Source organism: Neoaquamicrobium microcysteis, assembly GCF_008180155.1.
In the GTDB taxonomy this organism is placed as follows: domain Bacteria; phylum Pseudomonadota; class Alphaproteobacteria; order Rhizobiales; family Rhizobiaceae; genus Aerobium; species Aerobium microcysteis.
Map to the genome: position 1 here is coordinate 1 of NZ_VSZS01000050.1, position 42,438 is coordinate 42,438.

A 42,438-nucleotide genomic window follows, 5' to 3' on the forward strand; every position below is an offset into this window, starting at 1 on the left:
AACAAATTTCTGCTCAGGTCCCATTTGAACTGCAAAGCGTTACACTCCAGTCTCGCGCAAACAATTGAAATTGCACAATACGCGGATCTCAATTGAAACGTAAATCGACAGGTGTCGAAGTGTCTGCCAAGTCGACCACGCCTCTGTCCTGGTCGGTCAACGGCGTCAGCCGCGCCAATGCCTTCCTCGTCAGCCGCGACGATCAGGATCGGCCGGTCTATGGCGGCACGCCGTCCGACTTCGCCGTCGTGCAGGCGATCCAGGAGATGAAGGCGCGCGGGCTGCGCGTCACCTTCTATCCCTTCATCCTGATGGATGTGCCGCCCGGCAACACGCTGCCGAACCCGTATTCCGACAATGCTGCCGCGACGGGTCAGCCCGTATTTCCATGGCGGGGGCGGATCACCTGTTCCCCCGCGGCGGGCTATGCCGGAACCGTGGACAAGACGGCCGCCGCCACAGCGCAGGTTTCGGCACTGTTCGGCACGGCGACGCCCGCGAACTTCAGCGTCTCGGGCCAGTCGGTCGTCTGGACCGGCCCGTCTGGCGATTGGGGCCTGCGGCGCATGGTGCTGCACTATGCCCATCTCTGCGCGGCGGCGGGCGGGGTCGACGCCTTCCTGATCGGCACCGAGATGCCGGGGCTGACCACGATCCGCTCGGGCGCGTCAACCTATCCCGCCGTGCAAGGCTATCGGGATCTGCTCGCGGATGTCCGCTCTATCCTCGGGTCCGGCACGAAGATCGGCTACGCCGCGGACTGGTCGGAGTATTTCGGGCACCAGCCGGGCGATGGTTCGGGCGACGTGTTCTTTCACCTCGATCCGCTCTGGGCCGATCCGGAGATCGATTTCGTCGGCATTGACAACTATATGCCCCTGTCGGACTGGCGGGACGGATTCGAACATGCCGACGCCGCCGAAGGCTGGCCCGCGATCTACGACAGGGCCTACCTTCAGGCGAACATCGCGGGCGGCGAAGGCTTCGACTGGTTCTATGCCAGCGCGGCCGACCGATCCGCGCAGGTCCGCACCCCGATCACCGACGGTGCTGCGGGCAAGCCATGGGTCTTCCGCTACAAGGATCTGCGCGCCTGGTGGTCGAACCCGCACTACGACCGCCCGGGCGGGGTGGAGAGCGGGACGCCGACGGCATGGGCGCCGCAGTCCAAGCCGATCTGGTTCACGGAGCTCGGCTGTCCTGCCATCGACCGGGGCACCAACCAGCCCAACGTCTTCTTCGACCCGAAGTCGTCCGAAAGCTTCACGCCTCATTTCTCGCGGGGCTGGCGGGATGATGCGATCCAGCGGGCGTATCTCGAAGCGACCTATCTCTGGTGGGGCACCCCGGCGAACAACCCGGTGTCCTCGGTCTATGGCGGCCGCATGGTGCACGTCCCCGAATGCGCCGCCTGGACCTGGGACGCGCGGCCGTACCCATTCTTTCCGGCGCTGGCCGACGTCTGGACGGACGGCGCGAACTGGCGGCTTGGCCACTGGCTGACCGGGCGGCTCGGCGCTGTGTCGCTGGCGGCCCTCGTCCGCCATCTCTGCCTGCGCGCCGGACTGCCCGCGTCCCGGATCGACGTTTCAGGGCTTTGGGGCGCGGTCGAAGGCTACGCCATCACGGCGCTGGAAAGCCCGCGCGCCTCGATCACCACGCTGTCGCGCCACTTCGGCTTCGACGCCGTGGAGACCGAAGGGGTCATTCGTTTCATCATGCGCGGCCGGACGTCTGTCGCCACCCTCGGGCCCGACGATCTGGTAGCCGCCCGCGAGGGCGACGTGCTGGAACTGACCCGCGGTCAGGAGACCGAACTGCCGCAGGCGCTGAAGTGGCAGGTCGCGCGCGCCGACGAGGACTACGACGCCGCCCTCGTCGAGGCGCGGCGCATCACCGTCGATACGACCCGCATCGCCTCCGAGTCCTTCCCCATGGCGGTGCCGCCCGAGGAAGCCGAGCGGCGCTGCCGCCGCGCGTTGATGGAGGCGTGGGTCGGTCGCGAGACCGCGGCGTTCCGTCTTCCGCCCTCGCGCCTCGCGCTGAACCCGGCCGATGCGATCCGGCTCGGGCATGACGGGCGGCTCGTCAATCTGCGGCTCGTCTCGATCGCCGATTCTGGTGCCCGCGGCATCGAGGCGGTCCGCCAAGATCGGACAACCTATGATCTGCCGCCTGGCGATCCCCGCGCGGCGTCGCTGACGCGGGCGGTCGTGTTCGGCGCGCCGGATGCGGTGCTGATGGATCTGCCGCAACTGACCGAGGACCAGGCCGCGTATCGACCGCTGATCGCCGCGCACGCGGTTCCATGGCCGGGCGAGATGGCGGTGTTTCGCAGCCCCTCGACCGATGGCTTCGAGCTACTCACGACGTTCGGCAGCCGCGTCCGGATCGGGACACTGGTCTCGGACTTCTACACGGGCCCTACGTCGCGCTTCGATCTCGGCAATGCGCTGGTGGTCGATCTGCTGACCGGCACGCTGGAGAGCGTCACCGACCTGACCCTGTACGGCGGTGCAAACGCTCTGGCCATCGAGAGCGCGCCCGGCGCCTGGGAGATCGTGCAGGCGGGCGCGGCCGAGCTGCTGGCGCCCGGCCGGTATCGGCTGACCCGCTTGCTGCGGGGGCAGCGAGGGACCGAGGGTGCCATGGGCAATCCGGCTCCGGCAGGCGCGCGGGTCGTCGTGCTGGACACCGCGCTGGCGTCTCTGCCGATCGCCGAGGCCGACCTCGGCATCCCGTGGCACTGGCGCATCGGCCCCGCAAGCCGCCCGGTCAGCGACGAGACCTATGTGGAGCAGGCCTTCACGCCCGAGGGCGTCGGGCTGCGGCCGTTCTCCGTCGCGCATGTCGAGCAGCCATGGCGCAGGCCGCGAACGTCCGGCGATCTGACCATCCGCTGGACACGCCGGTCCCGCGCGCTCGCCGCCAACAGCTGGGGCGGGCTCGAGGTGCCGCTGGCCGAGGAGCTTGAAGCCTACGAGGTCGAGATCCTTGATGGCGCCACCGTGATGCGGGGGCTGAGCACCGCCACGACCAGCGCGGTCTACACCGCCGCCCAGCAGACCGCCGACTGGGGCGCGCCGCTCGGCCCCGGCGACACGCTCGACATCCGCATCTTCCAGCTTTCCGCCCTCGTCGGGCGGGGCGCGCCCAAGCCTGTCACTCTGACCTTGTGAGGCAGCGCAATAAGTTCTGGTCCGGCGCGCACTCTGCAGCGTAGGCTCCCTTCATGCGCCCCAACGACGAAGACAGGATTGCCGCAAAGCTTGCCAGAGTGATGGCCGTGGCCTGCGTGCGCAACACGCAACTCGAGACCCTGCATGCCGGCCTGACGCCCGTCTCCCACACGGGCGATGGCAGCGATGTCATCGTCGAGGACGCTGCGGGCAGACGCATTCCGTGGTCCGATGTCTCGCGGATCAATGACGACGAGATGCGCGCGCTGATGCGCGAGATCGTGGACCGGCTCTACACCTTCCATCTGCGGATCGACGATCCCGCCTTCCGGGCCGAGATCGATCGCTGGGCCGCGATGACCGCGAAGTGGGATGCGCCGAAGCCCGATCCGGTTCTCTCGGCCATTCCGGCGGAGCCGCCCAAGCGCAGGTAGCTCGCCAGTTCCACTGCCGCGCCATTGTTCGCCGCCTGCCACGCAGGCGGCGTTCTTCGTTCTGGAGACCGCCCATGTCCGACGCCACGACCCATCTCCTGCTGCCCTACATCCTGGCGGCGCAGGCCCAGAAGCACGTCACCCACAACGAGGCGCTGCGGACTCTCGACGGGCTCGTGCAGCTCTCGGTCCTCGACCGGGACCTGACCGCGCCGCCCGGTTCGCCCGCCGATGGCGACCGCTTCATCGTCGGCTCCGGTGCGACAGGCGACTGGGCGGGCTGGGACCTGAACGTCGCGCTCTGGACGGACGGGGCTTGGCTGCGTCTGCCGCCGCGGACCGGCTGGCGGGCGTGGGTCGAGGACGAGAGCCTGCTGCTGGTCTACGACGGCGCGGGCTGGGTCGGGACCACGCCGGACGCGCTGCAGAACCTCGCACTGCTGGGGCTCGGGACCACCGCGGATGCGTCGAACCCGTTCTCTGCCAAGCTGAACGCCGCACTCTGGACGGCGAAGACCGTGGCTGAGGGCGGGACCGGCGACCTGTTCTACACCATGAACAAGGAGGCCGCGGGCGACGATCTCGGGCTGACGCTGCAGACCGGCTTCGTCACCAAGGCGCTGGTGGGGCTCTTTGGTTCCGACCGCTTCCGCCTCGCGGTCTCCGCCGACGGCAGCACGTTCTTCGACGGGCTGAGCGTGGATAACGCCACCGGCATCGTGGACCAGCCCCGGCTGCCGCGCTTCAAGGCGTATACGAACTACGACAACTACGTGGGCGTCGGCACCTGGACGAAGATCGGCCTCAACAACACCGACTACAATGATCAGGGCGCGTTCGACGCCGCGAACAATCACTTCGTGGCCCCGGTCGACGGCACCTACCTCTTCGGCGCGACGCTGCTCTACAAGATCAACGCCAGCGCCACAGCGCGCATGCGCGGGCGGCTCGTCCTGAACGGCACGACGGAAATCCGCGGCTCCCTCGGCGAAATCTCCGCCACCCATGTCTCGCTCGCTACCGCGATCTGGCTTCAGACCATGCTGCCGCTGACGGCAGGCGATACCGTCGAGCTGCAGGGGTATTTCCGGGTCGCGGACGGCTACTTCGCCGCCGACCACACTTCCTTCTGGGGCTGCAAGATCGGCTGAGCGGCGGAAGGAGGATCCGATGAACCCACCCCGATCCGAGGGCTTCGTGCGCATGCCCGACGCCGAGTTCGAGGCGATCCTGACCCGGGCGGCGGAGGAAGGCGCGAAACGCGCGCTCTCTGATGTCGGGCTCGACGGCGACGAGGCTGCGCTCGACATCCGCGATCTGCGCTCCCTGGTGGACTGCATCCGGCTGGTGCGCCGCACCGCGATGCAGACCGCCGTCCGCATGATCACCACCGGCGTCATGCTGGCGCTGCTCGCGGGCATAGCCATCAAGCTCAAGATCTTCGGCGGCGGTCCGTAGCCGCGTACCCCCATCCATCAGCCCGCAATGACCCGCCCTCGAGGCGGGTTTTTCGTTTTCGGAGGACCCCCATGACGACGACCTTCCACCGCCACTGGCGCGACGTGCCCGAGGGCACCTGGCGCTGGCCGAATTTCTCACCCGCCGAGATCGCCTGCCGGGGCACCGGCAAGCTGCTCATCAACGAACCGGCGCTCGACAGGCTGCAGGCGCTGCGCGACAGGCTGGGCAAGCCGCTGATCGTGCGTTCCGCCTATCGCAGCCCCGAGCACAACCGCGCCGTGGGCGGCGCGACGCGCTCGAAGCATATGGATGGCGCGGCCTTCGACATCGCCATGGCGAACCACGACCCCGTGGCCTTCGAGGCGGCGGCGCGGGAGGTCGGGTTCCTCGGCTTCGGCTTCTATCCGCGATCGGGGTTCATGCACATCGACCTCGGGCCCGCACGTCAGTGGGGCGAGCGCTTCCCGGTCCGGGCGACTGCCTTCGCCGAAGAATCGCCACCAGCGCGCGAGGTTTTGGCCGCCAGCCGCACCATGAAGGGTGGAGGGGCGGCTGGTGTGGCGACGCTGGGCGCAGCAGGGGTGGAGGTCGCGCAGAGTATCTTGGCCGAGACCCAGACCGCCATCCTGCCGCTCGTGCCGTATCTCGACGCCCTGCGCTGGGTCTTCATCGTAGTCGCGCTTGGGGGCATCGCGGTCACGATCTACGCCCGCCTCGACGATTGGAAGCGGGGGCGGCGGTGATCGCCGCGCTCCTAACCGGTTTGGCCGCCAGCCCGTGGATGCGGACGGCTTTGCGCTACGGCGCTGTCGACCGCGCGGTCTGCCTGTTCCTGCCGTCGATCTGTCGTACCGCCCGGCCTGCGGGCATGGAACAGCGCAACGACATGACGAACGGCCACTCCAGAAGAGTACTCCGCTGTCTGCGGCGACACCTTCCAATTCCGGTGCATCTGGCCCGGGGCGGGGCGGCTGGCGGGCCGTCAGGCAAGCGCGGCGAATAGGCCCAACGCGACGAGAATCAGGGTGACCGAGGTCGCCGCGTGGTCGTTGATCAACCGCTCCAGCCGTTCCAGCCCCTCAGCGATCACCGGTAAGGTCTTTCCTTTCTCGACCGGCTTCTCTGACCCGCCCGCCGATACGGCGGCTTGAGTTGCAGCGGCCGCACGGGCGCTGAACCTCGCGACCACTCCGAGCAGGTCGCCTTCGGGGAGCGACGGGGCGCGCAATCCGGTTCCCACCGCGGCGATGACGAGAACCGCTGCGAGCCCGAGGGGCCAGGCGCTGGCGCTGAGCGCTAGTAGGTCGATCGTCCCGTAGGGCGCCATGCCCATCACCGGAGTATAGAGATACCACGGCAGGGCGAGCGCAGCGGCGGCCAGCGTCACCATCGGCACGACCATGAGACCGGGGGGGCGATCTGCCGTTTCAGCCTTGGGCAGAGTAAACAGAAAGCGCGCAAGCAGAAGCCCCGACGTTAGCGCGGAGAGGCCGACTAACGTCGCGCCAAAGTCGCCCGCAGGGCCCTTGATCGCCGATTTCGCCAAGGCCCCGGCGGTGAAAGGCAGCCCGGCGATCGACAAGGCGACCAGTGCAAGGACCGCGATGACCAAAACCCGCGACGCGCCACGCGCCTTGCCGGCGACGCCGACGCCCAGAAACAGCGCCCCCTTTGCGAGCCCATGGTGCAGTGCATAAAGCGACACCGCCGGGAGCACCGAGACAGCCGGCAGGCCCGCCGCCAGCGCCGCGCCCATCGCGCCCATCAGGAGCCCCATTTGGCTGACGGTTGAATAGGCCAGCACGGTCTTGGGATCGCGCTGCATCGCGCCGTAAAGTGCCGCTGCGAATAGCCCGGTGAACGCAGCAAGGGCAAGCACAGTCCCGCTGACCGGCCACGCCTGACCCCACGGCAAAAATGTTACCAGTCCGAAAACACCTGCCTTGACAATGGCGCCCGACAGCACCGCCGAGGCTGGAACCGGCGCCGCCGGATGCGCCACCGGAAGCCAGACATGCAGCGGCACCAGACCCGCCTTGATGCCGAATCCCGCGATCAGCAGCCACTGGACCAAAGGATCGGCCGTTGGAGCGGCAAGGCTCACGCGGACTTTGTCGATAAGGGTGGTTCCCCCCGCCGCCTCGACGGCCATCAGGAACCCTGCCAGCAACGCCGTCTCACCGATCACCGCAAGGATGATGTAGACTGCCCCGGCCCACATTGAGGCTGGCTTGCGATCATGGATCACGAGCGGATAGGCAGCCAGCGACACCAGCGCGAAGTAGACGTAGAAGCTTGCTAGATCCGCCGCCAAGAATACCCCCAGATTTCCGGCAAGGACAAGCATCCAAAACAGTACGAAAGTTGGAGCCCGCGGATCGCCGCGCATGTAGCGCAGGGCATAGACCCCGGCGCAGAGCCATACCAGCCCGGCACCGCCCAGGAACATCGCGCCCGTGTCTGTCAGTCGTAGCCCGCCGTCGAGCAGGATCCATCTCACGCTGAAGGTGTCGTCTCGCGGCGCCAGTAACACGGCGGCGAGTGCCGGTAGCGGCCCGAGCGGCAGCGTCGGCAGCATTTTCGGCCCAAGTTTCGGCACTAGGCACAGGACACCTAGAAGGAGCGGCCAGAGGATCACGAACGGCAGCAGAAGGGTGGCTTCGGTTGTCATTTCAGGTATCCCCTCTCTGCGATCAGCACGGCCCAGCTCAGGGGGCTGAGCGGGAAAGTCGCAAAGAGTCCGGCTGCAAGCACTGTCAGGCCGGTCAACGCGGCAGGGAGGACCAGCATCCGATTCCAGGTGCCGTCCAGTTCCCGCACCGGCAACCGGCCTTCGGGTGGTGGAAGCAGGTAGGCGCGATAGAGAAGCGGCAGGAAGTAGAGTGCGTTCAGAAGCGACGATCCCGCCAGCACAGCGATGACCCATCGCGCGTCAGATTGCAGCCCGCCCAATCCCAGGTACCATTTCGAGATGAAGCCTGCGGTCGGCGGAATGCCGATCATGCCAAGCGCACCGATGCTGAATGCCGCCATCGTCACCGGCATCGCCCGCCCGGCGCCGTCGAGATCCGTCACCGACTTTATCCCCATCCGGTTGGCCAGTGTGCCCGCGCACATGAACAGGGTGATCTTCATGATCCCCTGATGCACTAGATGCACCAACGCCCCGATGATGGCGAAGGGACCGATCAGGCTGGCGCCGAGAATGATGTAGCTGACTTGGCTTACCGTCGAATAGGCGAGCCGCTTCTTGATGTCATTCTGCATCAGGGCGCGGAACGACCCGTAGAGGATCGTCGCCCCGGCCAGCATGGCGAGCGGCGTGGCGAGACCGAGATCCGAGACCGTCTCGATGCCGAAGACGTCGTAGATAATCCTCAATATCCCGAAGGCGCCGGCCTTGACCACGGCCACGGCGTGCAGAAGCGCGCTGACCGGCGCGGGTGCTGCCATGGCCTCGGGCAACCATCCGTGAAACGGGATGAGCGCCGCCTTGACCCCAAGCCCGCCGATACAAAGGATGAAGATTAGCGTGAGCTCGAGCCGCGGAATACCGGATAGGTCAGGCGGCGCAGTGAACTCGACCCTGCCTACGAGCGAACTCAGCCAGACGATGCCCGCCAGATAGGCGGCGCTGCCAGCCAGGGTGTAGATCAGGTAGATGCGCCCCGCGCGTAGAGACTTCTCGTCACCCCGGTGGACGACCAGCGGCCACGTCGCCAACGTCAGGAGCTCGTAGAACAGGAAGAACGTGATCGTAGTGCCCGACATGGCCACGCCGGTCGCAGCCAGGACGCAGAGGTTGAAGAACCCGAAAAAGCGCGCGAGGTGAGGGCCGCGCCCAAAATAGCCGATCGCGAAGACCGTTGTGATCAGCCACAGGAAGGCCGAGAGGGTGACAAACAGCAGCGCGATTGAATCAGCCCGGAGGATGAAGTCGTGGCCCGGCAGGAACTCGTAGCGCCATTCCGTGATCACGCCCTCCCGCGCTGCCAGCAGGAGAAAGCCCACGAGCCCCAGCTTGATCAGGGCGAAGCTGATGTTGGTCACGTCGCGCCATACCGCCATGCGGTCGGGCAGGGCGAAGCTGATCAGTGCCGGAACGAAGGGCAGGAAGACCAACAGCAGGGGGAGGAAATGGATCATCGGACATCCACCGCCACAGCCGCCGGCAGCCTTGCCGAGGTCGCACTGGCAGCGACATCGACCATCGCCTGTCCGGCGAACCCTAGAGACACTGCCAGAAGCGCCAACGCCAGCGGTGCGGCGGTGCGCAGCGGGGCCGTCGCCTCGACCACTGGCGTGTCGCTGCCGGCGAAGGTCCAGGCCAGCGGGTTGAATAGGTAGACTGCGGCCATCAACCCGCCGACGATCAGCACGGCGGCGGCGAACACGGCGCCCTGCTCCACTGCGGCCTCGAGCAGGAGAAATTTCGCGATAAAGCCGGCCGAAGGCGGCAGGCCCATCAGCGACACCGCAGCCAGCCCGAATGCCGCAACGGTCAACGGCATCGCCCGCGCAAGCCCGTGAAGGTCTTTGAGACGGTGGCCGTTGACGGCCTTGAGCATCAAACCCGCGGCAAGGAACATCGCCGCCTTGGCAAGCATGTGGGCAATCGCGTGGATCGTCATCCCGGCCCAAGCCCCGCCGCTCCCTGCCGCAGTCGCGACCAGAGGGAAGGCCAGCAGGAGATAGCCGATTTGCGCCACGGTCGAATAAGCCACGAGGGCCTTCAGGCTGTCCTGCCGGATCGCCTGAACCGAGCCGTAAAGGACTGCCAGCGCACCGAGCCAGCCGAGCACCTCCAGCCCTGCAGGAGCGACGATGGCCGGGAATGCCTCGAACCACAGGCGCAGCAGGATCACGAAGCCCACCTTCACGACGATCGCCGAAAGCAGGGCGCTGGCGGGGGCGGGTGCTGCTGCATGCGCCGGCGGCAGCCAGCCGTGCAGTGGAAAGACCGCCGCCTTGATCAGCAGCCCCGCCGTCATCACCGCGAGCGCCGTCTTGGTCGCGAGGTCAGGCCGCGCCATCTCGGCCAGGAGCGTCACATCCACCGTCGCATAATTCGCGAACAGGAGGGCCACGCCCAGCAGGTAGGCCAGTGAACCGACCAGAGCGATCACGAAATAGCGCAAGGCCGCGCGCAACGAGCCCATCGCCGCCATCGCCACCGCCGCCAGGCTGACCATCTCCAACGCGATGTAAAGGTTAAAGAGATCGGTGCTCAGGAACCCGGCATTCGCTCCGCCCCACAACAGGTAGAAGAGCGGCCAGAAGGCATAGCCGTGGGCGGTTTCCGATCGGTCCGGGCCAGGTGCGAATTCATGAAGCGCATACAGTCCAACAATCGAGGCGCAGGCAGCCGTGGCGCCCACCATCAGCTGTGCAACCCCATCCGCGCGCAATTGAACTCCCAGCGGCAGGTTCCAGTCGCCGACCACATGTGCCGAGCCCTCTGGCAGCAGCAACAGCCAGACCGTGAGGCCCGCCATGACCGGGATTGCCGTAAGCAGTAACCAGCGCACCCAGGTGCCAAGGAGCAAGGCCGCGATCATTAGGGCGAGCGGAACCGCGACAAGCAGGTCGAGCGGGCTCATGTGTGGTCGTCGGTTGTCTTGGCCGCCGCCTTGTCGTCCGGCGCACGCTCATCCTCGGCCACACGCAGAATCAGCGCCGCGCCGAAGGCAGTAAGCGCCACGGCGACGACGATTCCGGTGATCACCAGCGCCTGCGGGAAAGGGTCGGTCGAGGCAGCCCCGCGTCCAAGGCCACCCAAGACAAGAAAGATCCCTGCGCCAACCACGTTGACGGCCAGGATCTGACGCAGCGGATGGCGCAGGATCAGGAATCCATAAAAGCCGAGCCCCACCAAGGCCACGCCCGTCAATGGGTAAAGATGCAGGAGCACCGTCATGCCTCGGTCAGCCTTCGTGATCGGGCGCCACCGGCGGTCCGGCCACCTGCAGCGCGAGGGTAACGCCGATCGACAGCGCAAGGCTGTATTCGATAGCGACGATCAAGGCCTTCTCGAAGCCTGGCGGATAGAACAAGAACCGGCCCTGGGCGATGCCCGCCAGGCCAATAATGAGAAAGACCGCCGGGCCAAGCACCAGAGCCACGCGGAGGTAGCGGTCGTCGGCGCGCGGCCATGAAACCGCGCCGCCGATCGCGGCGATGATCAGACCGCCCGCCAGCACGGTTCCGGCCTGGAACGCTCCGCCCGGCAGGTCCGACCCCGCCCAGACCAGGTAGGCCGCCATGACCAGCGCCAGGGGCAAGAGCAGCCGACCGAAAGCTGCGGCCACGCCATGTCCCCCATTCTCCGCCAGTGCCAGCGCCGCGGGCCGCTGCGGCCAAGCACCGCGAGGGGCGAGCGACCAGACCGCCACAAGGGCGCCCAGCAGGACGAAAGCTTCCAATAAGGTATCGTAGGCGCGAAAGGCCAGAAGCACGCCAGTCACCGGGTTCTCGATGCCAAGGCCCGGCATCAGCGCGGCGATCGACCCACCCAAGTCGTCGGCGGGCGCGACACTCAGAACTGCGGATCCGATCAGTGCCGCGAAGCCAGCGCAGGCTACCAGTGCACCGGTTCGAAGCCAGCCGGGCATCTCGGCGCTGACAAGGTCGTCGCCAAGCGCCATCAGCCTTTGCCGCGTTAGGATCAGCAGAACTCCGGTGACGCCCGCTCCGATGGCGATTTCCGCCATCGCGACATTTACAGCGTCCATCGCGAGCCATGCCAGACCGAGCAAGTTTCCGAGCACGATGAAGAAGACGATCGCCGCCAGCGCGTTGCGCATAAGCAGCGCCGCGGCGGCAGTGCCGACGATCATCAGACAGAGGATCATGTCGAAGGCCAGCGTCATTCGTCGGAGCCCCGCTCGGCCGAAGTCTTCGCACGGCGAGCCATCAGCTGCGCGGTCGCTCCGGCGGCCATGAGCGCGAACAGCCAGACGGCGGCGATCTTGACGGCGGCGGCAACCGAGCCCCAGTGCAACGCGGCGGCAAGCGCCACGAAACCCAGACCGACGTTGTCGGCTTTGGTGAGCGCGTGCAGCCTCAATTCGGCATCTTGGAACCTGAGCAGCCCCAGCGATCCGGCCGCATAGAAGAATACACCGACGTAAAGAAGCGCGGGTACGAGGTAGTCCGTGAGGGTCATGGCTGTGTCTCTCGCGGCTTGCGCCCAGTGCTCCGGCGCTCGCGCACGAAGGCGAGAATTGCCACCGACGCTAGCACCGTCGCCACCAACGCGGCGTCCAGCATCGATGCGTCGTCCCTGGCCGCGCCCAGCGTCAGCGCCACGCCGACCCCGCTGGTCGCGACGAGTTGAGCGGCCATCACGTGATCGATCGCCCGTGGTCCGTGCCAGGCGCGAAAAAGCGCCAGCGCCAGCGCGAGCAGCAGGGCGATGGCGGCGAGCATGAAATGGTCAGTTGTGTCCACGATGCCCTCCGGTGTGGCGCGGGGCGGCGACAGGGGCACCGAACAGGCGAAGCACGCGGCGTTCCTCTGCTTCCAGGCTGCGCGTGTCGAAATCGTCAATGTCAAGCACGTGGACCTCCAGCGCGCCGCCGCGGACCCCTGCAGCCAATGAGCCGGGCAGAACGCTGACGACCCCGCCAAGCACGGCATTCACCTCGACGATATTCGTTGAGAGCGGAATCCGGAACCACCCGGGCCGGACCGGCAGACGTGGGTCGAGCACCCTCCGCGCGACATCCAGCCCCCCCCAGAAGCCGCGGAGCAGGAGGTGGGGCACGTACAGGACTGCCCACCCCAGCCGGATCCCCGGTTGCGTCGCCGGATACAGCACCAGGCTAACCCATGTTGCCAGCAGAACCGCTGGCGCCCCGTGGTAAAGCGCATCCGTCACGCCGCCCGTCAGCGCCAGCCAGAAGAGGGAGAAGGTGACGAGGCGTGCCACTGACGAATGCACTTGCATGATCTGAGTCCAATCTTCACACCCACCGACACCCGATGGTCCAGTCGCGTAGTGCATGGAAATGATGGACCAAGACTGACTAGAAGGTTTTTTGGTTTAGCACAACTGGAAAGAAGCATTAGCAGCACGTTTCCAAGAAAAAATCGCGCAACGGGCGACTGCCAGTCGCCAGCGGAAACGCTTGCTGATCGCGACCCGAAAGCGTACATTTTAAAACGGTACTCCAGATTTAGGTCAATAAATCAGTCAGGCACCGTGCGCAGTTTCGTTTTATTCACGGGTTGATGCAGACGATGCCTATTCGTCCCTCCGACTCGCGCGGACTCCGTCCCACGGACCCGCCGATCCGCCCGGCGGGCGGGCGGTGATCGCCACCATGCGCGGCGAGGAACGCGCAATTTCCCCGTTGCTCACCGAGGCGCTGGGCCTCGACTGCATTGTGCTAACGAGCTTTGACACCGACCGGTTCGGGACCTTCACCCGTGAGATCGAGCGGACCGGGACGCAGCTTGACGCCGCGCTCGGCAAGATCGCCGCGGCCTTCGAGCATGGCCCGAATGCGCGCGTGGCGATCGCGAGCGAGGGCAGTTTCGGGCCGCACCCCTGGCTTCCGCTCGGCCGCGAGCTCGTGCTGCTTGTCGTTCGGCAGACCGGGCTTGAGCTCGCGGGCCACGATGCCACCCTCGACGCTCACTTTGCCCATTGTATTGTCGACGGCCCTGCTCCGGCCCTGGCGTTCGCCGAGCGCATGCGGTGATGGCTTGCATGAACGCCGACTGCTCGGCACTCAGATGGGCCACGACCGTTCGCGCGCGGTAAGAATTCTCCTCTCATGGACAGAAGTCCGTTGCCAAACGGCATTGCCCAAGGTTCAAGGTGGGGCCGTTGCTGCGGCAGCAGTATGAACCGCCTACCGCGCGACCAGTCGTTTTGCTGGATGCGGCAACAAATGGTGAAATTAACTTGGAAACCTCTCAGGCCTTATTGCTGCTCGAAGCCCTGGGCATCGGCCTACTGATCGGGATCGAGCGCGAGCGCAATGCAGGAGAGCCCGGAGGCCCCGCCCCGGCAGGCGTGCGCACCTTCGCGCTCGCCTCGCTGACCGGCGCGCTGAGTCAGATTGCCGGAGGGTGGCCGATGCTGGCCGTCGCCATCGCCGTCATCGGCGGCCTGCGCATGGTGACGCATCTGTCTCTGCCGGATCGGCAGGCGGGTCTGACCACCAGCCTTGCGCTGCTGATCGTGGTCATGCTGGGTGCATTGTCGATCGAGCACACCTTCCTCGCGGCGGCTTCGGGAGTCCTCGTGGCGGCGCTGTTGGCGGCCCGCACGGTTCTGCGCGAGTTCAGCCGCTCGGTGCTCAACGATTTCGAGGTCCGCGACGGTCTGATCCTCGGTGTCTCGACGCTCTTGATCCTGCCGATCCTGCCGAACGAAGGCCTGGGGCCGGGCGGGGCAATCAACCCGCAGAACCTGTTCGTGATCGTCATCCTGGTGATGGCGATCGGCGCTGTCAGCCACATCTCCACCCGGGTGTTCGGCGCAAGGCTGGGGTTGCCACTGAGCGGTTTCCTGTCCGGGTTCGTCTCGAGCACCGCGACCGTGGTGGCAATGGCGAAGAAAGTGCAGGATCGGCCGGTCGACACCTATCCGGCCGCTGCGGGTGTCACGTTCTCGTCGGTCTCCTCGCTCGTGCAGACAGGGATCGTGCTGCTCTTCCTCAGCCCTTCGATGTTTGCTCTGTCAGCGCCGATCCTGATCGTCCCGACCGCGGTGGCGCTGCTCTACGGGACGGCGCTTGCGCGTTTCGGATCGCGCGACGGGCCAAGAGAGCGTGAGGGTCTCGACCTTCCCAGCCGCATCTTCAGCATCCGGGCGGCCATCAGCTTTGCCCTGACCGTCGCCACGGTCATCGTCGTCTCCGCGTTGCTGAATGATCAATTCGGGAGCGAGGCGGTCCTGTGGTCAGCCGCACTCGCGGGCCTCGTCAGCACCAGTTCCGCCGCTGTTGCGCTGGCCTCGCTGGTTTTGGCCGGGCAGTTGCCGGCATCCGAGGCGGTCGTGCCGCTGGCAGCAGCGATCAGTGTGAATGCCGGTGTGCGGATCGTCCTGGCCCTTCGCGGAGGGGCGACGCCGTTCGGCTGGACTGTCGCCGGCGGCCTGCTGCTGACCGCCGCCGCCGTCTGGGCAGGGTGGTGGTTTGCAGCCGCCATCAGCAGCATGATCACGGAGTGAGCTTCGTGCCGCGGCGTTGACAGGGAAAGTGCTATGTGTGGAGAGCGATATGGCCCAGCAACAGCCCACAAAGACGATCGATCTGGCGCTTCAGGGCGGCGGATCCCACGGGGCGCTGACTTGGGGGGTGCTCGACCGCATCCTCGAAGACGAACGGCTGGAGATCGCAGGCATCAGCGGGACCAGCGCTGGGGCGATGAATGCCGTGGTGCTGGCGCAAGGGTTCCACCAGGGCGGCCGGGACGGAGCGCGCGATGCGCTCGCCGCCTTCTGGCGGGCGGTGAGCGATGCGGCGCGCTTTTCGCCGGTGCAGCGCAACTGGTGGAACAGGCTCACCAGCAACTTCAACCTCGACAGGTCGCCCGGCTATCTGTACTTGGACAATATGACGCGGTTGTTCTCGCCCTATGAGCTCAATCCGCTGAATATCAACCCGTTGCGCGACCTTGTTGCCAGCACGGTCGACTTCGATCGGGTCAATTCCTGCGCGATTCCGAAGATCTTCGTCACCGCCACCAACGTTCGGACCGGCCAGGCGCGCGTCTTTACCCAGCCGCATCTGTCGGTGGAAACGATCATGGCCTCGGCCTGTCTGCCATCGGTGTACCAGGCGGTCGAGATCGACGGCGAGGCCTATTGGGACGGCGGCTACATCGGCAATCCGGCGCTTCACCCCCTCGTCGACCAGACCGACTGTCGCGACATGGTCATCGTCCAGATCAATCCGATGACCCGCCGCGAACTGCCGCGAACGGGGCGGGATATTCTCAACCGAGTGAATGAGATCAGCTTCAATTCCAGCCTCATCAAGGATCTGCGGGCGATCCAGCTGCTGCACCAGCTTATCGATGCGGAGGGAATTGAGACGGAGCGATACCGCGACATGCGGGTTCATTTGATCCATGCCGCTGAAGAATTACAGGATCTGGACTCCTCGAGCAAGCTCAACGCCGAATGGACATTCCTCACCCACCTGCACGAGCGCGGCCGGGCTTGGGCGCACCAGTGGCTAAAGGCGAATTATGACGGGATCGGTGTACGCTCCACCTTCGATCTCGACGCGTTGTTCGCCGACTCGCTTCGTCTGGTTAGGGCGCCCGAGCGGTCGAGCACCAACCGGTCAGCGGAGTAGTCGCCAATGTATGGCATCTTGGTTGTCGTCGCCGCGCTCGGTGGGCTCATTTATCTCGCCTATCGCGGCGTAACCCTGCTGATCCTGGCGCCGGGCCTTGCCATGCTCGCCGTGCTCGCCTCGCTCGAACGGCCCCTGCTTGCCAGCTACACCCAGATTTTCATGGTGGCGGCGGGCGACTTCATCGTCCAGTACTTTCCGGTCTTCCTGCTCGGCGCCATCTTTGGCAAGCTGATGGAGGACTCCGGCAGTGCTGAGGTTCTGGCCAATGCCACGATCCGCAAGCTTGGCAGCGAACGTGCGATCCTTGCCGTGGTGCTGTCCTGCGCGGCGATGACCTATGGCGGGGTATCGCTGTTCGTCGTCGCGTTCGCGGTGTTTCCGATCGCTGCTGCAGTGTTCCGTCGCGCCGACCTCCCCAAGCGCTTGATACCGGGCACCATCGCTCTTGGCGCCTTCACCTTCACCATGACCGCGCTGCCCGGTACGCCGGCGATCCAGAACGCCATCCCGATGCCTTATTTTGGCACTTCGCCGTTTGCCGCGCCGGGGCTCGGCATCCTGACCGCCCTGATCATGTTTGCGCTTGGCCAACTGTGGCTGGAGCGACGGGCGCGGGCCACCTCCGAAGGCTATGGCGATCACCCGGACACAGCACCGCTCGCCGCCACGGCCTTGCGCGACCGCGCCGCGGCCGAAGGCTTCGACATTGCCGAAATCTCCGCCGAAGCGCGTCCGGCCGAGCTGCCGTCCCTGATGCTGGCGGCAATGCCGCTTGCCACAGTAATTGCCGTCAATCTCGCCTTCACCACCCTCGTCATCCCGGCCATGAACACTGACTACCTTGCTGCTTCAGAATATGGCGCGACGACAATCGATTCGGTGCGCGGCATCTGGTCCATCATCGTTGCTCTGGTCATCTCGATCCTAGTGATGATTGCCGTGAACCGGTCGCGCCTGCCTAGGCTGAACACCACCCTCGACGCCGGCGCCCACGCCTCGCTGCTGCCGATTTTCAACACCGCGAGCCTTGTCGGATTCGGGTCCGTCATCGCCTCGCTGTCGGCCTTCGCCCTGATCCGCGATTCGGTGGTCGACATCGGCGGCGACAATCCCCTGATCTCGGTTGCGGTCTCGGTCAGTCTTCTCGCCGGTATGACCGGCTCGGCCTCCGGTGGCATGAGCATTGCGCTCACCACGCTCGGCGCCGTCTATCTGGAGACGGCCCAGGCCGCAGGCATCTCGCCCGACCTGATGCACCGGGTGACTGCGGTGGCCACCGGCGGGCTCGACGCATTGCCCCATAACGGTGCCGTCATCACGCTGCTGGCAATCTGCGGCCTGACGCACCGCGAGGCCTATTTTGACATTGCCGTCGTCGCCGTGGTTGTGCCGATCATCGCGCTGATCGTGCTGATCACCCTGGGAACGTTGCTGGGGAGTTTCTGAGAAGGAATCCCAGTCAAGTCAGCCCGGCCTGCAAAGGTATTCCGCCAGAGGCCGGTGGCGCGCGTGCAAGCATACCTCCGTGCATCGTCATCCGCGTGGAGAGGCAGCTCGCCACAAGAGAAGGTTGGACGTCAGGCCCATCCCCTCCGCGTCCATCCGGAGCCGGACGTTTAACCCGCCTGTGCCGATGTCGACACGCTCGACCAGCAATGTCACGATGCGTGCCTGCTCGGCAGGGAAGAGTTCGTCCCACAGCGGGTCGAGCTGCTGCAATGCCGCGCGGGCGTCGGCCTCGGAGACGCCGTCGGCGTGGGCACGCGCCGCCTTCCAAGTCCCCGCAACAACCTCTGGCTGTCGGAACACGACACGGAGTTGGTCGGTGACCGCGGCCTCGATCTCCCCCGCCGGCACGCGACCGACCGGGCATGATCCGGCCCCGTGCTTCAGGACGGTCTGGCTGACGTAGTAGCGGTAAAGCCTGTCGCCCTTGCGGGTGTGCCCTCGCCCACCAGCCAGAGGACGAGGTCGGCATGAATCGCGGCTCTCATCCCGGGAGCTTTGCTCCGATGCGAGAGGCCCGCCCAGCACCGAGGTGGTGAAGCCAGAACCAGGCCGATCAGCGATCAGCCTTAGGATGAGTCAGCCCCCTTGCGTCAGTCCCTGAAACCGCACGACTTCGCCAGCATCAGCGCCATGGCGAGCAGCACGAGAGAAAGCGCCTGCCGCCTGTGCTAGCGTCCTGGGCGCTTTCGGGTTTTCCCGCGGATGTTTCGATGCAATACTGCGAGGGGTCCCGTTTGATTGCTTGCCCCCCCATGCCCATGCTGAAATCGATCCTTGTTGCCTCCGATCTTTCGTCCCGCTCCACGCCCGCCGTTCAGCGTGCTGTGCGGCTCGCCGAAGTGACCGGTGCGGCGCTCTGCGTTTTGCATGTGGTCGAGGACGACCTGCTCGAAGACCGGATGCGCCACGAAATCTGGAGCGCCGAGGATTACCTGACTGCTCAGGTTGCAAGTTTCGGCAAACCCGGCGCCTGCGAAGTGGCTGTGCTTGCGGGCCATGCCTTTCACGTCATCGGGCAAGAGGCGCGCACCCGCGAAGCCGATCTGATCGTCATGGGGGCGCATCGGCGGCAGTTCCTGCGCGACGTTTTCGTGGGCACGACTATCGAGCGTGTCACCCGAACGTCGGGACGCCCGGTCGTAATGGCAAACGACGGTAGGGGCGGGCCCTGGCGTCAGGTTCTAATTGCAACGGACATGTCCGAAGCGTCAGGCCAAGCCGCCCGCAAGGCGCATGCGCTCGGCCTGCTGGACAACGCCAATGTCACGTTCGTGCATGGCTACGCACCGATCACGCGACAAATGATGACTCATGCGGGCATCCCGGCCGAGCGGGTTCACGAGGAAGCCGAGCGCGAGTTCCAGGCCACGCGTCGAGAACTTGGCCGGTTCATTCAGGGCCTCGAACTAGGCGATCTGAATTATAGCGCCCGCATCATCGAAGGCGTCGGCGCGGATGCCATCGCCGGTTTTGTGCAGCAAGCAAAGCCCGATCTTCTGGTGATCGGCACGCGCGGGCTCTCGGGGATCAAGCGTGTGTTTCTTGGCAGTGTCGCGCAGGATCTGATGGGTAGCGTCGAGATCGACGTGCTGGCGGTTCCGCCCCAGGGATGAGACGCCCGCGAGCCCATCGGCCCCTGACTGACTGCGAGGTCTGATCCATGTCCCCTCTTGCGATGGTGCTGGCCCTGCTGGGCGCGGCGGTGGTCATGTTCGCGCTTAACCGTCCGCGCATGGATGTGGTGGCAGTGATCATGATGGTCGCGCTGCCGATGACCGGCGTCATCACCATGTCCGAGGCGCTGGTGGGCCTGTCGGACCCGAACATTGTGCTGATCGCGGCTCTGTTCGTGATCGGCGAGGCGCTGGTGCGTACCGGCGTCGCGCAGCGCCTGGGCGATTGGCTGACGGCGCGTGCCGGAGCCAGCGAGGCGAAGCTGATCTTCCTCTTGATGGTGATCGTGGCAGGCGTCGGGTCGTTCATGTCCTCGACCGGGGTGGTGGCGATCTTCATTCCGATCGTGCTGCGCATCGCCCGCAACGCCCGCATCCCTGCGGGCCGGTTGATGATGCCGCTGTCGATGGCCGCGCTGATCAGCGGGATGATGACGCTGGTCGCCACCGCGCCCAATCTGGTCGTCCATTCCGAACTGATGCGGCAGGGGCACGAGGGCTTTGGTTTCTTCGCCTTCACCCCCTTTGGCGTCCCGGTCCTGGTGCTGGCCATCCTTCACATGCTGGTCGCGCGCCGCTTCCTCGCCCCGGGCACGGCGCCGGAATTGCCCGAGCGTGCCGCCCTGACAGGTTGGGTCGCGGATTACGATTTGGCCGGGCGCGAGCATCGGTTGCGGTTGCGACCCGGCTCCGATCTCGCAGGCAAGCGGCTGGATGCGCTGGACCTTCGTGCCAGTGCAGGCATCAACATTATTGCGATCGAACGCGGTAGCCGGTTTCGCCGTAAACTGATCCATCCACGCGCCGAGACTGTGCTTGAGGCAGGCGACATCCTAATGATCGATCGTCGCTTGAATGGCGCATCGGGCTTCGATCTGGACGGCTTCACGTTGGCGCACGATCTGATCGCGCTGCCGGTCTCTGGTCAGTGGTTCACCGACACGGCACAGGAAATCGGCATGGCGCAGATCATCGTGCCGCCGACCTCGCGCCTGATCGGCAAGACAGTTACACAGGCCCGCTTTCGCAGCACCTATGACCTGTCGGTCATCGGCATAAGGCACGGCACGAAACCCGTTCCCATGGACGTGATCGACGAGCCCTTGCGCGCCGGCGACACGCTGCTGACCGTCGGCCCCTGGCGTGCGATCCGCAAGCTGGCGGACGAGCGCCGCGATCTGGTGCTGCTGGAACTGCCCGCGGAATCTGATGAAGCGGTGCCCGCCCGCCACCGCGCCCCGCTGGCCGTCGGCGTCCTGGTGCTGGTGCTGGTGCTGATGGTCTGGGGGATCGTTCCGAACGTGCAGGCAGCGCTGTTCGGTTGCCTGTTACTGGGGCTCTTCCGCTGCATCGACATGGCGGGCGCGTATCGCTCGATCCACTGGCAGAGCCTGATCCTTATCGTGGGCATGCTGCCGTTTTCGCTGGCGCTACAGCGTACCGGTGGGGTCGAGATCGCGGCACAGGCGTTGCTCGGTGCGCTCGACGGTGCCTCGCCCCGGCTGGTGCTGGCGGCGATCTTCGCGGTCACCGGGCTGCTCGGGCTCTTCATCTCGAACACGGCAACGGCCGTCCTGATGGCCCCGGTGGCGCTGGCCGTCGCCAGCGCCCTCGAGGCCTCGCCCTATCCGTTCGCGATGACGGTGGCGCTGGCGGCCTCGGCTGCCTTCATGACGCCCGTCTCCTCACCGGTGAACACGCTCGTGGTGGGGCCGGGCAACTACCGGTTCGCGGATTTCCTGCGGATCGGCGTGCCCTTCGCTGCGATCTGCATGGCTGCCAGCGTGGCGCTGGTGCCGCTCGTGCTGCCATTCTAGCGACCATGCCCCGAGGCCTGAATGCCGCCAGAAGGTGGAGATGGGGTGGATGCCGCTCTCCCCTGACGGCATCGCGATGTGCCAAACTCGTTGTGTCGAAGCACAAGCTGTAGGAGAGGGCATCCATGGGAGAAGTTAGCATCATCGGCGTCGATCTGGCAAAGAACGTGTTCCAAGTTCACGGCGCGGCGGCGGACGGGTCGGTCGTGTTCCGCAAGAAGTTGTCGCGGCCGCAGTTCGCGCGGTTCATGGCGGACCAGCCGCCGTGCCTGGTGGCGATGGAGGCCTGTGCCAGCGCGCATTACTGGGCGCGGGAGATGGCGCGGCACGGGCACGAGGTCCGGCTGATCGCGCCGCACTACGTCAAGCCGTTCCTGAAACGGCAGAAGAATGACGCCGCCGATGCCGAGGCGATCGTCGAGGCGGCGCTGCGGCCGACGATGCGTTTCGTCGAACCGAAATCTGCGGAACAGCAAGCCCGGGCTGTGGCGTTCCGGACGCGCGAGCAGCTGGTGAAGCAGCGGACCGAGGCCGTGAATTCGCTCAGGTCGCACCTCTATGAGTTCGGCCATACGGCGCCCGAGGGCATCGGCTACCTGCCGCGCCTCGCAAAGATCATCGAAGATCCCGGGAGCGACGTGCCGGACCTCGCGCGGGAGATCTGCCGGATGCTCCTCGACCAGATCGCTCAGCTTACCGGCCGGATCGATGCCCTGAAGGCCAGGATCGCAGCCATGTCTCAGGAGGCGGAGATGCCGCGCCAGTTGCAGACGATGCCGGGCGTCGGCCCGATCACCGCGCTCGCGGTCGAGACCTTCGCCCCGCCGATGGAGCAGTTCCGGCGCGGACGCGATTTCGCCGCCTGGCTCGGCCTGGTGCCGCGACAGCATTCCAGCGGTGGCAAGCAGAAGCTCGGGAAAACCTCGAAAATGGGCCAACGCGATATCCGGCGATTGCTGGTGATCGGAGCCACCGCCGTGATCCGCTGGGCCTCCAGGCGAGGGGCGCCGAAGGGTTCATGGCTGGCGCGGAGGCTGGAGCGCAAGCCGGTCCCGGTCGTGGCAACTGCACTGGCGAACAAGATGGCGCGCGGCATCTGGGCGATGCTGACGCGCGGCGAAAGCTATCGCGGCCCTGTGCTGATCGGCGCCTGATCGGGAGCCGAGCGGCCATCCAGGTCACCGAGTTGTGAGGAAGACAAGATCCGAATGGGCAATTGATCGACATGATCCGGGTCGGGCAAACCAGAAACCTTCTCCGAGCCTCGAGCTCGCTCTTGGAGATGTGGCCCCGCTCCGCGCATCACCATCCCGGCCAGCGGCGCCAGTCAGCCGCACGAACAGGCCTGACAAAAGACCGCACTCGATCACATGTCCGGACGATCAGAAATTCCTTGCAAACCGAGCGGCATCCACAAAAGAAGGTTGGATATCAGGCCCATGCCCTCCGCGCCTTTCGTGCGTCCGATCGCGCGCGGACGATCCCCTTTTTTCGAAGACTGGCCGCGGTGCGGTGCGCCTTCAGGAATGTGCTGTCCATCATCAGCGTGTCGCCTTGAGCGCCTGGTTGCGCCAGCTCCTGAAATATTCTGGCGAAGATGCCCATCCGGGACCAGCGGGCGAACCGGTTATACAGGGTCTTATAAGGGCCATAGACCGCTGGCGCATCTTGCCAGCGAAGACCGTTTCGCTTGACATAGATGATGCCGCTCAGCACCTTGCAATCGTCAGATCGGGCACGCCCTCGCGCTTTGGGAAAGAAGGGCTGAATGCGTCGCATCTGCTCCGCGCTCAGCCAGAAGTATCTTGTATTGCTCTGGTTCATGACCAGCATGAATCAGTCAACATGCTGGCGTGCAAGAAAGATTTATAGGGACTGACCCTAGGTTCTCAATCAAAAAACGTACGGAGTTTGAACGTGTTGGAAATCTGGTTGCCGCTTATTGGCGGCCTTGTCTTGCTGATTGCAGGCGGCGAACTGTTGGTGCGCGGGGCCGTGCAGGTCGCCACGGGCTTGGGCGTTTCGCCACTTGTCATTGGGTTAACGCTGGTGGGCTTCGGCACCTCGACGCCCGAGCTCGTAACGTCCGTGCAGGCCGCGCTTTCGGATGCGCCGGGGATCGCGTACGGCAACATCGTCGGTTCCAACATCGCCAACATCCTGCTGATCGCGGGCATCGCGGCACTCCTGAGCCCGATTATCGTGGCGTCGTCGGCTCTCAAGCGCGACGGTCTGGTGATGCTGGCCGTGGCCGTGGCCTTCGCGGCAGCCGCTGCGGTGATGCCCATGGGGCGGGCCGTAGGCGCGGTCTTCATCCTTGCGCTCGTTGGGTACATCTTTCTTGCCTTCCGGCAAGAGCGCGCCGCCACCCCGGATCACGGAGCGGTCTACGACAAGAGCATCGCCTTGCAGGAGGTAGATCCCGCGCTCGCCCCTCCGGCGCCACCACAGGCGTCGCTCCTCGTCTCAGCCCTGATCGCCGTCGCCGGACTGGTGCTCGTCGTGTTCGGCGGCAAGTTCCTCGTCGACGGCGCCGTATCGCTCGCGCGTGGCTTCGGCATCTCAGAGACAGTGATCGGGCTGACCATCGTCGCGGTCGGCACCTCCATGCCGGAACTCGTCACCTCCATCGTCGCCGGGCTCAAAAAGCAGGGCGACGTGGCCTTCGGCAACATCGTCGGTTCGAACATCTACAACATCCTTGGCATCGGCGGCTTCACCGCGCTGATCGCGCCAGGCGTGGTCCCGGCCGAGATCGTGAGCTTCGACAACCTCGTGATGATCGGCGTCTCGCTGGCGCTGGTCGCCTTCGCCTGGACCGGGCGCAGGATCGCGCGATGGGAGGGCGCGGTCCTGCTCGCCGGCTACCTCGTCTATGTCTGGGCGATCTGGCCCTAAATCCAGGATAGCGGCGGCGGGCTCAGGCCGCCGCCTTCTGCACCAGAAGCTTGTCGATGCGCCGACCGTCCATATCGACCACCTCGACCCCCCAGCCTTGCAGGTCGATGCGCTGCCCCACTTCCGGCAACTGGCCCACTTCGTCGAGGACAAGTCCTGCAACTGTCTCGAAGTCGCGATCTTCGTCCAAGTCGAGCGAGAGCAGATCGGCGAACTCGTCGACCGGCATCCAGCCCGCGATCAGGTAGGATCCGTCGGCCCGCGTCGCAGGTCATACAGGAGGTCGGGTCTCGCCATTCCGTCGAGGGTGCTTGCGATCAATAAAAACAATGACTTAGACTGGAGAAGGTTCGACGTCAGGCCCATCCCCTCCGCCACTTCGGTATAAAACCGGGAACGCCGGTTCCCGCCGTCTTCCCTCGATCGCCGGGGCGGCGATACTCAGCTTGCCGAGTCTCGACGGAATATTGCATTGATGAAACTGGCAAAAAATCCCCACCTCGCACGTGCAAAAGTCAGGATTTCTGCGACATGGGGAGGCTGCTGGCCCAGTCATGCCAATAGGCTGCGATGGTCGAGGTTTGCTTTATGATACGATCTGGGGCCGGCGGAGCGGGCCACAGGTCCAGCCGATAACTATCGACGGGGGTATCGTTGATATTGGTGTCCAGTTCGTTGGCGGCCTGCATCGCCCGGCCTTGGTACCGCGCCCGATAGAACCCGACCGGCACGGCCATACCCACGCCACGATCGGCCGCCCATTCCATCAAGGTGATCTCTCCTCTGGGAGCTTGAAAAGAGACTTCCACAATCTCCTCCCAACTTTTTTCAAAGCCGGGGTCTGCGTCGAACAGGTTTATGGTGATGCCTACAACGCCGGTATGCAGACCGGTCATCAGAAACAATATTGCTGGCATCTGTGCTCCGCAAAGGCCATTCTTTTGACCGAGGAAGCAATCGTCCATAAACCCGTTAAATTTACCATCCAATTCGATATAAGCTTGTCCATACTGGACCTCGACATTTCCCGCGAACAGTTCGGTCACAATCCTTATCCATTTCGTCTGGCTACTTTTTGAGCTTCAGTCCACTTGGCTGGGGGGTACTCTTTGATTTCAACTGTACCGCCGGCGAGCGCGATTGTAACGACGTCGCGATCCTTTGTGACGTAAAAGGAGCAGTCGGCGACCAGACGAAGTTCATCGTCGACGAGTTCCGCAGCGAGAATGTCGGCAGAGAAACTCTCATGCAGACGCTCCCCTGCGCCACCAAGGAATCGAAGCTGCCTGCGATAGACCGCGACATCGAGGAGGTACTCCGTCCGGTCCTTGCGTCGGTCCGGGTCGTCGCTGTTGTCGATTTACACTTCAATCTTGGACTCGGGCGTTTTTGGCAATAATGTTACACTCCAATTCAGACTCAGGACGAGTGAGTCTCAATTGAAGTGTAAGGGTCTGGGCGGCTATGCGAAGGCTGCTTCCTTCTCCAAGGCTGGCCTCCAGGATTCAATGCTGTCGTCGGTGATGCGCTCGATACCATTCTGGATCGCCTCGATTGCGAGCTCGTTGAGTATCCCGAATACGCGAGCTGTGATGCCGTCACCGAGGCGAGAAAGGTGCCGTAGGCTTTGGCTTGACAAAGAGGATGGCAGCCTGAGCGGCAGGCTGCGCAGGATCGCCGTTACAAGTTCCTGGAACTCCTCATCTGCCTTCCATCTGGGCAGCACAAACTGATCCAGACGTCGGGCCAGTTGTGTGTCGCCGGCAATCGCATCACGCGCTTCCGATACGCCAAGGCAGACAAGCGACGCTTTGATCTCGTTGCTCAGATATCGCAGAAGCTGGAGGATCACCCGCTGTTCCCTCGGCGTGCCGGCGAGGAGGTTATGCACCTCGTCAAACACCAGAACACGCACATTGTTGCTTTTCAGCAAGAGGACGGTTCGGATCTCGAGTTCCATGAGGGTCAGACGTTCGTTGATGCTGGCTCCCATGGCCATGAGCAACTGCCCGTAGATCCGGCGCTCTGTCGGACGTGATGTCAACGTAATCGCTAGCACCGGCATGCTCTCCACGCCGGTGCTGGGGTTGATCGTCGGTGGATGATCGCGCTTGGACGGTGCTGCGGTGAGGAGGGGACAAACCTTCGGTGAGGCAGACTTCCCGTATACGTCGCAACAGCGCAGCAAGGCTTGGCTTCTCCTTTTTAAGCCAGAAGCCATCAACCTGCTCGGCAATGATGCGCTCGGTTCTCGGGTCGAGCCTGACAGCGCCTTCGTGAGTACCACGTTTCCTTGGTCGCAGACTTGATGTGCGTTGCGTCTTTCTGAACCGCGCAGCCAGCCGGAACAGCGTCGATCGCGGGATGCTAAACCTTTCGCGCGCAGCCGCAACAACCTCAGCGGTTACTTGCCCGCCTGTACGGCGAAGCAGATATCGAAGGAACTCTTCCGGGTTGTCATCTTGATCGGGGTTATCCGAGGATGAGATCATACCCGACACTACGGTCGATAGACCGGTCGATCAATCTCAATTTGAGTGTAACAAATGCCCGCCAGAGTCTCATTTGAAGCATAAGGCGTTACACTTCAGTCTCACGCAAACCGTTGAAAACACTCAATGCGTGAGTCCCAGCTTCAAACGTAAATTGACACTCGCTTCATCGAAGCGAAGAACCCGGGCAGGGCGCTTGTGCTGGCGTCGGGAACCCCGATCACCAACACGCTCGGCGAAATGTTCTCGGTCCAGCGGCTGATGGATCACGCGGCCCTGATGGAACGCGGCCTGCACGTTCGACGCCTGGGCCTCGACCTTCGGTGACACCACGACCGAGCTCGAGCTTCAGCCATCCGGCAAATACAAGCCGGTCTCGCGTTTCGCCAGCTTCGTCAACGTGCCGGAGCTGATCGCGATGTTCCGCTCCTTCGCGGATGTCGTTATGCCCGAGGATCTGCGCCAGTATGTGAAAGTGCCGGCGATTTCGACGGGTAAGCGCCAGATCGTCACCTCGAAGCCGAGCTCGGCGTTCAAGCGCTACCAGCTGGTGCTCGATGCGCGCATCAAGGCCATCGAGGAGCGCGAACGGCCTCCGGAACCGGGCGACGACATCCTGCTCTCGGTCATCACCGATGGCCGCCACGCGGCGATCGACCTGCGCCTGGTCGATGCCGACAATGACAACGAGCCGGACAACAAGCTCAACAATCTCATCTCGAACGCCTATCGCATCTGGCGGGAGACCGGTGGCAACAGCTACGTCCGGCCCGACGGCAAGCGGTTCGAGCTGCCCGGCGCCGCCCAAATGATCTTCTCCGATCTCGGCACGATAAACGTCGAGAAGACGCGAGGCTTCTCGGCCTATCGTTGGATTCGCGACGAGCTGATCCGTTTGGGCGTTCCAGCCTCCGAGATCGCCTTCATGCAGGACTACAAAAAGACCGAGGCCAAGCAGCGTCTGTTCGGCGACGTCCGCGCCGGCAAGGTCCGCTTTCTTCTCGGCAGCTCCGAGACCATGGGCACCGGCGTCAACGCCCAGCTTCGCCTCAAGGCGCTGCACCATCTCGACGTGCCCTGGCTTCCATCCCAGATTGAGCAGCGCGAAGGCCGTATCGTGCGGCAGGGAAACCAGCACGACGTGGTCGATCTTTTCGCATACGCCACCGAGGGCAGCCTCGACGCCACCATGTGGCAGAACAACGAGCGCAAGGCCCGCTTCATCGCAGCAGCCCTGTCCGGCGACACTTCGATCCGGCGGCTGGAAGATATGGGCGAGGGGCAGGCGAACCAGTTCGCCATGGCGAAGGCAATCGCGAGTGGCGACCAACGCCTGATGCAGAAAGCGGGGCTGGAAGCCGACATCGCACGCCTCGAACGATTGCGCGCGGCCCATATCGACGATCAGCACGCCGTGCGGCGCAGCATCCGTGATGCCGAGCGCGATATCGAGCATTCCACCCGCCGTATTGCCGAAATCGGGCAGGATATCGCGCGGCTGGTTCCGACATCCGACGAAGCCTTCGCGATGACGGTCGCGGGCAAATCCTACGTCGACCGCAAGGAGGCCGGCCGCGCTCTGCTCAAGGAGATCCTCACCCTCGTGCAACTCCAGCAGGAGGGTGAGACGGTCATCGCGTCGATCGGCGGCTTCGAGCTTGAATTCTCGGGCCAGCGCTTTCGGAAGGATAGCTATCACTATGGCACCGTCCTCAAGCGCACCGAGGCAGATGTCGAGATCGACCTGCCGATCACGGTGACGCCGCTCGGCGCGATCTCCCGTCTCGAGCACGCGCTGTCCGGATTCGAGCATGAGCAGGAGCGCTATCGCCAGCGCCTCGCCGATGCGCGCCGCCGGCTGACCTCCTATCAATCCCGCGGCGATGGTGACGAATTCGCTTTCGCCGGCGAGCTTGCTGAAAAGCGCAGGCAGCTCAACGAGATCGAAAAGGCGCTTGCCGATGCCGGTTCTGAGGGCAAACAGGCGGCTTGAATATCCCGATGGCGGGGAGACAGAGAACCGGACGCTTGCACAAAATCTGAATTTTCTGTATTATCCGATTAAGACAGAAAGGGCTTGAGCCATGGATACCGTCACCACCGTCGAATTCATGCGCCATTTCGGGCGCTATCATGATGAGGCCAAGAAGCGGCCTATTACGCTCACCAAGCATGGCCGCCCCTCGGTCGTCGTCATGCCGGTAGAGCTTTATGAGAAGCTGAAGGGCCACGCCGATCCGCGCCGCGCCTATAAGGCCGGCGAAATGCCCGATGATCTAGCTGCCATGTTCCTGGAGCAGTTGGACAAGGATTCCGCTGAATACCAAGCCTCGACCGATGAGTGACGGGTTCCGGCGCGGAGACATCGTCTCCTACCCCTATCTCTGGCGCTGGCAGGTCGACGAGAACCCGGATCGGGAGCATGGCGAGAAAGACCGCCCCGTCTGCATGATCCTGACCATCGTCGACAAGCAGGGGCTAACGCACTTGCTGTTGTTGCCGATTTCGTCAAAGCCGCCTTTCGACGGGCAGCAGGCAATCGAAATCCCTCCATTGGAGTTGCGCCGGGCGAAACTGACAGGACACGCGCGCGGCTGGATCACCATCAGCGAGTGCAACTACGACGTCCTTGAGCGGTCCTATTACCTGGACCAGAGTCAGGCTCCGATTGGCCGGTTCAGTGATGCCTTCCTTGAAACGATCCGGAAAGCCTTTGCACCGTTTCTGGCGACCGGATCGGCGCGGATCAATCGCACCTGACCCCTCAAAATCGGACTATGCGGCTCATGGTGGCATTCTTGAAATTCTCAATTGTGCTCCCGATCATCGGATTGGGAGCGGCTTTCGCTGTAGTTCCGTCGAACGCGGCCGATCTGGTTTTGCCCATCACCTTCGATCAGCGTTCGACACCTATGGTCAGCCTGGAAATCGATGGGATGTCGTATGAGCTGCGGCTTGACACCGGATCAGAGGAAGGGTTGCACCTGCGCCGCGATTTGCTGGACCGAATTGAAGGCGTCCGCTTCACTGGCGAAATGCAACGATCCAGCGACATGGCTGGCAATGTTCAGGAAAACGCCCGCTTCGTGATTGATGAGCTTTCGGTGGGCGGGCGCATTTTTCGGGATATTCGCGGTGTCGAATTTTCTCCATGGGGGGCCACGAGCGTAGGAGATGGGCATCACAGTTTCGTTGTTCCACTCGACGACACGTAGGCGCACAAACTACGATCAGCCACGATTGGAATCGGCCCCGTCCGGCCTTCGGTGCAGGGCCTCTGATTTCTAGCTTTCTGGAACCCTTGTTCGCGCGCCATGAATATGGCGACATGAGCAAAATAAGTATGTCAACTTTGTGCCATTTCAGATGTCAACGCCGTGCCCGACGAATCTCCAAAAGTGGGCACAAGCTGGCGCTATCTGTATCTTCACTACGTCAGACACGCTTAGAGTCCGTGCCGAAAACTGATCACGATTGGCGTGCGATGTGCCTGATGAGGATCATAACGGCTGCTACGTAGAGGAAGGCGGTGGCGGATTCGATGGTCGCGTCGGCATCCTTCCAGAGCCGGCGGTTGCGGCTGATCCAGGCGAGGAAGCGTTCGACCAACCAGCGCCTCGGCTGGACGGCAAAGCCGACCTGATCGGGCTTTCGCTTCAAGATCTCGATGGCGATTGAGCTGGCCTCGGCGACACGCGGCCCTTGATAGCCTGCATCGGCAAACACCTTGCTGATGAAGGGAAAAGGCCGCCGTGAGGCTTGCAACACCGGCCCTGCGTCATCACGGTTCTAGATGGCGGCGGAATGCGCAAACAGCACCAGTGCCCGTCCGTGTCGACCGGCGCATGGTGCTTGTGACCCGTGAACTTCTTGCCCGAATCATAGCCCCGCGGCCCGCCGCTCTCGCAGGTCTTGACCGTATGGCCGTCGATGATCGAGGCCGTGTGCGAAGCCCCGCGTCCGCACCGCTCGCGGTCCAGGATCAGGAGCCGGTGGTTGATCTTCTTGAACGATGCCGGGATTCCAGGCTTGACAAGAAAGGGGGCTGTTCCTAACGTAGATAAATGGCACAGTGTTTCATTATATGGCACAGATGAGCAAATCGCTTGAAAAAGGTATGGCCGTCCTTGAATTGCTGGATGAAACCCCGGCAGGGCTTGGCGTTCGCGAGATGGCTCGGCGGCTTGATATGCCAGCATCGAACGTCCAGCGGCTGGTGACTACGTTCGAAAAGCTCTCCTATGTGGAGAAGATCGAAACCAGTCGGACATACCGCTTGAGCTTCAAGGCCTACTTCCTTGGACAGTCGGCCCTGCGGAGCGACCGATTGGCTATCGCCGCCAGCCCGGAAATCGAGCGGCTCGCCAGCGAGCATAATGTCTGCGGCTATCTGTCGGTGCGGCATCAGGATCGCGCGGTCTACGTGCAGGTCAACGAGACGCACGGGATCGTCTCCACACATATGGCTCCCGGTGCCAGCATCCCGCTGCACACGACCGCGATGGGCAAGATCCTGCTGTCCGCCTTGGGCGACGACGAGATACGCGGCCTGCTCGGGCCGGGTCCGCTTCTGGCGCTGACCTCGAAATCGGTGACGGACGTGGAGGTCCTGCTCGGCGATATCCGTCAGGTGCGCGAGAAGGGGATGGCTTTTATCGTCGAAGAGAACATCTACGGCATCGCTTCGCTTGCGGCTCCGATCTTCAACTACACCGGGCGCATGGTCGCCGCACTGAGCGTGGCAATACCCACTTCATCGAAGGTCGATGAGGACTTTGAGCGGTTGTCCCGCGTCGTGGCGGGTGCCGCGCGGAGAATATCCGTTGCGTGCGGCTATGAAGCCGGCGCGCAGGACCAATGAATGCAGTTTTAACCATAATCGAGAAGGAACACGCATGCGTATGATAATGGGATGTATGACGGCCGTGTCGCTGCTTGTCGGCGGCGCCGTCTCAGCGCAGGCCGAAACCGTGAAGGTCGGCCAGCTCTGCTTTCAGCGGGGCGATCGGTTTCCAGGGTCCTGACGCTCGCAAGGGCATCGAGCTGGCGATCAAGCAGCTCAAGGAAGGCGGTTCCGCCGTCGACTACGAGTTGGTCATTGCCGATGATGAATGCACGCCTGCCGGCGGTGCGTCCGCGTTCCGCAATCTGCTTGAGGTTCAGCAGGTCGATGTCATCTTGGGTTCGGGCTGTTCCGGCGCGACGCTGGGCGGCATGCCCGCATTGCTGGAGGGCGCGGAGGTGTCGGCGATCACCTACGGTTCGACCAACCCGAAGATCACCTCTGCCGGCAATCCGTTCATGTGGCGCATGAACCTGAACGACGCCACCATCGCCAAGTCGTTCTCCCAGTACATCCTCGATGACGGGGTGAAATCGGTCCATATCCTGTCGGTCAACAACGATTTCGGGCGCGGCGCGGCTGACGTCTATCAGAAGTCGCTTCCCGAACTGGACGTCGAGGTCAAGGGTTCCGACTTCTTCACGACGGGAACCGCGGATCTGCGCAGCATGATGTCCAAGATTGCGCAGGGCAAGCCCGACGCCATCTTGTTCTTCGGCGAGCCGCCAGATTGCGCGCTCCTCGTCCGCCAGAAGCGCGAGTTGAACATTGACGTGAAGCTGTTCTCGCGTGGCGGTTGCTACACCGACGAAGCTCTGCACCTGATGGGCGATCCGAAGCTCGGCAACGGGCTGACGGAGGCTGCATACTGGGCGCGAACCCCCGAGCAGCCGATGGTCGAGGCGTTCAAGGCCACCTATGGCGACTACCCTGCCTACAACGCCGCGCTCGCCTACTACGCGATGCTGACCGTCAACGAGGCGGTCAAGGCCGGCGGCGCAAGCCGTGAAGGTATCAACAAGGGGCTGGCTGAGGTCGACGCGGTGCTCGATATCGGACCGATCAAGTTCGACGAGACTCGCCAGGCCTATCCGAACCTCTTCCTGGTGAGGATCGACGACGGCGAGAGCAAGGTACTCAAGACCGTCACCACACACTGATGCCAGTCGACTACCGGCCGGGATGATGCCCGGCTGGTAGTCAGATTGTCTTTCGCTTGCAGTTTGCACGAAATGCGTTGGGCCGTGGCTGTTGTCGCGACCGTCCGGCCCCTAACGCGTGCGCTTTCCCGGCAATGATTTTCACGTGGAGATCAAATGGACCTCCTGTTCACCCAGTTATTGAACGGCCTGACGGCGGGTGCCGAATACGCCCTCGTAGCGGCAGGGCTCGCATTGCTGTTCGGCATCCTGCAGATCGTCAATTTCGCGCATGGCGAGTTTTACATGCTCGCAGCGTTCATTCTCTATGTCCTGCTTGCCGTAGTCGGACTGCCTTACTACGCCGCAGCGCCGCTGACCGTGTTGCTGATGGCGTGCGCAGGTGTGCTGTTCTATGCCATCGTCATTAGCAGGGTGATCTCGCGCCCATGGCAGATTCAGCTCATTTCCACGCTTGCCCTATCCATCGTGATGATCAATCTCGCTATCGTGCTGTCAGGTCCTACGCCGCGCTACGTCGAGAGCCCTCTGAACAACGTTATCCTTGATCTGGGAAGCGTACGGATCTCGGCCCAACGTGTGCTGGTGCTTCTGGGGACCATAGTTTCCTTCGCCGCGCTCTACCTTGGACTGAAGTACACGCGTACCGGCAAGGCCATGCGCGCGGTTGCGCAGAACCGTGAGGCGGCTGCCGTGGTCGGCATCGGCGTTCCCGTGATCGGTCTCGTCACCACTGTTGTCGCCGCATCCTTCGCCGGTCTCGCTGGCGCGCTGATCGCTCCGCTCTATGCCGTCGGGCCAACGATGGCCGTTCTCGTCAACATCAAGGCCTTTGCCGCCGTCATCGTCGGTGGCTTCGGCAACGTGAAGGGAGCGATCGTAGCCGCATTCGTCATCGGATTGCTGGAGGCTGCGTCAACGACGTTGATTTCGACGGAGTATACCGACGCGATCGTCTTCGGCGGAATGATACTGATATTGCTGTTCAGGCCCAACGGGCTGTTCGGCAAGGCTGTGAGGGTAGGCTGATGGACGCTATATCCTCCCGTTTCATGCGCGATTACGGCTGGCTGCTCATCCTGCTGGTGGCGGCCGCCCTCGTGCCCGTGTTCTCTCAGTCGAACTATTACATCAGCATCGGCATCAACGCGCTCATCATCGTTTGTCTGGCGGTCTCCTTCGACCTGGTGGTCGGCCGCGTCGGCGCTCTCAGTTTCGCTCAGCCCGTGTTTTACGGCTTCGGCATGTATGTCGCCGCGCTGCTGGCGGTGAATCTGGAGATGGGCTTCTGGTGGCAGGTCATAGCGGCCATGGCGGGTGGCATGTTGCTGGCCCTTGTCGTTGGCATACCGTCTTTCCGCCTGAACCTGCACGCTTTCGCCATCGGTACGCTGGGCTTCGCCACCATCGCGCATCTCATTGCCACCAACTGGATGGAGGTGACGCAGGGGCCGATGTGCGTCGCCGGGGTGCCGCGCGCGACCATCCCGCTCGGCTTCATGGAAATCGCGCCATGGAAGCTGCCGCAGCAATACTACTTCATTCTCACGATCGCGGCGATGGTGGTGGTGGCCTCGGTCGCGATCAACCGTCGCAAGCTCGGCCTGGCCTTCCAGGCCGTGCGGGATGATCCGGTGCTGGCGGCGTCGAACGGGTTCTTTCCAACGAGCCTGCGGCTCACGGCTTTCGCGGTTGCGGCGGCGTTCTCCGCTGTGGCTGGCGTGTTTGCTGCCCAGTTCCAGACGGTGGTTTGTCCGGACTCGTTCTCGACCGCGACCACGGTTACGCTGCTGATCGTCGCATTCATTGGAGGCCGGGCCAGCCTGCGTGGAGTGCTCACTGCTTCGATCATCTTCACTGTGCTGCCCCAGGTGCTGCGCATCGCGGACGAATGGCGCATGGTCATTTTCGGCCTGCTGCTGCTCGTCATCGTCCTGTCCGCGCCGGACGGCATCGAGCACCTGTTTCAGCGCGTCGAGCGTTGGCGGAAAGGGCGGCGTGAGGGCGGCAAGGCTTCGGGCGTCAGTGCCCAGCCTTTCGCGGCTGATACGATCGCCGACATCACGCCGCTCGGCGCGGAGGAGCGGATCGATGGCGGGCATCTCAGGATATCCGGTCTGTCCAAGGCGTTCGCCGGGGTCAAGGCTGTGGATGATCTTTCGCTGGAGGTGCGCCCCGGTGAACTGGTCGGATTGATCGGGCCGAATGGCTCGGGCAAGTCCACCACGCTTGACTGCATATCCGGTATCACGAAACCCGATGCGGGCCGTGTCGAATTGGATGGCATCGACATTACCGGCATGTCTTCCAGCGCGCTGGCCAAGCGGGGTCTGGTCCGGACCTTCCAGTCCACGCGCGTCTACGAGACGCTGACCGTGCGGCAAAACCTCGCCGTGGCTCTGCATGGGCGCCAGTCGATTATGGCAGAATGGGCTTCATACCTGTCGCCGCAATCCGAGAGCCGGTCGTTCCGCGAACGTGCCGACCATCTGATCGAAACACTCAATCTCAAGCATGTCGAGCATCGCAAGGCGGGAGAATTGTCCTATGGTCAGCGCAAGCTCGTCCAGTTCGCGGCGTCCGTCATCAGCCCGCCGCGTGTCCTGCTGCTCGACGAGCCGCTGGCCGGTGTCAATCCGACCATCATCAACCTGTTCATGAGGCATATCGCCGCGAACCATGGGGCGGGACTGACCATCATCCTTGTGGAGCACAATCTCGGCGTTGTCGTGCAACTGTGCGAGCGGCTGGTCGTGCTTGAGCAGGGGCGCAAGCTGGCGGACGGCAACCCGCACGATGTCATGGGCACCCCCAGTGTTCAGGAGGCGTATCTTGGCCGTTGAGAAAGAACCGCTGCTCGAACTACGCGACGTCCATGCCGGCTACGGCGAACTGAGCATCCTCAAGGGGGTTTCGTTCGGCGTGGGCGGCGGCACCGTCACCTCGGTGATCGGTGCCAACGGCGCGGGAAAGTCGACCCTGCTGAAAACCATCTTCGGAATGCTGAAGGTCCGAGAGGGAGACGTCAGCTTCGAGGGGCGCTCCATCGCCGCGTTGGGCACGGTCAAGCGTCTGAAGGCCGGTATCGCGATCGTACCACAAGGCCGCTGCAACTTTCCGCAGATGACCATTCGCGAAAACCTGGAAATGGGCGCCTATACGCGATCCGACGACGGGATTGAGGCCGATCTCCAGCATATGGTCGACCAGTTCCCCATCTTGCGGGAGAAGCTGCATCTTCTGGCCGGCGACATGAGCGGCGGGCAGCAGCAGATGCTGGAGATGGCGATGGCTCTCATGGTGAGGCCCAGGGTGCTTCTCCTCGATGAGCCGTCGCTAGGTCTCTCGCCGATGATGATCGACGAGGTGTTTACCTCGATCCGCTCACTGGCCGAGGTCAACGGAATGGCCATCATCATGGTCGAGCAGAACGCGGTCCAGGCGCTGAAGATCTCTGATCTCGGCGTGGTCATCGAATTGGGGCGCGTCAGCGCCACCGGAACCGGACCGGAAATGCTGAACGATCCGGACATTCGCAAAGCCTATCTCGGCCTGCCCGTCATCTGATTTCGAAGGGATGTTATCATGACACTCGAGCCAATCGGACTTGGCATCATCACCCCATCAGCCAATTCGATCATGGAGCGCGACTTTCCGCGCCTGGAGATTCCAAAGGTAGGCTTTCATTTCTCCCGCGTGCTCAACAGCGAGGATTCGCTGGAGCAACTGAGTGCGATGAAGGAACGGGCACGCGAGGCGGCGCAACTGCTGAGCCATGCCCGTTGGGTGAAGGCCGTAGCGCTCGGCTGTACCTCCGGCAGCTTCATCGGCGGTGTCGGTTACGACGAGGGTGTCAGCGACGTGCTGACGGAGGCGTCCGGCCTGCCCTCGATCACCACGTCAAGCAGCATTCTGGTTGCCCTGAGGGCGCTTGGACTGCGCAAGCTTGCAGTCTTCGACCCCTATGAGCCGTGGCTGTCCGCCAAGCTGGTCGCCTACCTCCAGGGAAATGGCTTCGAAGTCGTGGCCAGCCACTGCAATTTCGGCATGGTGAGGACGGAGGGGCTGGACGACTATCAGCCGATCAACGAATGGATCGCGCCGCGCATGCCCGACGAGGCCGATGGTGTCTACATCGGCTGCACCAACTTCACCTGGTTGCGTGGCATCGCGCCGCTGGAGAAGGCGATCGGAAGACCCGTCGTGACAAGCAATCTGGCTACCGTATGGAAGCTGCTCCAGATCGCCGGATACCCGCATCCGGTCCCAATCGCTGGCACCCGGCTCAGCCAACTGGACGTCTGGGAGACGGCGTGATGGCACAGCTTCCCCTCGAGGGAAAAATGCAGGAGATCAGGGCCGATGCGCCGTCGCTGGACAGGCGTATCTTCCTGATGAGCTGCGGCGCCTCCATTATGCCGCAGCCGGTCGTGCAGGCCATGCACGATTATCTCGATCTTGAGGCCGATGTCGGCGGCTATGCAGCCGCCGACATCGAGGCGCGCAGGATCGCGGACGTACATACCTCCGTCGCCCGGCTGCTTAACGCGAAGGACGAGGAGATCGCCCTCGTCGAGAACGCAACCGTCGCCTGGCAGAAGGCCTTCTATTCGCTTCCGTTCAAGGCCGGCGACGTGGTGCTGACTGTGGAGGCGGAATATGCGGCCAACTATGTCGCCTATCTTCAGATTAAACAGCGGCACGGCATAGACATCCGCGTCGTCTCCTCGGATGAAACGGGTCAGGTCGATCTGGATGCGCTCGAGGCGATGATCGACGACAAGGTGAAGCTGATCTCAGCCACCTGGATTCCGACCAATGGCGGACTGGCCAACCCAGCGAAAGAGATCGGCCTGATCGCGCGGCGGCATGGCATTCCCTATCTGCTCGACGCCTGCCAGGCGGTCGGCCAGATCCCTGCCGACGTGGAAGAACTGAACTGCGACTTCCTTGCCGGAACCTCGCGCAAGTTCCTGCGTGGGCCGCGCGGAGCCGGGTTCCTCTATGTGCGAAAGGAAAGGCTGGCGGATCTCGATCCGGTCATCATCGATCATTGGGGCGCTCCTTGGGTGGAACGCGACCGCTACGAATTGCGGGCCGACGCCCGCCGGTTCGAGACGTGGGAAAGCAATTGCGGCAACCGCATCGGCATGGGGGTTGCGATCGACTACGCCCTCGCGCTCGGGCTCGACCAGATCGAAGCCCGTTGCCAGATCCTGTCGGATCGCCTGCGCGGGGGTCTTCGCGATATTTCCGGCGTTGAGGTTCTCGATCTCGGCCCTCGTCCAAGCGCGATCGTCAGTTTCCGTGCCGAAGGAATGCCGGCCTGGGAGATCGTGAGACAGGCGGCAACCCGCGATGTGATCATCGGGGTGACGGGCAAGGCCAGTACGCTGATCGATGCCGAGCGACGGGGCCTTGCGCAGCATGTCAGGGCGGCGCCGCACTATTTCAACACCGTCGAGGAAATCGACACGACGGTCGAGGTCGTCGCAGGCCTCCTGAAGAGCAATCACACGAACTGAGTTTCACACCGGGGGAGCCGCCCGCAGGACGACCGTTCTGCGTCATAAGCCGGCCCGGAATTTTACGGAGCATAGAATGTCGAAACACGCGAATGTGCGGATGGCGGCGGATATCGGCGGTACGTTTACCGATGTCGTGCTCCAGGTGGGCAGCGACCGGCGGCTCACCCGCAAGGTGCTGACTACGCCCGACCAGCCGGAGATCGGCATGCTGAATGGGCTGTCGCTTGCGCTGCAGGATGGCGGGCTGAACTTCGCGGACGTCGATGTCTTCGTGCATGGAACGACCCTTGCGACAAACGCGATAATCGAGCGAAGAGGCGCGAGGACCGTGCTGGTCGCGACCGAGGGGTTCCGGGACGTTCTCGACATCGCGACGGAAAGCCGCTTCAACCAATACGACCTGATGATCGAAAAGCCGACGCCGCTGATCCCGCGTTCGGCGCGCTTCACCGTCCCGGAGCGGATCGACGCCACCGGCAAGGTCCTCCTGCCGCTCGACGTCGAGGCAATGCGCGCGCTGGCTCTGGAACTCAAAGATCAGCAGGTCGAGGCCATAGCCGTGGTGTTCATCCATGCGTATGCCAATGTCGCGCACGAACTGGAGGCGGAACGCATTCTGCGTGAGAAAATGCCGGACGTTTCGATCTCGCTCTCTCACAAGGTCTGCCCCGAGGTGCGCGAATACGAGCGCACCTCCACGACCGTGGCCAACGCTTATGTACAACCGCTGATGCAGGGCTATCTCGGTCGCATGGCGGAGGAGCTTCTGAAGCGCGATTTCAATGGCGCGACCTATCTGATGACGTCGGGCGGCGGCCTGACTTCTCTCGATGTCGCGCGCGACTTTCCTGTCCGGCTGGTCGAATCAGGCCCTGCCGGCGGCGCGATCTTCGCTTCTCTGATCGCGCTGGCTGCCGGGGAGCGAAATGTACTGTCCTTCGACATGGGCGGGACGACGGCCAAGGTGTGCCTCATACAGGAGGGCGCGCCGACGACGTCGCGCTTTTTCGAGGTCGACCGCACCGAACGCTTTATGAAGGGGTCCGGGCTGCCGCTGCGCATCCCCGTGATCGAAATGGTTGAGATCGGTGCTGGCGGTGGATCGATCGCCAAGGTCGATGGTTTGGGGAGAATCCAGATCGGTCCGCAAAGCGTGTCCTCCAAGCCGGGTCCTGCGTGCTACGATCTTGGCGGAGATATCCCTTCCGTGACTGACGCCGACCTCGTCCTCGGGTTGATAGAATCGGAGAATTTCGCCAACGGCACGATGACCCTTCGGCCCGACCTGTCGCGCGCAGCTCTGGCGCGGGACGTCGGGTCAAAGCTTGGTGTGGAGCCGGAGGCGGCAGCCTTTGGCATCTACGAGGTCGTTTGCGAGAACATGGCAAGCGCTGCCCGCATGCATGCGGCCGAGTTGGGAGCACCGGTCGATCGGTACACCATGATCGCATTCGGCGGCGCAGCGCCTTTGCATGCCGCGCGCGTCGCGGAAAAAGTCGGCATTGAAAAGGTCCTCATTCCTGCGAATGCTGGGGTGGGGTCGGCTGTCGGCTTTCTGGCGGCGCCGGTTGCCTATGAGGTCATCAGGTCGTTCCCGCAGAAGGTCAGCGAGGCGTTCGATGTCGAGGGTGTCCGCGCGCTGCTTGCGGGGATGGAGCGCGATGCGAGGGCCCTTGTGGAACCAGGAGCCGAAGGGGCGCGCACATTCGAGCGGATGACGGCCTATATGCGCTATGTCGGCCAGGGCCATGAGATCGCCGTAGAAATTGCCCGCGACGAGTTGCGGCCAGGTGCGCAGGCAAGCCTGCGAAGCCGCTTCGAGGTTGAATACCGCAGGCAGTTCTCGCGCGAGATTCCCCTTGCTGACATCGAAGTGCTGACCTGGTCGGTTCTCGTGTCGACCTACTCGCAGCAGCCGGGGGTCTTCGCGCAGGCCACTAAGGTTGTGGCTCCGCCGCCGGTGGGTAGGCGCGAGCTCTTCGACGGAAGGCTGAACGCCCTCCTCGATGTGCCCGTCTATGATCGGGCGCAGATGCGGCCCGGATCGCAGGTGCAGGGACCGGCCCTCATCGGAGAGATCGAAACCACTATCTACGTTCCCGCCGCCTTCGACGCTCGCGTGGACGGAGCGGGCAACATCGTTCTTGAGAAGAAGGCGTGACAGCCATGGTGACAGATATGAACTTCCTCGACATGCAGATCATGTGGAACCGCCTCATCGCCGTGACCGGCGAGCAGGCCAAGACGCTGATCCGCACCGCCTTCAGCACTATCGTGCGCGAATGCGAGGACATCTCCGCCGGCGTCTTCGACCTTCGGGGGCGCATGATCGCGCAGGCCGTGACCGGAACACCGGGACACATCAACTCCATGGCGGAATCCGTGAAGCATTTCATCGCCCGGTTTCCGCTGGACACGATGAAGGAGGGCGATGCCTACATCACGAACGACCCGTGGATGGGGACGGGACATCTGAACGACTTCGTCATCACGACGCCGGCCTTCCACAAGGGGCGACTGGTCGCCCTGTTCTCATGCACGAGCCATCTGATGGATGTCGGCGGCATGGGGGTGAGCACCGAAGCGGACGACGTCCATATGGAGGGTCTCTACATCCCCATTTTGAAGCTTATCGACCGGGGACAGGTCGACGAGGTTCTGATGGAGATCATCAAGGCGAACTCGCGTCTGCCGGTCGAGACCGAAGGCGATGTCTATTCGCTGGTCGCGTGCAACGAAACCGGCGCGCGCGCGCTCTCAAAGATGATGGACGAGTTCGAACTGGAATCGATCGACGCTCTTGCGGACTTCGTGCTGACTCGCTCCGAGGACGCGGTCCGCAAATCAATCGCCGCCTTGCCGAAGGGGTCCTGGTCCTACGGGATGGTCACCGACGGCTACGACGACCCGATCGAACTGGCGGCGCAGCTCACCGTGTCGGACAATGGCATTCATGTGGATTTTGCCGGGACATCCCAGTCGATCAGGAAGGGGATCAACGTGCCTCTTTCCTACACGACCGCCTATTCGGTTTTCGGACTTGGCTGTGTGGTCGCGCCGGATGTTCCCAACAATGCCGGCTCGTTGCTGCCTTTCACGATCTCCGCGCCTGCCGGCACCATCCTCAATGCGATCAAGCCCGCGCCGGTGGCCTCCCGCCACGTGATCGGCCAGATGCTTCCCGACGTGGTTTTCGGATGCCTGCGCCAGGCCCTGCCCGATCGGGTGCCGGCGGAAGGCGCATCTGCACTATGGAACGTGACCGTACGCGGACGGCACAAGACGGACGCGGCAGAGGAAAAGCCGTTCGCTTTGTCGATCACCATGAATGGCGGCACCGGCGCTCGCCCGACAAAGGACGGGCTTTCCGCGACCGCTTTCCCTTCGGGCGTGCACGGCACTCAGGTGGAGATCGCGGAAATCCAGGCTCCCATCGTTGTCTGGAAAAAGGAGCTTCGTATCGGCAGCGGTGGAAACGGCAGGATGCGGGGAGGGGACGGGCAGGTGGTGGAGATGTCCGGCCGTGACGGCACGGCCTTCGACCTGCTCGCTTCGTTCGACCGCGTGGTCTACCCGGCGCGCGGCGCGCAGGGCGGAGATGATGGCGCAGCCGGCGCCATTCGCCTGAAGTCTGGCAAGCCGATCCGCGCCAAAGGTGTAACCAGGATCGACGCAGACGACAGGTTGATACTGCTCACGCCCGGCGGCGGTGGCCTGGGCGACGCGACGCATTGAGACCCTGTGGGTCTCCAGGATCTGGCAGGATCGAAAAGCTGAGGCGCGAGTGAAATGCACTCCGGCGCTTCTCGGAAAGGACTGTCTCAAAAGAACGCCGTGCGCTTCTCATCCGAAGCAGGCTTCCGGGTCGGTCCCAGGCACGTTGACGATATCGCGCATCCGGTGCCGTCGGTAGATGTCGATTTACACTTCAATCTTGGACTCGGGCGTTTTTGGCAATAATGTTACACTCCAATTCAGACTCAGGACGAGTGAGTCTCAATTGAAGTGTAAGGGTTGGTCTGCCCCCTGAAAAGTGGTCCTCCCTGAAGTAGGCTATTGAGCCTTTAGAGAGGACGTTGGAATGCCCCAGAAGAAGCACAAGCCCGAAGAGATCGTCGCGAAGCTG

36 protein-coding genes and 5 pseudogenes are annotated in these 42,438 nt (G+C 63.6%); 27 read left to right on the forward strand and 14 right to left on the reverse strand.

From position 1 onward, the window contains the following. Nucleotides 1-92 precede the first annotated feature (92 nt). From FY036_RS01610 to FY036_RS01630, 5 genes are all read left to right on the forward strand, one after another. On the forward strand, nucleotides 93-3,179 hold the full coding sequence (locus FY036_RS01610; protein ID WP_201744674.1) for a baseplate multidomain protein megatron: 3,087 nt from the start codon (nucleotides 93-95) through the stop codon (nucleotides 3,177-3,179). Nucleotides 3,180-3,232: 53 nt separating this feature from the next. Further along, nucleotides 3,233-3,613, forward strand: coding sequence for a hypothetical protein (locus tag FY036_RS01615; RefSeq protein ID WP_201744675.1), 381 nt, complete (start codon nucleotides 3,233-3,235; stop codon nucleotides 3,611-3,613). A 74-nt stretch (nucleotides 3,614-3,687) separates the two neighbouring features. Beyond that, complete coding sequence (locus tag FY036_RS01620; RefSeq protein WP_148912969.1) at nucleotides 3,688-4,764, forward strand: DUF2793 domain-containing protein; 1,077 nt, start codon at nucleotides 3,688-3,690, stop codon at nucleotides 4,762-4,764. A 19-nt stretch (nucleotides 4,765-4,783) separates the two neighbouring features. Further along, nucleotides 4,784-5,071 (forward strand): DUF6127 family protein, encoded by a 288-nt coding sequence (locus FY036_RS01625; RefSeq protein ID WP_148912970.1) that lies wholly within the window; start codon nucleotides 4,784-4,786, stop codon nucleotides 5,069-5,071. Between the two features lie 71 nt (nucleotides 5,072-5,142). Further along, nucleotides 5,143-5,817, forward strand: coding sequence for a YcbK family protein (locus FY036_RS01630; RefSeq protein ID WP_148912971.1), 675 nt, complete (start codon nucleotides 5,143-5,145; stop codon nucleotides 5,815-5,817). A gap of 239 nt (nucleotides 5,818-6,056) precedes the next feature. Here FY036_RS01630 and FY036_RS01635 read toward each other — a convergent pair whose 3' ends face one another. The 8 genes from FY036_RS01635 to FY036_RS01670 are packed head-to-tail and all read right to left on the reverse strand — an operon-like array spanning nucleotide 6,057 to nucleotide 13,022. Continuing rightward, nucleotides 6,057-7,745: a complex I subunit 5 family protein gene (locus FY036_RS01635; protein ID WP_148912972.1), complete on the reverse strand. Its 1,689-nt coding sequence runs from the start codon at nucleotides 7,743-7,745 to the stop codon at nucleotides 6,057-6,059. Continuing rightward, on the reverse strand, nucleotides 7,742-9,220 hold the full coding sequence (locus FY036_RS01640; RefSeq protein ID WP_148912973.1) for a complex I subunit 5 family protein: 1,479 nt from the start codon (nucleotides 9,218-9,220) through the stop codon (nucleotides 7,742-7,744). Before FY036_RS01640 ends, FY036_RS01635 begins: the two co-directional genes overlap by 4 nt. Beyond that, nucleotides 9,217-10,674, reverse strand: coding sequence for a complex I subunit 5 family protein (locus FY036_RS01645; protein WP_148912974.1), 1,458 nt, complete (start codon nucleotides 10,672-10,674; stop codon nucleotides 9,217-9,219). Before FY036_RS01645 ends, FY036_RS01640 begins: the two co-directional genes overlap by 4 nt. Then, the gene (locus tag FY036_RS01650; RefSeq protein ID WP_148912975.1) at nucleotides 10,671-10,991 is read right to left on the reverse strand and encodes an NADH-quinone oxidoreductase subunit K; all 321 of its coding nucleotides are present in this window, start codon (nucleotides 10,989-10,991) and stop codon (nucleotides 10,671-10,673) included. The genes FY036_RS01645 and FY036_RS01650 overlap by 4 nt, the downstream gene beginning before the upstream one ends. Nucleotides 10,992-10,998: 7 nt before the next feature. After that, a complete protein-coding gene (locus FY036_RS01655; RefSeq protein WP_148912976.1) occupies nucleotides 10,999-11,943 on the reverse strand; it encodes an MnhB domain-containing protein in 945 nt (314 codons plus the stop codon). Then, a complete protein-coding gene (locus tag FY036_RS01660) occupies nucleotides 11,940-12,239 on the reverse strand; it encodes a cation:proton antiporter (protein ID WP_148912977.1) in 300 nt (99 codons plus the stop codon). The genes FY036_RS01655 and FY036_RS01660 overlap by 4 nt, the downstream gene beginning before the upstream one ends. Then, on the reverse strand, nucleotides 12,236-12,523 hold the full coding sequence (locus FY036_RS01665) for a monovalent cation/H+ antiporter complex subunit F (protein ID WP_199257650.1): 288 nt from the start codon (nucleotides 12,521-12,523) through the stop codon (nucleotides 12,236-12,238). The genes FY036_RS01660 and FY036_RS01665 overlap by 4 nt, the downstream gene beginning before the upstream one ends. Next, the gene (locus FY036_RS01670) at nucleotides 12,510-13,022 is read right to left on the reverse strand and encodes a Na+/H+ antiporter subunit E (RefSeq protein ID WP_161601072.1); all 513 of its coding nucleotides are present in this window, start codon (nucleotides 13,020-13,022) and stop codon (nucleotides 12,510-12,512) included. Before FY036_RS01670 ends, FY036_RS01665 begins: the two co-directional genes overlap by 14 nt. 364 nt (nucleotides 13,023-13,386) lie before the next feature. Between FY036_RS01670 and FY036_RS01675 the strand changes: the two genes are divergently transcribed. The 4 genes from FY036_RS01675 to FY036_RS01690 all read left to right on the forward strand — a co-directional run bounded on the left by FY036_RS01675 (nucleotide 13,387) and on the right by FY036_RS01690 (nucleotide 17,838). Then, nucleotides 13,387-13,779, forward strand: coding sequence for a hypothetical protein (locus tag FY036_RS01675; RefSeq protein ID WP_148912979.1), 393 nt, complete (start codon nucleotides 13,387-13,389; stop codon nucleotides 13,777-13,779). Between the two features lie 128 nt (nucleotides 13,780-13,907). Then, nucleotides 13,908-15,257 (forward strand): MgtC/SapB family protein, encoded by a 1,350-nt coding sequence (locus FY036_RS01680; RefSeq protein WP_161601073.1) that lies wholly within the window; start codon nucleotides 13,908-13,910, stop codon nucleotides 15,255-15,257. Between the two features lie 49 nt (nucleotides 15,258-15,306). Beyond that, complete coding sequence (locus tag FY036_RS01685) at nucleotides 15,307-16,389, forward strand: patatin-like phospholipase family protein (RefSeq protein ID WP_148912981.1); 1,083 nt, start codon at nucleotides 15,307-15,309, stop codon at nucleotides 16,387-16,389. 6 nt (nucleotides 16,390-16,395) lie between these two features. After that, on the forward strand, nucleotides 16,396-17,838 hold the full coding sequence (locus FY036_RS01690) for a GntP family permease (protein WP_148912982.1): 1,443 nt from the start codon (nucleotides 16,396-16,398) through the stop codon (nucleotides 17,836-17,838). Between the two features lie 87 nt (nucleotides 17,839-17,925). On the opposite strand, the gene FY036_RS24025 is transcribed toward FY036_RS01690, so the two are convergent. Continuing rightward, nucleotides 17,926-18,426, reverse strand: coding sequence for a zinc ribbon domain-containing protein (locus tag FY036_RS24025; RefSeq protein ID WP_210247463.1), 501 nt, complete (start codon nucleotides 18,424-18,426; stop codon nucleotides 17,926-17,928). Between the two features lie 227 nt (nucleotides 18,427-18,653). On the opposite strand from FY036_RS24025, the gene FY036_RS01700 reads away from it, so the two are divergent. The 3 genes from FY036_RS01700 (at nucleotide 18,654) to FY036_RS01710 (ending at nucleotide 22,545) form a co-directional block, all read left to right on the forward strand. Beyond that, entirely contained in the window at nucleotides 18,654-19,514 is an 861-nt protein-coding gene (locus FY036_RS01700) for a universal stress protein (protein ID WP_161601074.1), read from the forward strand. Nucleotides 19,515-19,561: 47 nt separating this feature from the next. Next, on the forward strand, nucleotides 19,562-21,391 hold the full coding sequence (locus FY036_RS01705) for an SLC13 family permease (RefSeq protein WP_148912984.1): 1,830 nt from the start codon (nucleotides 19,562-19,564) through the stop codon (nucleotides 21,389-21,391). Between the two features lie 125 nt (nucleotides 21,392-21,516). Next, on the forward strand, nucleotides 21,517-22,545 hold the full coding sequence (locus FY036_RS01710; protein ID WP_148912985.1) for an IS110 family RNA-guided transposase: 1,029 nt from the start codon (nucleotides 21,517-21,519) through the stop codon (nucleotides 22,543-22,545). Between the two features lie 296 nt (nucleotides 22,546-22,841). On the opposite strand, the pseudogene FY036_RS01715 reads toward FY036_RS01710, so the two are convergent. After that, nucleotides 22,842-23,215 (reverse strand): annotated as a pseudogene (locus FY036_RS01715) (IS5 family transposase); the annotation flags it as partial. A gap of 93 nt (nucleotides 23,216-23,308) precedes the next feature. On the opposite strand from FY036_RS01715, the gene FY036_RS01720 reads away from it, so the two are divergent. After that, entirely contained in the window at nucleotides 23,309-24,289 is a 981-nt protein-coding gene (locus FY036_RS01720; RefSeq protein WP_089389417.1) for a calcium/sodium antiporter, read from the forward strand. A gap of 22 nt (nucleotides 24,290-24,311) precedes the next feature. On the opposite strand, the pseudogene FY036_RS01725 reads toward FY036_RS01720, so the two are convergent. Beyond that, nucleotides 24,312-24,551, reverse strand: a pseudogene (locus FY036_RS01725) (transporter associated domain-containing protein); the annotation flags it as partial. 253 nt (nucleotides 24,552-24,804) lie between these two features. Then, nucleotides 24,805-25,335: a hypothetical protein gene (locus tag FY036_RS01730; protein WP_148912986.1), complete on the reverse strand. Its 531-nt coding sequence runs from the start codon at nucleotides 25,333-25,335 to the stop codon at nucleotides 24,805-24,807. A 29-nt stretch (nucleotides 25,336-25,364) separates the two neighbouring features. On the opposite strand from FY036_RS01730, the gene FY036_RS01735 reads away from it, so the two are divergent. After that, the gene (locus FY036_RS01735; protein WP_148912987.1) at nucleotides 25,365-25,688 is read left to right on the forward strand and encodes a hypothetical protein; all 324 of its coding nucleotides are present in this window, start codon (nucleotides 25,365-25,367) and stop codon (nucleotides 25,686-25,688) included. Between the two features lie 63 nt (nucleotides 25,689-25,751). On the opposite strand, the gene FY036_RS01740 is transcribed toward FY036_RS01735, so the two are convergent. Next, nucleotides 25,752-26,510: a TniB family NTP-binding protein gene (locus FY036_RS01740; RefSeq protein ID WP_148912988.1), complete on the reverse strand. Its 759-nt coding sequence runs from the start codon at nucleotides 26,508-26,510 to the stop codon at nucleotides 25,752-25,754. 424 nt (nucleotides 26,511-26,934) lie between these two features. Here FY036_RS01740 and FY036_RS01745 point away from each other — a divergent pair. From FY036_RS01745 to FY036_RS01760, 4 genes and pseudogenes are all read left to right on the forward strand, one after another. Next, nucleotides 26,935-28,774: pseudogene (locus FY036_RS01745) on the forward strand (helicase-related protein); the annotation flags it as partial. 91 nt (nucleotides 28,775-28,865) lie between these two features. Beyond that, nucleotides 28,866-29,126, forward strand: a complete 261-nt coding sequence (locus tag FY036_RS01750; RefSeq protein WP_148912989.1) for a type II toxin-antitoxin system Phd/YefM family antitoxin — start codon at nucleotides 28,866-28,868, stop codon at nucleotides 29,124-29,126. Then, nucleotides 29,119-29,541, forward strand: coding sequence for a hypothetical protein (locus FY036_RS01755; protein WP_148912990.1), 423 nt, complete (start codon nucleotides 29,119-29,121; stop codon nucleotides 29,539-29,541). Before FY036_RS01750 ends, FY036_RS01755 begins: the two co-directional genes overlap by 8 nt. A 26-nt stretch (nucleotides 29,542-29,567) precedes the next feature. Continuing rightward, nucleotides 29,568-29,996 carry a hypothetical protein gene (locus FY036_RS01760; protein WP_148912991.1) on the forward strand — a complete coding sequence of 143 codons (429 nt, stop codon included), beginning with the start codon at nucleotides 29,568-29,570 and terminating at the stop codon, nucleotides 29,994-29,996. Between the two features lie 253 nt (nucleotides 29,997-30,249). Here FY036_RS01760 and FY036_RS01765 read toward each other — a convergent pair. Further along, nucleotides 30,250-30,791, reverse strand: a pseudogene (locus FY036_RS01765) (transposase); the annotation flags it as partial. An 83-nt stretch (nucleotides 30,792-30,874) separates the two neighbouring features. Here FY036_RS01765 and FY036_RS01770 point away from each other — a divergent pair. From FY036_RS01770 to FY036_RS01810, 9 genes and pseudogenes are all read left to right on the forward strand, one after another. Continuing rightward, on the forward strand, nucleotides 30,875-31,642 hold the full coding sequence (locus tag FY036_RS01770; protein ID WP_161601075.1) for an IclR family transcriptional regulator: 768 nt from the start codon (nucleotides 30,875-30,877) through the stop codon (nucleotides 31,640-31,642). Between the two features lie 140 nt (nucleotides 31,643-31,782). Beyond that, nucleotides 31,783-32,784, forward strand: a pseudogene (locus tag FY036_RS01775) (ABC transporter substrate-binding protein); the annotation flags it as partial. Between the two features lie 156 nt (nucleotides 32,785-32,940). Continuing rightward, entirely contained in the window at nucleotides 32,941-33,813 is an 873-nt protein-coding gene (locus FY036_RS01780; protein WP_148912994.1) for a branched-chain amino acid ABC transporter permease, read from the forward strand. Next, nucleotides 33,813-35,627 (forward strand): branched-chain amino acid ABC transporter ATP-binding protein/permease, encoded by a 1,815-nt coding sequence (locus FY036_RS01785; protein ID WP_148912995.1) that lies wholly within the window; start codon nucleotides 33,813-33,815, stop codon nucleotides 35,625-35,627. The genes FY036_RS01780 and FY036_RS01785 overlap by 1 nt, the downstream gene beginning before the upstream one ends. Next, nucleotides 35,617-36,351 (forward strand): ABC transporter ATP-binding protein, encoded by a 735-nt coding sequence (locus tag FY036_RS01790; RefSeq protein WP_201744677.1) that lies wholly within the window; start codon nucleotides 35,617-35,619, stop codon nucleotides 36,349-36,351. The genes FY036_RS01785 and FY036_RS01790 overlap by 11 nt, the downstream gene beginning before the upstream one ends. 18 nt (nucleotides 36,352-36,369) lie before the next feature. Continuing rightward, nucleotides 36,370-37,101 (forward strand): maleate cis-trans isomerase family protein, encoded by a 732-nt coding sequence (locus tag FY036_RS01795; protein WP_148912997.1) that lies wholly within the window; start codon nucleotides 36,370-36,372, stop codon nucleotides 37,099-37,101. Continuing rightward, nucleotides 37,101-38,309 (forward strand): aminotransferase class V-fold PLP-dependent enzyme, encoded by a 1,209-nt coding sequence (locus FY036_RS01800; RefSeq protein WP_148912998.1) that lies wholly within the window; start codon nucleotides 37,101-37,103, stop codon nucleotides 38,307-38,309. Before FY036_RS01795 ends, FY036_RS01800 begins: the two co-directional genes overlap by 1 nt. A 76-nt stretch (nucleotides 38,310-38,385) precedes the next feature. Next, nucleotides 38,386-40,473, forward strand: coding sequence for a hydantoinase/oxoprolinase family protein (locus FY036_RS01805; protein ID WP_148912999.1), 2,088 nt, complete (start codon nucleotides 38,386-38,388; stop codon nucleotides 40,471-40,473). A gap of 5 nt (nucleotides 40,474-40,478) precedes the next feature. Continuing rightward, nucleotides 40,479-42,047: a hydantoinase B/oxoprolinase family protein gene (locus FY036_RS01810; protein ID WP_148913000.1), complete on the forward strand. Its 1,569-nt coding sequence runs from the start codon at nucleotides 40,479-40,481 to the stop codon at nucleotides 42,045-42,047. The last annotated feature ends 391 nt before the right edge of the window (nucleotides 42,048-42,438 follow it).

Bases quoted from the DNA above. Each gene is read 5' to 3' on its own strand.
- FY036_RS01615 (WP_201744675.1), top strand. From the start codon at position 3,233: ATGCGCCCCAACGACGAAGACAGGATTGCCGCAAAGCTTGCCAGAGTG.
- FY036_RS01620 (WP_148912969.1), top strand. From the start codon at position 3,688: ATGTCCGACGCCACGACCCATCTCCTGCTGCCCTACATCCTGGCGGCG.
- FY036_RS01625 (WP_148912970.1), top strand. From the start codon at position 4,784: ATGAACCCACCCCGATCCGAGGGCTTCGTGCGCATGCCCGACGCCGAG.
- FY036_RS01630 (WP_148912971.1), top strand. From the start codon at position 5,143: ATGACGACGACCTTCCACCGCCACTGGCGCGACGTGCCCGAGGGCACC.
- FY036_RS01635 (WP_148912972.1), bottom strand. From the start codon at position 7,745: ATGACAACCGAAGCCACCCTTCTGCTGCCGTTCGTGATCCTCTGGCCG.
- FY036_RS01640 (WP_148912973.1), bottom strand. From the start codon at position 9,220: ATGATCCATTTCCTCCCCCTGCTGTTGGTCTTCCTGCCCTTCGTTCCG.
- FY036_RS01645 (WP_148912974.1), bottom strand. From the start codon at position 10,674: ATGAGCCCGCTCGACCTGCTTGTCGCGGTTCCGCTCGCCCTAATGATC.
- FY036_RS01650 (WP_148912975.1), bottom strand. From the start codon at position 10,991: ATGACGGTGCTCCTGCATCTTTACCCATTGACGGGCGTGGCCTTGGTG.
- FY036_RS01655 (WP_148912976.1), bottom strand. From the start codon at position 11,943: ATGACGCTGGCCTTCGACATGATCCTCTGTCTGATGATCGTCGGCACT.
- FY036_RS01660 (WP_148912977.1), bottom strand. From the start codon at position 12,239: ATGACCCTCACGGACTACCTCGTACCCGCGCTTCTTTACGTCGGTGTA.
- FY036_RS01670 (WP_161601072.1), bottom strand. From the start codon at position 13,022: ATGCAAGTGCATTCGTCAGTGGCACGCCTCGTCACCTTCTCCCTCTTC.
- FY036_RS01685 (WP_148912981.1), top strand. From the start codon at position 15,307: ATGGCCCAGCAACAGCCCACAAAGACGATCGATCTGGCGCTTCAGGGC.
- FY036_RS01690 (WP_148912982.1), top strand. From the start codon at position 16,396: ATGTATGGCATCTTGGTTGTCGTCGCCGCGCTCGGTGGGCTCATTTAT.
- FY036_RS01700 (WP_161601074.1), top strand. From the start codon at position 18,654: ATGCCCATGCTGAAATCGATCCTTGTTGCCTCCGATCTTTCGTCCCGC.
- FY036_RS01705 (WP_148912984.1), top strand. From the start codon at position 19,562: ATGTCCCCTCTTGCGATGGTGCTGGCCCTGCTGGGCGCGGCGGTGGTC.
- FY036_RS01710 (WP_148912985.1), top strand. From the start codon at position 21,517: ATGGGAGAAGTTAGCATCATCGGCGTCGATCTGGCAAAGAACGTGTTC.
- FY036_RS01740 (WP_148912988.1), bottom strand. From the start codon at position 26,510: ATGGCTTCTGGCTTAAAAAGGAGAAGCCAAGCCTTGCTGCGCTGTTGC.
- FY036_RS01750 (WP_148912989.1), top strand. From the start codon at position 28,866: ATGGATACCGTCACCACCGTCGAATTCATGCGCCATTTCGGGCGCTAT.
- FY036_RS01755 (WP_148912990.1), top strand. From the start codon at position 29,119: ATGAGTGACGGGTTCCGGCGCGGAGACATCGTCTCCTACCCCTATCTC.
- FY036_RS01760 (WP_148912991.1), top strand. From the start codon at position 29,568: ATGGTGGCATTCTTGAAATTCTCAATTGTGCTCCCGATCATCGGATTG.
- FY036_RS01770 (WP_161601075.1), top strand. From the start codon at position 30,875: ATGAGCAAATCGCTTGAAAAAGGTATGGCCGTCCTTGAATTGCTGGAT.
- FY036_RS01780 (WP_148912994.1), top strand. From the start codon at position 32,941: ATGGACCTCCTGTTCACCCAGTTATTGAACGGCCTGACGGCGGGTGCC.
- FY036_RS01785 (WP_148912995.1), top strand. From the start codon at position 33,813: ATGGACGCTATATCCTCCCGTTTCATGCGCGATTACGGCTGGCTGCTC.
- FY036_RS01795 (WP_148912997.1), top strand. From the start codon at position 36,370: ATGACACTCGAGCCAATCGGACTTGGCATCATCACCCCATCAGCCAAT.
- FY036_RS01800 (WP_148912998.1), top strand. From the start codon at position 37,101: ATGGCACAGCTTCCCCTCGAGGGAAAAATGCAGGAGATCAGGGCCGAT.
- FY036_RS01805 (WP_148912999.1), top strand. From the start codon at position 38,386: ATGTCGAAACACGCGAATGTGCGGATGGCGGCGGATATCGGCGGTACG.
- FY036_RS01810 (WP_148913000.1), top strand. From the start codon at position 40,479: ATGGTGACAGATATGAACTTCCTCGACATGCAGATCATGTGGAACCGC.